The 54,520-nt window shown below is 67.0% G+C and carries 54 protein-coding genes and 2 pseudogenes (1 of these 56 cut by a window edge); 25 read left to right on the top strand and 31 right to left on the bottom strand.

Features of this window, described 5'->3' with window-relative positions; genetic code table 11:
- Both PSm6_RS11310 and PSm6_RS11305 read right to left on the bottom strand, forming a co-directional pair.
- Positions 1-838: the 5' portion of an ABC transporter permease gene (locus tag PSm6_RS11310; protein ID WP_265170226.1), read on the bottom strand. It extends 89 nt beyond the left edge of the window; 838 of the gene's 927 nt are visible here — the first part of the coding sequence; its start codon is at positions 836-838; its stop codon lies off the left edge, out of view.
- 14 nt (positions 839-852) lie between these two features.
- On the bottom strand, positions 853-1,971 hold the full coding sequence (locus PSm6_RS11305; protein ID WP_265170225.1) for an ABC transporter ATP-binding protein: 1,119 nt from the start codon (positions 1,969-1,971) through the stop codon (positions 853-855).
- 214 nt (positions 1,972-2,185) lie between these two features.
- Here PSm6_RS11305 and PSm6_RS11300 point away from each other — a divergent pair, with 214 nt between their 5' ends.
- Positions 2,186-3,082: a LysR substrate-binding domain-containing protein gene (locus PSm6_RS11300; RefSeq protein ID WP_265170224.1), complete on the top strand. Its 897-nt coding sequence runs from the start codon at positions 2,186-2,188 to the stop codon at positions 3,080-3,082.
- A gap of 243 nt (positions 3,083-3,325) precedes the next feature.
- Here the strand turns inward: PSm6_RS11300 and PSm6_RS11295 are convergent, their stop codons facing one another.
- From PSm6_RS11295 to trxA, 5 genes and pseudogenes are all read right to left on the bottom strand, one after another.
- On the bottom strand, positions 3,326-6,430 hold the full coding sequence (locus tag PSm6_RS11295; RefSeq protein ID WP_265170223.1) for a discoidin domain-containing protein: 3,105 nt from the start codon (positions 6,428-6,430) through the stop codon (positions 3,326-3,328).
- Positions 6,431-6,820: 390 nt separating this feature from the next.
- The gene (locus PSm6_RS11290; protein ID WP_021218201.1) at positions 6,821-7,789 is read right to left on the bottom strand and encodes a CDP-6-deoxy-delta-3,4-glucoseen reductase; all 969 of its coding nucleotides are present in this window, start codon (positions 7,787-7,789) and stop codon (positions 6,821-6,823) included.
- Positions 7,789-9,254 (bottom strand): annotated as a pseudogene (ubiD, locus tag PSm6_RS11285) (4-hydroxy-3-polyprenylbenzoate decarboxylase). Before ubiD ends, PSm6_RS11290 begins: the two are co-directional and overlap by 1 nt.
- A gap of 131 nt (positions 9,255-9,385) precedes the next feature.
- The gene (rho, locus tag PSm6_RS11280) at positions 9,386-10,645 is read right to left on the bottom strand and encodes a transcription termination factor Rho (protein WP_021218199.1); all 1,260 of its coding nucleotides are present in this window, start codon (positions 10,643-10,645) and stop codon (positions 9,386-9,388) included.
- Between the two features lie 259 nt (positions 10,646-10,904).
- The gene (gene trxA, locus PSm6_RS11275) at positions 10,905-11,231 is read right to left on the bottom strand and encodes a thioredoxin TrxA (RefSeq protein WP_021218198.1); all 327 of its coding nucleotides are present in this window, start codon (positions 11,229-11,231) and stop codon (positions 10,905-10,907) included.
- A gap of 363 nt (positions 11,232-11,594) precedes the next feature.
- On the opposite strand from trxA, the gene ppx reads away from it, so the two are divergent.
- On the top strand, positions 11,595-13,100 hold the full coding sequence (ppx, locus tag PSm6_RS11270) for an exopolyphosphatase (RefSeq protein WP_021218197.1): 1,506 nt from the start codon (positions 11,595-11,597) through the stop codon (positions 13,098-13,100).
- 92 nt (positions 13,101-13,192) lie between these two features.
- On the opposite strand, the gene ppk1 is transcribed toward ppx, so the two are convergent.
- The gene (gene ppk1 / locus PSm6_RS11265; protein ID WP_265170222.1) at positions 13,193-15,403 is read right to left on the bottom strand and encodes a polyphosphate kinase 1; all 2,211 of its coding nucleotides are present in this window, start codon (positions 15,401-15,403) and stop codon (positions 13,193-13,195) included.
- A 19-nt stretch (positions 15,404-15,422) separates the two neighbouring features.
- The gene (gene hemB / locus PSm6_RS11260) at positions 15,423-16,436 is read right to left on the bottom strand and encodes a porphobilinogen synthase (protein WP_263400375.1); all 1,014 of its coding nucleotides are present in this window, start codon (positions 16,434-16,436) and stop codon (positions 15,423-15,425) included.
- Between the two features lie 235 nt (positions 16,437-16,671).
- Between hemB and PSm6_RS11255 the strand changes: the two genes are divergently transcribed.
- Positions 16,672-17,262 carry a DedA family protein gene (locus tag PSm6_RS11255; RefSeq protein WP_162164732.1) on the top strand — a complete coding sequence of 197 codons (591 nt, stop codon included), beginning with the start codon at positions 16,672-16,674 and terminating at the stop codon, positions 17,260-17,262.
- A 30-nt stretch (positions 17,263-17,292) separates the two neighbouring features.
- Here the strand turns inward: PSm6_RS11255 and PSm6_RS11250 are convergent, their stop codons facing one another.
- Positions 17,293-18,528 carry a sterol desaturase family protein gene (locus tag PSm6_RS11250; protein ID WP_265170221.1) on the bottom strand — a complete coding sequence of 412 codons (1,236 nt, stop codon included), beginning with the start codon at positions 18,526-18,528 and terminating at the stop codon, positions 17,293-17,295.
- A 118-nt stretch (positions 18,529-18,646) separates the two neighbouring features.
- Between PSm6_RS11250 and PSm6_RS11245 the strand changes: the two genes are divergently transcribed.
- The 3 genes from PSm6_RS11245 to PSm6_RS11235 all read left to right on the top strand — a co-directional run bounded on the left by PSm6_RS11245 (position 18,647) and on the right by PSm6_RS11235 (position 20,766).
- Positions 18,647-19,480: a dienelactone hydrolase family protein gene (locus PSm6_RS11245; protein ID WP_031287299.1), complete on the top strand. Its 834-nt coding sequence runs from the start codon at positions 18,647-18,649 to the stop codon at positions 19,478-19,480.
- Positions 19,481-19,493: 13 nt separating this feature from the next.
- Positions 19,494-20,159: an isoprenoid biosynthesis glyoxalase ElbB gene (gene elbB, locus PSm6_RS11240; RefSeq protein WP_184488289.1), complete on the top strand. Its 666-nt coding sequence runs from the start codon at positions 19,494-19,496 to the stop codon at positions 20,157-20,159.
- A gap of 136 nt (positions 20,160-20,295) precedes the next feature.
- Entirely contained in the window at positions 20,296-20,766 is a 471-nt protein-coding gene (locus PSm6_RS11235; protein ID WP_021218190.1) for a thioesterase family protein, read from the top strand.
- Positions 20,767-20,778: 12 nt separating this feature from the next.
- Here the strand turns inward: PSm6_RS11235 and PSm6_RS11230 are convergent, their stop codons facing one another.
- On the bottom strand, positions 20,779-21,231 hold the full coding sequence (locus PSm6_RS11230; protein WP_021218189.1) for a YaiI/YqxD family protein: 453 nt from the start codon (positions 21,229-21,231) through the stop codon (positions 20,779-20,781).
- Between the two features lie 273 nt (positions 21,232-21,504).
- Between PSm6_RS11230 and PSm6_RS11225 the strand changes: the two genes are divergently transcribed.
- From PSm6_RS11225 to PSm6_RS11210, 4 genes are read left to right on the top strand one after another with little or no spacing between them, the layout of a single operon-like run.
- Positions 21,505-22,899 (top strand): COG3014 family protein, encoded by a 1,395-nt coding sequence (locus PSm6_RS11225; RefSeq protein WP_021218188.1) that lies wholly within the window; start codon positions 21,505-21,507, stop codon positions 22,897-22,899.
- Positions 22,900-22,908: 9 nt separating this feature from the next.
- Positions 22,909-23,268, top strand: a complete 360-nt coding sequence (locus PSm6_RS11220; RefSeq protein ID WP_021218187.1) for a YcfL family putative periplasmic lipoprotein — start codon at positions 22,909-22,911, stop codon at positions 23,266-23,268.
- Positions 23,269-23,290: 22 nt separating this feature from the next.
- Entirely contained in the window at positions 23,291-23,884 is a 594-nt protein-coding gene (gene lpoB / locus PSm6_RS11215) for a penicillin-binding protein activator LpoB (RefSeq protein ID WP_021218186.1), read from the top strand.
- Between the two features lies 1 nt (position 23,885).
- Positions 23,886-24,623 (top strand): hypothetical protein, encoded by a 738-nt coding sequence (locus PSm6_RS11210; RefSeq protein ID WP_021218185.1) that lies wholly within the window; start codon positions 23,886-23,888, stop codon positions 24,621-24,623.
- 44 nt (positions 24,624-24,667) lie between these two features.
- On the opposite strand, the gene PSm6_RS11205 is transcribed toward PSm6_RS11210, so the two are convergent.
- From PSm6_RS11205 to PSm6_RS11190, 4 genes are all read right to left on the bottom strand, one after another.
- A complete protein-coding gene (locus tag PSm6_RS11205; protein ID WP_021218184.1) occupies positions 24,668-25,006 on the bottom strand; it encodes an enhanced serine sensitivity protein SseB C-terminal domain-containing protein in 339 nt (112 codons plus the stop codon).
- An 88-nt stretch (positions 25,007-25,094) separates the two neighbouring features.
- Positions 25,095-25,727 (bottom strand): homoserine/homoserine lactone efflux protein, encoded by a 633-nt coding sequence (gene rhtB, locus PSm6_RS11200; protein WP_043244249.1) that lies wholly within the window; start codon positions 25,725-25,727, stop codon positions 25,095-25,097.
- A gap of 79 nt (positions 25,728-25,806) precedes the next feature.
- Positions 25,807-26,346: a mechanosensitive ion channel family protein gene (locus tag PSm6_RS11195; protein WP_021218988.1), complete on the bottom strand. Its 540-nt coding sequence runs from the start codon at positions 26,344-26,346 to the stop codon at positions 25,807-25,809.
- A complete protein-coding gene (locus tag PSm6_RS11190) occupies positions 26,346-28,259 on the bottom strand; it encodes an ATP-binding cassette domain-containing protein (RefSeq protein WP_031287548.1) in 1,914 nt (637 codons plus the stop codon). Before PSm6_RS11190 ends, PSm6_RS11195 begins: the two co-directional genes overlap by 1 nt.
- A 50-nt stretch (positions 28,260-28,309) precedes the next feature.
- On the opposite strand from PSm6_RS11190, the gene PSm6_RS11185 reads away from it, so the two are divergent.
- A complete protein-coding gene (locus PSm6_RS11185; RefSeq protein WP_021218986.1) occupies positions 28,310-28,768 on the top strand; it encodes a TIGR02444 family protein in 459 nt (152 codons plus the stop codon).
- On the opposite strand, the gene PSm6_RS11180 is transcribed toward PSm6_RS11185, so the two are convergent.
- Positions 28,765-29,871, bottom strand: coding sequence for an AlgP family protein (locus tag PSm6_RS11180; protein ID WP_021218985.1), 1,107 nt, complete (start codon positions 29,869-29,871; stop codon positions 28,765-28,767). The genes PSm6_RS11185 and PSm6_RS11180 overlap by 4 nt on opposite strands.
- A gap of 126 nt (positions 29,872-29,997) precedes the next feature.
- Between PSm6_RS11180 and PSm6_RS11175 the strand changes: the two genes are divergently transcribed.
- Positions 29,998-30,639 carry an FKBP-type peptidyl-prolyl cis-trans isomerase gene (locus PSm6_RS11175; protein ID WP_031287546.1) on the top strand — a complete coding sequence of 214 codons (642 nt, stop codon included), beginning with the start codon at positions 29,998-30,000 and terminating at the stop codon, positions 30,637-30,639.
- Position 30,640: 1 nt separating this feature from the next.
- Here PSm6_RS11175 and PSm6_RS11170 read toward each other — a convergent pair whose 3' ends face one another.
- Complete coding sequence (locus tag PSm6_RS11170; RefSeq protein WP_031287543.1) at positions 30,641-31,105, bottom strand: Rsd/AlgQ family anti-sigma factor; 465 nt, start codon at positions 31,103-31,105, stop codon at positions 30,641-30,643.
- A gap of 285 nt (positions 31,106-31,390) precedes the next feature.
- Positions 31,391-31,882: a disulfide bond formation protein B gene (locus tag PSm6_RS11165; RefSeq protein WP_021218982.1), complete on the bottom strand. Its 492-nt coding sequence runs from the start codon at positions 31,880-31,882 to the stop codon at positions 31,391-31,393.
- Positions 31,883-31,987: 105 nt separating this feature from the next.
- Between PSm6_RS11165 and PSm6_RS11160 the strand changes: the two genes are divergently transcribed.
- Positions 31,988-33,064, top strand: coding sequence for a PQQ-dependent sugar dehydrogenase (locus tag PSm6_RS11160; protein WP_021218981.1), 1,077 nt, complete (start codon positions 31,988-31,990; stop codon positions 33,062-33,064).
- Between the two features lie 30 nt (positions 33,065-33,094).
- Here the strand turns inward: PSm6_RS11160 and PSm6_RS11155 are convergent, their stop codons facing one another.
- The 6 genes from PSm6_RS11155 to PSm6_RS11130 all read right to left on the bottom strand — a co-directional run bounded on the left by PSm6_RS11155 (position 33,095) and on the right by PSm6_RS11130 (position 39,138).
- Positions 33,095-34,327, bottom strand: coding sequence for a heme biosynthesis HemY N-terminal domain-containing protein (locus PSm6_RS11155; protein ID WP_021218980.1), 1,233 nt, complete (start codon positions 34,325-34,327; stop codon positions 33,095-33,097).
- Positions 34,324-35,493 carry a uroporphyrinogen-III C-methyltransferase gene (locus PSm6_RS11150; protein WP_021218979.1) on the bottom strand — a complete coding sequence of 390 codons (1,170 nt, stop codon included), beginning with the start codon at positions 35,491-35,493 and terminating at the stop codon, positions 34,324-34,326. Before PSm6_RS11150 ends, PSm6_RS11155 begins: the two co-directional genes overlap by 4 nt.
- Positions 35,494-35,509: 16 nt before the next feature.
- Positions 35,510-36,280 carry a uroporphyrinogen-III synthase gene (locus tag PSm6_RS11145; protein WP_021218978.1) on the bottom strand — a complete coding sequence of 257 codons (771 nt, stop codon included), beginning with the start codon at positions 36,278-36,280 and terminating at the stop codon, positions 35,510-35,512.
- Positions 36,277-37,215, bottom strand: coding sequence for a hydroxymethylbilane synthase (gene hemC / locus PSm6_RS11140; protein ID WP_021218977.1), 939 nt, complete (start codon positions 37,213-37,215; stop codon positions 36,277-36,279). The genes PSm6_RS11145 and hemC overlap by 4 nt, the downstream gene beginning before the upstream one ends.
- Before the next feature lie 97 nt (positions 37,216-37,312).
- Positions 37,313-38,059 carry a LytR/AlgR family response regulator transcription factor gene (locus tag PSm6_RS11135; protein ID WP_021218976.1) on the bottom strand — a complete coding sequence of 249 codons (747 nt, stop codon included), beginning with the start codon at positions 38,057-38,059 and terminating at the stop codon, positions 37,313-37,315.
- Complete coding sequence (locus PSm6_RS11130; RefSeq protein ID WP_021218975.1) at positions 38,056-39,138, bottom strand: sensor histidine kinase; 1,083 nt, start codon at positions 39,136-39,138, stop codon at positions 38,056-38,058. The genes PSm6_RS11135 and PSm6_RS11130 overlap by 4 nt, the downstream gene beginning before the upstream one ends.
- A 226-nt stretch (positions 39,139-39,364) precedes the next feature.
- Between PSm6_RS11130 and argH the strand changes: the two genes are divergently transcribed.
- Complete coding sequence (gene argH, locus PSm6_RS11125) at positions 39,365-40,759, top strand: argininosuccinate lyase (protein WP_021218974.1); 1,395 nt, start codon at positions 39,365-39,367, stop codon at positions 40,757-40,759.
- Between the two features lie 34 nt (positions 40,760-40,793).
- Positions 40,794-41,366, top strand: a complete 573-nt coding sequence (locus PSm6_RS11120) for a P-loop NTPase family protein (RefSeq protein ID WP_043241121.1) — start codon at positions 40,794-40,796, stop codon at positions 41,364-41,366.
- Between the two features lie 9 nt (positions 41,367-41,375).
- On the opposite strand, the pseudogene PSm6_RS11115 reads toward PSm6_RS11120, so the two are convergent.
- Positions 41,376-42,040: pseudogene (locus PSm6_RS11115) on the bottom strand (glutathione S-transferase family protein).
- Positions 42,041-42,175: 135 nt separating this feature from the next.
- Here PSm6_RS11115 and PSm6_RS11110 point away from each other — a divergent pair.
- The 4 genes from PSm6_RS11110 to PSm6_RS11095 all read left to right on the top strand — a co-directional run bounded on the left by PSm6_RS11110 (position 42,176) and on the right by PSm6_RS11095 (position 46,574).
- Positions 42,176-42,448 carry a hypothetical protein gene (locus PSm6_RS11110; RefSeq protein ID WP_043241118.1) on the top strand — a complete coding sequence of 91 codons (273 nt, stop codon included), beginning with the start codon at positions 42,176-42,178 and terminating at the stop codon, positions 42,446-42,448.
- A gap of 81 nt (positions 42,449-42,529) precedes the next feature.
- Positions 42,530-43,315 carry a substrate-binding periplasmic protein gene (locus PSm6_RS11105; RefSeq protein ID WP_043241115.1) on the top strand — a complete coding sequence of 262 codons (786 nt, stop codon included), beginning with the start codon at positions 42,530-42,532 and terminating at the stop codon, positions 43,313-43,315.
- 72 nt (positions 43,316-43,387) lie between these two features.
- A complete protein-coding gene (locus PSm6_RS11100) occupies positions 43,388-43,639 on the top strand; it encodes a TIGR02647 family protein (RefSeq protein ID WP_021218969.1) in 252 nt (83 codons plus the stop codon).
- Between the two features lie 88 nt (positions 43,640-43,727).
- Positions 43,728-46,574 carry a class I adenylate cyclase gene (locus PSm6_RS11095; protein WP_265170220.1) on the top strand — a complete coding sequence of 949 codons (2,847 nt, stop codon included), beginning with the start codon at positions 43,728-43,730 and terminating at the stop codon, positions 46,572-46,574.
- Between the two features lie 28 nt (positions 46,575-46,602).
- On the opposite strand, the gene rnk is transcribed toward PSm6_RS11095, so the two are convergent.
- From rnk to PSm6_RS11075, 4 genes are all read right to left on the bottom strand, one after another.
- The gene (gene rnk / locus PSm6_RS11090; protein WP_021218967.1) at positions 46,603-47,010 is read right to left on the bottom strand and encodes a nucleoside diphosphate kinase regulator; all 408 of its coding nucleotides are present in this window, start codon (positions 47,008-47,010) and stop codon (positions 46,603-46,605) included.
- Between the two features lie 143 nt (positions 47,011-47,153).
- Positions 47,154-47,357: a DUF1289 domain-containing protein gene (locus PSm6_RS11085; protein WP_081672172.1), complete on the bottom strand. Its 204-nt coding sequence runs from the start codon at positions 47,355-47,357 to the stop codon at positions 47,154-47,156.
- Positions 47,338-47,670 (bottom strand): iron donor protein CyaY, encoded by a 333-nt coding sequence (gene cyaY / locus PSm6_RS11080; protein WP_021218966.1) that lies wholly within the window; start codon positions 47,668-47,670, stop codon positions 47,338-47,340. Before cyaY ends, PSm6_RS11085 begins: the two co-directional genes overlap by 20 nt.
- A gap of 10 nt (positions 47,671-47,680) precedes the next feature.
- The gene (locus PSm6_RS11075) at positions 47,681-48,724 is read right to left on the bottom strand and encodes an AraC family transcriptional regulator (protein WP_265170219.1); all 1,044 of its coding nucleotides are present in this window, start codon (positions 48,722-48,724) and stop codon (positions 47,681-47,683) included.
- A 151-nt stretch (positions 48,725-48,875) separates the two neighbouring features.
- Here PSm6_RS11075 and lptM point away from each other — a divergent pair, with 151 nt between their 5' ends.
- Genes lptM through PSm6_RS11045 form a run of 6 tightly spaced genes read left to right on the top strand, consistent with a single transcriptional unit; the run spans position 48,876 to position 53,447 of the window.
- Positions 48,876-49,004: an LPS translocon maturation chaperone LptM gene (lptM, locus tag PSm6_RS11070; protein WP_021218964.1), complete on the top strand. Its 129-nt coding sequence runs from the start codon at positions 48,876-48,878 to the stop codon at positions 49,002-49,004.
- 10 nt (positions 49,005-49,014) lie between these two features.
- Complete coding sequence (gene lysA, locus PSm6_RS11065) at positions 49,015-50,262, top strand: diaminopimelate decarboxylase (RefSeq protein ID WP_043241109.1); 1,248 nt, start codon at positions 49,015-49,017, stop codon at positions 50,260-50,262.
- A gap of 4 nt (positions 50,263-50,266) precedes the next feature.
- Complete coding sequence (gene dapF / locus PSm6_RS11060) at positions 50,267-51,097, top strand: diaminopimelate epimerase (RefSeq protein ID WP_021218962.1); 831 nt, start codon at positions 50,267-50,269, stop codon at positions 51,095-51,097.
- Between the two features lie 13 nt (positions 51,098-51,110).
- Positions 51,111-51,812, top strand: coding sequence for a DUF484 family protein (locus tag PSm6_RS11055; RefSeq protein WP_021218961.1), 702 nt, complete (start codon positions 51,111-51,113; stop codon positions 51,810-51,812).
- Positions 51,813-51,846: 34 nt separating this feature from the next.
- On the top strand, positions 51,847-52,746 hold the full coding sequence (gene xerC / locus PSm6_RS11050) for a tyrosine recombinase XerC (RefSeq protein WP_265170218.1): 900 nt from the start codon (positions 51,847-51,849) through the stop codon (positions 52,744-52,746).
- The gene (locus PSm6_RS11045; RefSeq protein ID WP_265170217.1) at positions 52,743-53,447 is read left to right on the top strand and encodes an HAD family hydrolase; all 705 of its coding nucleotides are present in this window, start codon (positions 52,743-52,745) and stop codon (positions 53,445-53,447) included. Before xerC ends, PSm6_RS11045 begins: the two co-directional genes overlap by 4 nt.
- Positions 53,448-53,506: 59 nt before the next feature.
- Here the strand turns inward: PSm6_RS11045 and sutA are convergent, their stop codons facing one another.
- On the bottom strand, positions 53,507-53,836 hold the full coding sequence (gene sutA / locus PSm6_RS11040) for a dormancy-specific transcriptional regulator SutA (RefSeq protein WP_043241102.1): 330 nt from the start codon (positions 53,834-53,836) through the stop codon (positions 53,507-53,509).
- Positions 53,837-53,912: 76 nt separating this feature from the next.
- Complete coding sequence (locus PSm6_RS11035; RefSeq protein ID WP_043241100.1) at positions 53,913-54,338, bottom strand: secondary thiamine-phosphate synthase enzyme YjbQ; 426 nt, start codon at positions 54,336-54,338, stop codon at positions 53,913-53,915.
- Positions 54,339-54,520 lie beyond the last annotated feature (182 nt).

The following is a 54,520-nucleotide window of genomic DNA, read 5'->3' as shown; positions in this document are numbered from 1 at the left end:
CCAGGGCGGAGCCGAAGGGCCAGTTACGGGCGTCGCTGAACTGCCGGAAGATCAGGTTGCCAAGCATCATCCGCGTGCCGCCGCCGAGCAGCTCCGGGGCCACCATGGCGCCGAGGCAGGGCACGAAGGTGAGGATGGCGCCGGCGAGGATGCCCGGCCGGGCGATGGGCAGCACCACCGTGCGCAGCGTGCGCCAGCGGCCGGCGTAGAGGTCCTGGGCCGCCTCCAGCAGGCGCATGTCCATCTTCTCCAGGGTCGCGTAGATGGGCAGCACCACGAAGGGCGCGTAGGTGTACACCAGCCCCAGCAGCACCGCGCCGTCGGTGTAGAGCAGTTGCAGCGGCTGGTCGATCAGCCCCAGGCCCACGAGCGTGCCGTTGACCACACCGGTCTCGCGCAGCAGCAGGATCCAGGCGTAGGTGCGGATCAGCAGGTTGGCCCAGAACGGCACGGTGATGAGGAAGATCAGCAGGCCGCGCTTGTGCGGCGGCTGCATGGCCAGCCACACCGCCACCGGGAAGCCGATCAGCAGGGTGACCAGCGTGGTCGCCGCGGCGATGCCGATGGAGCGCAGGGCGATCAGCAGGTAGGCGTCGACGAAGGCCAGGCTGTCGTCCAGTTGCCGCTCGAACAGCAGCGACAGGTAGGACTCGGTGCTGAACACCGGCTCGACCCCGCCGTAGGGGTTGGCCTCCATCAGCGAATAACCGACCACCAGCAGGATGGGGACGATCAGGAACAGGCCGATGGCCAGGAGTGCCGGGCTGACGCCGAGCAGGTTGCGCAGGGATTGCCGGCGCGCGTGCAGGGCGGCGCCGGAGCGTGTCGATCGATGCATGTCTGCCTCCGGGCTCAGTCCAGCAGGACGCTGGCGCTGCCGTTCTCGAACTGCAGCGCGGCCCGTTCGCCGACGCCGAAGCGCTGGTGGCGCTCCAGGCTGTTGGGCATGCGCACGGTCAGCCGGGTGCCGTCGTCGAGGCTCACCCGGTACTGCAGGTCGGTGCCCAGGTACACCTGCGCCTCCACCCGGCAGGGCAGCGCGCCGGCGGTGTCGACGCCGCCCAGGTGCACGCGCTCGGGGCGGATCGACAGGCTGACCCGGCTGCCCGGCAGCACGCCGTCGACGGATTCGGCCTGGAACGGCTGCCCGCCCGGCCCCTGGCACAGCGCCCGGGCGCCATCGAGGCTGAGCACCTGGGCATCGAGGAAATTGGTTTCGCCGATGAAGTCGGCGACGAAGCGGTTGCGTGGGCGCTCGTAGATTTCCTGCGGGGTGCCCACCTGCTGCACCTGGCCCTCCGAGAACACCGCGATGCGGTCGGACAGGGTCAGTGCCTCTTCCTGGTCGTGGGTAACGAAGATGAAGGTGATGCCGGTCTTGGCCTGGATCGCCTTGAGCTCCTCGCGCATCGCCTGGCGCAGCTTGAGGTCGAGGGCCGAGAGCGGCTCGTCCAGCAGCAGGACACGGGGATGCGGCGCCAGGGCGCGGGCCAGGGCCACACGTTGCTGCTGGCCGCCGGAAAGCTGCGTCGGGCGACGGTCGGCGAAGCGCTCCATCTGCACCAGGGCGAGCATCTCGGCCACGCGCTCGGCGACCTGGGCGCGGCTCATGGCCCGGCCCAGCGGCTGGGATTCCAGGCCGAAGGCCAGGTTCTGGGCGATGGTCATGTGCGGGAACAGCGCGTAGTGCTGGAACACCGTGTTGACCGGGCGCGCGTAGGGCGGCAGGTCGGCGATGTCTTCGCCGTAGAGGTGGATGCTGCCGGCGCTGGGGTATTCGAAGCCGGCGATCATCCGCAGCAGGGTGGTCTTGCCGCAGCCGGATGGGCCGAGAAGGGTGAAGAACTCGTTGTCGCGGATTTCCAGGTCGACGTGCTTGAGGGCGACGGGCCCGGATTGCGGATCGCCGTAGACCTTGCGGACCGCGCGAATGGATACCGCTGCGGTCTGCACTGCATGCAGGGCGTTCATGGCCTTACCTCCGTGTCCTCGCCGCGTGGTGTCCGCTGGCGGGACTTCTCGTTGTTCTGGGCAGGACTGAGGGCTCGTGGCGAGCGGGTGGAGCGGGCGCGCGGGTTGTCGTTATGGCGCTGCCTGGGCCGGATACTCGGCCAAATACCCGCGACAGGAAACTTCAATTTCCTTACATTGGCTGTTAATAAAATTAACAGCCAGGAGTCCCGTGATGGCCGAACCACGCCTGCCGCCGCTCAACGCCCTGCGCGCCTTCGAGGCAGCTGCCCGCCTCGGCAGCTACGTCGCCGCGTCACGGGCGCTGCACGTCACCCAGCCGGCCATCGGCCGCCATGTGCGCCTGCTGGAGGACTGGCTCGGCGTGCAGTTGCTGGAACGTACGCCACGCGGCGTGCGGCTCACCGAGGCCGGGCGGCGCTACCACGCCAAGGTGTCGCGGGCGCTGCGGCAGATCGCCGAGGCCGGCGCCGAGGTGGCGGCCAGCGACGCCACGCGCTGGTTGCGCATCCTCGCCGTGCCGGCCTTCGCCAAGCGCTGGCTGATGCCGCGCATGGAGTCGCTGCGCCAGCTGCGGCCGGGGCTGAAGATCGCCATCGAACCCAACCCGACCTTCACCGCCGTGGATGGCCAGGGTGCCGACCTGGGCATCGTCTACGGCATGCCCGGGCAGTACCCGCAGTGCCAGGCCACCCTGCTGCAACCCAATGTGTTCCCGGTGTGCTCGCCGGACTACCTCGCCGCCCACGGCCCCATCGCCGGACCGGACGAACTGGCGCGGCACAAGCTGATCCACGTGGACGACGGCGAGTGGTGGAACGCCTGGTTCGCCGCCGTGGGTTGCACGGTGCGGGTCAGTTCCGATGTGCTCTACGTGAGCAACGACCACGCCCTGAGCATGGCCGAGAAGGGCCACGGCATCGCCCTGGCCAACGAGGTGCTGGTGAGCCAGGAGCTGGCTGCCGGCCTCCTCGTACGCCCCGTGCAGCGGCAGGCGCCGCTGGAGAGTTACCAGGCGCTGCTGCCGACCGAAGAGGTCAGTGCCGATATCCAATGGTTCCTGGGGTGGCTGGCAGCGGAGCTGCGCGCGGAGTTTCCCGAGCTGGCGTGATCCCCGGCCGGTTGACCGTAGGATGGGTAGAGGTACGAAACCCATCAAGCGGCCTTCCCGGCGAGCACCCTGCCCGTGCTTACCGCATGGGTTTCGCTTCGCTCTACCCATCCTGCGGGCCGCCCGGCTTATGCCGGATTCGGTGCGCCCCAGGCTGACGACAACGATGGATGTCGCCAACCCGGGACCCGGAAGTACCGGTTAGCACACGCCGATTGGCGCGCTACCGGTCAGCGGAGCGCATCAGTTGCAGGCGCCCGCGTCCCTCCAAACCTTGCCGCTGCCTTCGCCACCGATGGTGGCGGCAGTGGGCTCGTTGCCCTTGGTCCACCAGCGGGCGACATAGAAGCGACCGTTGTGGCTGACCTTGTCATTGGTCCAGTAGGTTCCCTGGGGGCTCCAGGCACCCTGGCAGCCGGTCGGGGTTTCCACCTTGTCCGCCAGCACCCTCACGCTGTGGTCGCGGCTGGCCACATGGGTGCCGTTGCCCAGGTTCAGGGTGAAGCGGTAGCTGATGTCCTTGTCGCTCCTGGGCGCGACGAAGCTCAGCTTCGATCCCGAGGTCTGGAAGGCGACGCTGGGCGTCACGGTCCACTGGTAGCTCAGTGCCAGGCCGGCTGGATCGCTGGAGCCTGCGGCGTCCAGGGTCACTGTTTCACCGCCCTTGGCCTGGCTGGCGCCGGCGATGCTGGCCAGCGGCGGCTTGACCTGCACAGGCTTCTCGGCGGGCACCCTGACCTGATGCACGCGGGTTGTGCTGTGCTTGCCATTGTTGACGGTCAGGCTGACGTCATAGACGACATCCTTGTCGGTCTTCGGGGCGACGAATTTCATCAGGGTGCCGGCGGCCTCAAACGCGACGCTTGGGCTGACGCTCCAGCTGTAGCTGAGCTTCAGGCCCGCCGGGTCGCTGGAAGCAGTGGCGTTGAGGTAGACGGTTTCGCCCGGCTTGGCCTCGCTGGCACCGCCGATCACCGCCACGGGCGGCTTGACCTCCGCCACCGGCGGCTCGACCGGTTTCTCGCCGCCGCTCTGGCAGGGGCCCAGGTCACGCCAGACCTTTCCGGCGCCGTCCGGGCCGGTGGTACCGGCCAGCCCCGGCTCGGCGCCCGAGGTCCACCAGCGGGCCTGGTACTGACGTCCCTTCCACTGCACCGTGTCGTTGCCGACATAGGTGCCCCTCACGGTCCACTCCGGCTTGCAGCTGGCGCTGGCGGCCTTGCCCTTGACCAGCACCTCGTGGGTCCGGGTGCTGCTCTGCTTGCCATTGCTCAGGGTCAGGGTGAAGCGATAGCGGGTGTCCGCCTGCAGTTCCGGCGCGGTGAAGCCGAGGCGCGCGCCGTCGTAGTCGAAGTCCAGGCGCGGCGAGGCCTCCCAGGCGAAGCTCAGGGCATTGCCCTGGGGATCACTGGAGCCGGAGGCGTCCAGGACGATCCGGTCCCCGGCACGGGCTTCGGTCTTGCCGCTGATCATCGCCAGCGGAGGCTGACCGGCGTTCACCGGCTTGAGGGATGCGGCCTTGACGTCGTTGTCGGCGCTGAATTCGCCATCGGCCAGCAGGTTCCAGCCGCCGTTGACGCTGCTGCTGCCGTAGACCTGATAGCCCTTGATGTTGCCGCTAAGGCCCGCGTCCTGGCGGGGCAGGTAGTGCAGTTGCGAGAAGCGGCTAGCGGCACCCAGGTCGATCACCATTTCATGGGGGTAGCGTGCACCTGCGGCCGTGCTCCAGTAGGAGTTGGGGTTGCCATCAATCGCGTGGTTGCCGACCGCCGCGCCAGGCACCGCACTGCTGGTGGACAGGATTGTCCAGCTCTCGCGGGGCAGGGCCTTGCCCTTGGCATCCACCAGCAGCAGCTCGGCGACACTGGCGGTGTCCTTGCCATCCACCGCCGAGGTGGCGACGAACTTCAGGTAGCGGCCCTGGGCGCTGTCCTGGGTCAGGCCATAGGCGTGAACCTCAAGCACCTGGTCCTGGGTGGCGAGGTTGTCGGTGTTGATCGCCAGGTACCAGCGCCCCGGCTGCGGGTCGTTCACCCCCAGGGAGACGTTGTGGCTACGCGCCGAGCGGTAGTCGAAGCTGGCGCCGCTGGGCTGGGCGCCGCGCTTGAGCAGCAACTGGACCTGGCCGGCCTTCTCGGTGAGCTCGCCGTCCACCACGCTGAACACCAGGCGTCGGGTGCCTTCGGGGACGTCCACCGGGAAGTAGCGCGTCTGTTTGCTGCTCAGGCTCACCTTCTGGCTGAGGATCGAGGTGCCCTGTTCCTCCTCCAGGGGCACGACGGAAGGGCTGTAGGCCGACATCCGCGCCGCCCTTTCCCGCCAGACCCGGGCCATGTTGGCGGTGTCCGCGTCGCCCAACGGCACGCCCCGGCTGTCCCTGACGTCCGGGTTGGAGAAGTAGCCGACATGGTTGCCGCAGAGGATGGTGCCGACCCGACCGTTGTGGTAGCCCCAGGTGTAGCTCCTGCCATCGGAGCAGTGGCCGCCGCCGATGTTGTGGCCCAGCTCGTGGCGGAACACGGTGGACGACTTGATGGAGTTGATGGTGTAGCGCCCGGGCATATGGCCCCAGCCTACGGCGGTGTCCACGCCGGGAGTACCCACGACGAAGCTGGCGACCACGTCCGGGCTGTAGCGACGCATGCCTTCGGCGAAGACGTTGCGCACCTGGCTCAGGCTGGAGCCGGTGATGGGAGCGTCCTGGGCCACCACCTGGGTGCCCACCAGGCGCAGGCGCACGCCCTGTACCTGGGACTGTCGCAGTGCACGGTTGACCGAGGCCACCTGGGCCAGGGCAAAGGCCTCGTGGTCACCGATGTAGTCCGCGGCCTTTTGCGAGAAACCGGCCAACAGGTCGATCACGGTTTCGCCCTGGATGTTGCGGTTGACCTGGAATGTGCGCTGGCCGCTGCGCGACTCCTTCAAGGCCGGCATCTCGCTGTCATCACCGGCGATGTAGTCGACGCCATCCGGCGCGAAGGCAGCGCCCGGATCGAAGCGGATCATCGACTGCTGGCCACTGGCGTCGCCGCGGATGATGGCGTTGGCGTCCGGCAGCAGCGCAACGAAGCTGCCATCGGGCCGCGCGGCCAGCGTCATTTCCCCGGGGGCGCTGAGAGTGCGCGCGCGCCCCTCGAGCTGCCCGGTCATGACCTGCAGGTTCTTGAATGCATCGCCGGCTCGCGGGGTGAGGCTGCGCACGCGCATCCCGGTTTCCTGCTCCAGTTGCTCGGTTCCGGCCTCGGCGGCACTGAACAGGGTCGCCCTGGCATTCGATGACTGGAGGTTGATGAAATGCCCCTGGATGACTGATTCGGTGCCTTGCTGGCTGTCATCGGCCAGCGTCATGCCACTCGGCAGAAGCAGGGCCGCTCCCAGGCTGGCACTCCATAGGCGGGTGGCACGGGAAAGGGCGTTCAATCGGAAGCTCGACATAACTGTTCCTCGATAGTCACGGCGCGGCACGAGCCCAGGCGAACAGGACCGCTGAAGCGGCCGCGCGAGTGATGAGATAGGGAGTTTTGCCGGCAGCCGGGATCATAGGCAGGGCGCGTATGGCCGTACATAAAAAGGCGGTGTTTTCGTACCTGTCCTAGGCGGATAGGTGCGGACGCCGTGGCAGGCGTCGCGTCGAGAGCGGGCAGTTCGTGGCCGAGACGGGCCCGCTGGAGGCAATGCACGTCTAATCGGCCACCGCCAGAAGTGCGCAGGCCCTCGCGAGGGTGGCTGGGGTGGGGATCACGCCCTGGGGGCGTAGGCGAAGACGTCAGCGCGCATCTGGTGGGGGTCCATCCCTGCCGCCACCAGGGCGTCGAGGGTGCCGTAGACCATGGCGGGCGAGCCGCTGGCGTAGACGTGCAGCGGCTTGAGGTCGGGGAAGTCCTCGCTCACCGCTTCGTGCAGCATTCCGCAACGGCCTTGCCAGCCACATTGGTCGCTGACCACCTGGTGCAGGGTGAGGTTGGCCAGGCTTTGCCAGTCCGCCCAGTGCGGCAGTTCGTAGAAGTCCTCCGGCCGCCGCGCGCCCCAATACAGGTGAACCGGGTGGGGGAAACCCGTGGCGCGGCAGTGCTCGATCAGGCTGTGCATCTGCGCCATGCCGGTGCCGGCAGCGATCAGCACCAGGGGGCCGTCGGGCAGCTCGGCAAGGTGGGTATCGCCGAAGGGCAGCTGGACCCGGGCGATGCCGGTGCGCTGCAACTGCTCCAGCAGGGCCAGGGCGCTGGGCTCACGGGCGAGGATGTGCAGTTCGATGTCGCGCCCTTCGCTGGGCGCCGAGGCCAGGGAGAAGGCCGAGGATTCGCCATCCTCGCGCTCCACCAGCAGGTATTGCCCGGCGTGGTAGCGCGGTGGCTTGCCAGCCGGAGCACGCAGGCGCACGCGCCAGACGTCGCCACCGGCGTCGATGCAGGCACTGACCTGGCAATTGAGCTTGCGCAGCGGCAACTCGCCCGGGGCGAGCACGCCATCCCAGTGCAGCACGCAATCTTCCAGGGGCTCGGCCAGGCAGGTGAAGAGTTCGCCGTGGTCGAGTTCGGCGCCGGCCTGGCGCACCCGGCCTTCCACCAGCAGGGCGGCACAGATGTGGCAGTTGCCGTTGCGGCAGCTCTGCGGGCATTCGTAGCCGAGACGACGGGCGCCGGCGAGGATGTTCTCGCCGGCCTGGATCTCCAGCACCGCGCCGGATGGTTGCAGCGTGACCCGCATCAGTCGATACCCAGGCTGGACCAGAGCTCGTCCACGCGACGGGTCACCGCCTCGTCCTTGACGATGACGCGGCCCCACTCGCGAGTGGTCTCGCCCGGCCATTTGTGGGTGGCGTCCAGGCCCATCTTCGAACCCAGGCCGGAAACCGGCGAGGCGAAGTCGAGGTAGTCGATGGGCGTGTTGTCGATCATCACCGTGTCGCGCTTGGGGTCCATGCGCGTGGTGATGGCCCAGATCACGTCGTTCCAGTCGCGGGCGTTGATGTCGTCGTCGGTGACGATGACGAACTTGGTGTACATGAACTGCCGCAGGAAGGACCAGACACCGAGCATCACGCGCTTGGCGTGGCCGGGGTACTGCTTCTTCATGGTCACCACCGCCATGCGGTAGGAGCAGCCTTCGGGGGCAGGTAGAAGTCGGTGATCTCGGGGAACTGCTTCTGCAGGATCGGCACGAAGACTTCGTTCAGCGCCACGCCGAGGATGGCCGGCTCGTCCGGCGGGCGGCCGGTGTAGGTGCTGTGGTAGATCGGGTCGCGGCGGCGGGTGATGCGCTCGACGGTGAACACCGGGAAGCGGTCCACCTCGTTGTAGTAGCCGGTGTGGTCGCCGTAAGGGCCTTCATCGGCCATCTCGCCGGGGTGGATCACCCCTTCGAGGACGATCTCGGCGCTGGCCGGCACCTGCAGGTCGGAGCCGATGGCCTTGACCAGTTCGGTGCGGTGCCCGCGCAGCAGGCCGGCGAAGGCGTATTCGGAGAGGGTGTCCGGCACCGGGGTGACCGCGCCGAGGATGGTGGCCGGGTCGGCACCGAGGGCGACGCAGACCGGGTAGGGTTGGCCGGGGTGCTTCTCGCACCACTCGCGGTAGTCCAGCGCACCGCCACGGTGGCTGAGCCAGCGCATGATGACCTTGTTGCGGCCAATCACCTGCTGGCGGTAGATGCCGAGGTTCTGCCGTTCCTTGTTGGGACCACGGGTGATGGTCAGGCCCCAGGTGATCAGCGGTGCCACGTCGCCCGGCCAGCAGTGCTGGATGGGCAGCTTGCCGAGGTCGACGTCGTCGCCTTCCTCGATCACCTCGTGGCAGGGGGCATCCTTGAGCACCTTGGGCGCCATGCTGATGACCTTCTTGAAGATCGGCAGCTTGGACCAGGCGTCCTTGAAGCCCTTGGGCGGCTCGGGCTCCTTGAGGAAGGCCAGCAGCTTGCCGATCTCGCGCAGTTCGGAGACGTCGTCCGCGCCCATGCCGAGGGCCACGCGGCGCGGCGTGCCGAACAGGTTGCCGAGCACGGGGATGTCGAAGCCGGTGGGTTTCTCGAAGAGCAGCGCCGGGCCTTGCTTGCGCAGGGTGCGGTCGCAGATTTCGGTCATCTCCAGCACCGGGGACACCGGGGCGGCGATGCGTTTCAGCTCGCCGCGCTCTTCCAGGCCACGGATAAAGTCGCGCAGATCGCGATACTGCATGCTTGAGCCTCGCATGGGGCGTGCAGGTCGGGGCGCAAAGTTTAGCGCCGAACTGGGTTATTCAGAAGGCCGCGCGAATCGCGCAAACGCAAAGGCCGGGTTTCCCCGGCCTTTTTGCTGCGAACCAAACGTTACTTGCGCTTCATGGACATGAAGAATTCGTCGTTGGTCTTGGTGTCCTTGAGCTTGTCGAGCAGGAACTCGATGGCGGCGATCTCGTCCATCGGGTGCAGCAGCTTGCGCAGGATCCACATGCGCTGCAGCTCGTCGTCGGCAGTCAGCAGCTCTTCGCGGCGGGTACCGGACTTGTTGATGTTGATGGCGGGGAACACGCGCTTCTCGGCGATGCGGCGGTCCAGCGGCAGCTCCATGTTGCCGGTGCCCTTGAATTCCTCGTAGATCACCTCGTCCATCTTCGAGCCGGTCTCGACCAGCGCGGTGGCGATGATGGTCAGCGAACCGCCTTCCTCGATGTTACGGGCGGCACCGAAGAAGCGCTTGGGCTTCTCCAGGGCATGGGCGTCGACACCACCGGTCAGCACCTTGCCAGAGCTCGGGATCACGGTGTTGTAGGCACGCGCCAGGCGGGTGATGGAGTCCAGCAGGATGACCACGTCCTTCTTGTGCTCGACCAGGCGCTTGGCCTTTTCGATCACCATCTCGGCAACCTGCACGTGGCGGGTCGGCGGTTCATCGAAGGTGGAGGCGACCACTTCGCCGCGCACGGTGCGCTGCATCTCGGTCACTTCTTCCGGGCGCTCGTCGATCAGCAGGACGATCAGGTGGCACTCGGGGTTGTTGCGGGTGATGTTGGCCGCGATGTTCTGCAGCATGATGGTCTTGCCCGCTTTCGGCGGGGCGACGATCAGGCCGCGCTGGCCCTTGCCGATCGGCGCGCAGAGGTCGATCACGCGGCCGGTGAGGTCTTCGGTGGAACCGTTGCCGGCCTCCATCTTCAGGCGCTCGTTGGGGAACAGGGGCGTCAGGTTCTCGAACAGGATCTTGTTCTTGGCGTTTTCCGGACGATCGAAGTTGATCGAGTCCACCTTGAGCAGGGCGAAGTAACGCTCGCCTTCTTTCGGCGGGCGGATCTTGCCGATGATGGTGTCGCCGGTGCGCAGGTTGAAGCGGCGGATCTGGCTGGGCGAGACGTAGATGTCGTCCGGGCCGGCCAGGTAGGAAGAGTCTGCGGAGCGCAGGAAGCCAAAACCGTCCTGGAGAATCTCCAGCACGCCGTCACCGGAGATTTCCTCGCCGCCTTTCGAGTGCTTTTTCAGCAGGGCGAAGATCACGTCCTGCTTGCGCGAACGGGCCATGTTCTCGAGGCCCATCTGTTCGGCCATTTCCAGCAGATCGGCAATCGGCTTTTGCTTGAGTTCGGTCAGATTCATAGGAATGACGTAAGTATCAGAAATGATAGGAAGGAAAGCGTTGAGCTTTAGAGGCCGCGCCGCAGAGATGCGACAGGATCGCTGTGCTTATTCGAGTTGGAATGCGTCGGCGGCGGCTTGCGAAGGGCAACGGAATAGCGTTGCGGACCCGAATTTAACACCAGCATTCGGGGGAGTCTAGTGCCGATTCATCAAAAAACCCCGCAAAGAGCGGGGTTTCTCGAAACAGTCCGAAGGCTCGCCGGAGACCCGGCCAGGCTCAGATGTTGGCGTCGAGGAAGGCCGCCAGCTGGGACTTCGACAGGGCGCCGACCTTGGTCGCTTCGACGTTGCCGTTCTTGAACAGCATCAGGGTCGGGATACCGCGTACGCCGTATTTCGGCGGGGTGTCCTGGTTCTCGTCGATGTTCAGTTTGCAGATCTTCAGCTTGCCCTGATAGTCCTTGGCGATCTCGTCGAGGACGGGGGCGATCATCTTGCACGGGCCACACCACTCGGCCCAGTAATCGACCAGCACAGCGCCTTCGGCCTTGAGCACGTCCTGCTCGAAGCTGGCGTCGCTAACGTGGGAGATGAGTTCGCTCATGGATGTTCTCCGTGGGTTCGGATGCGGAAATTGGCGGCCATCATAGCCCGGCTTTTCCCGGACCGAAAGCCGCTGGCAATTGAGCCTTTCTATGGATGCACCCGGGAAAACTGATGGATAACCGGTTCCGCGTCAATCCGCCGCGGCCATTTATCGCCTCGCTCGGCAGCCATCGCGAATGCCCCTGCGCCGATGCCTGCACGCCGCCTATAGTAAGGAGGCGGCCGTCATGAAGCGGAAACTTCACCGTGGCATTCTGCGCAGCCGCCTTCCTTTCCCTTGCACGAGCGTTCCACGACTCGCGTTGGCGCAACGTGACGATCGTGGCAGGATGGCGCCGTTCAGAAACGAGACACCAAGACCATGCCCTCGACCCGTCGCGCCGAAACACCTTCCCTGATCGCAGCCATCGACCTGGGCTCCAACAGCTTCCACATGGTCCTGGCCAAGGCCGATCACGGGGAGATCCGCATCCTCGAGCGCCTCGGCGACAAGGTGCAGCTCGCCGCCGGCCTGGATGACGAGCGCATGCTCAGCGAGGAGGCCATGCAACGCGGCCTCGACTGCCTGCGTCGCTTCGCCCAGATGACCAATAGCCTGCCCGAAGGCGCCGTGCGCGTCGTTGGCACCAACGCCCTGCGCGAGGCCCGCAACCGCGCAGACTTCATCCGCCGCGCCGAGGCCATTCTCGGCCACCCGGTGGAAGTGATCTCCGGCCGCGAGGAAGCGCGCCTCATCTACCTGGGCGTGTCCCACAGCATCGCCGACACCCCCGGCAAGCGCCTGGTGGCCGATATCGGCGGTGGCAGTACTGAATTCATCATCGGCCAGCGCTTCGAATCCCAGCTGCGCGAAAGCCTGCAGATGGGCTGCGTCAGCTACACCCAGCGCTACTTCCGCGATGGCAAGATCACCCCCGCCCGCTATGCCCAGGCCTACACCGCAGCGCGCCTGGAACTGATGGGCATCGAATACAGCCTGCGCCGCCTCGGCTGGCAGCAGGCGGTGGGCGCCTCGGGCACCATCCGCGCTGTCGGCCTGGCGATCCAGGCGGCGGGCATGGGCAGCGGCGAGGTCAACCCGGAAGGTCTGGCCTGGCTCAAGCGCAAGCTGTTCAAGCTGGGCGAGGTGGAGAAACTCGACCTCGACGGCATCAAGCCCGACCGCCGCGCCATCTTCCCGGCCGGGCTGGCGATTCTCGAAGCGATCTTCGACGCCCTCGAACTCAAGCACATGACCCACTCCGAAGGCGCCCTGCGCGAAGGCGTGCTCTACGACCTGCTGGGCCGCCACCACCACGAGGACGTGCGCGAGCGCACCCTCAGCGCGCTGATGGAGCGCTGCCACGCCGACACCGAGCAAGCCGCCCGGGTCGAAGCCAAGGCCCTGGAGGCCCTGGAGCAGGTGGCCGACGACTGGCAACTGGATGACGAGTGGCACCGCGACCTGCTGGTCTGGGGCGCCCGCGTCCACGAGATCGGCATGGACATCGCCCACTACCAGTACCACAAGCACGGTGCCTACCTGATCGAGCACTCCGACCTGCCGGGCTTCTCCCGCCAGGATCAGCAGATGCTCGCGCTGCTGGTTCGCGGCCACCGCCGCAACATCCCCAAGGACAAGTTCGCCGAGTTCGGCGACGAAGGCGTCAAGCTGATCCGCCTTTGCGTGCTGCTGCGCTTCGCCATTCTCTTCCACCACATCCGCACCAGCCACGAGACCCCGGCGGTGCAACTGAAGGTCGGCCCGCAGAGCCTCGCCGTGCAGTTCCCCGACGACTGGCTGGCGGCCAACCCGCTGACCCAGGCCGACTTCGAGCAGGAAGCCGAATGGCTCAAGCGCATCGACTTCAGCCTGCAGGTGAGCTGAAGTACAACGCTACGAGCGAACATGAAAACGGGGCCCCAGGGCCCCGTTTTCATTGCGGCGGTTTTGTCGGCAGCACGCCGCCCCGCGACCGATCAGCGAGCGCTGATCGGCGGGTTGAGCAGTTTGTCCAGCAGGATGGCCTGGGCGCTGCGCGGGTTCTGGTTGCCGCTGGGGCTGTTGCGCAGGTAGCGGCCGTCGGCCTGCAGCGCCCAGCTGTGGGTGTTGTCGGCGAGGTAGGTTTCCAGCTCCTTCTTGACCCGGGTGATGAGCTTCTTGCCCTCCACCGGGAAGCAGGTCTCCACTCGCATGTCGAGGTTACGCTCCATCCAGTCGGCGCTGGAGAGGTAGAGCAACTCGTCGCCTTCGTTGAGGAAGTAGTAGATGCGGCTGTGCTCGAGGAAGCGGCCGATGATCGAGCGCACCTGGATGTTGTGCGAAACGCCGGGGATGCCCGGGCGCAGGCAGCACATGCCACGCACCACCAGGTCGATCTTCACGCCGCTCTGGCTGGCCTTGTACAGCGCGCGGATGATCTTCGGGTCGGTCAGCGAGTTGACCTTGGCCATGATGTGCGCCGGCTTGCCTTCGACGGCGTGCTGGGCCTCCTTGGCGATCATGTCCAGCAGCGACTTCTTCAGGGTGAAGGGCGCGTGCAGCAGCTTCTTCATGCGCAGGGTCTTGCCCATGCCGATGAGCTGGTTGAACAGCTTGTGCAGGTCCTCGCAGAGCGCATCGTCGGCAGTGAGCATGCTGTAGTCGGTGTACAGGCGCGCGTTGCCGGCGTGGTAGTTGCCGGTGCCCAGGTGGGCGTAGCGGCGCAGCTCGCCGTCCTCGCGCCGCAGGATGAGCATCATCTTGGCGTGGGTCTTGAAGCCGACCACGCCGTAGATCACCACGGCACCGGCAGCCTGCAGGCGGCTGGCCAGCTGCAGGTTGGATTCCTCGTCGAAGCGCGCGCGCAGCTCGATCACCGCGGTGACCTCCTTGCCGTTGCGCGCCGCTTCCACCAGGGCGTCGACGATCTCGGAGTTGGCACCGGCGCGGTACAGGGTCTGCTTGATGGCCAGGACGTTGGGGTCCTTGGCGGCCTGGCGCAGGAAGTCCACCACCGGGGTGAAGGACTCGAAGGGGTGCAGCAGCAGGATGTCCTGCTTGCCCACCACGCTGAACAGGTTCTCGGCCTTCTGCAGCAGCTTGGGGATCACCGGGGTGAAGGTGGGGTGCTGCAGCTCGGGGTGGCTGTCGAGGCCGGTGATGCTGAACAGGCGGGTCAGGTTGACCGGGCCGTTGACCTGGTACAGCTCGCTCTCCGCCAGGCCGAACTGCTTGAGCAGGTAGTCGGACAGGTGTTTCGGGCAGGTGTCGGCCACCTCCAGGCGTACCGCATCGCCGTAGCGGCGCGAGAACAGCTCGCCGCGCAGGGCGCGGGCCAGGTCCTCGACGTCCTCGGTGTCCACCGAGAGGTCGGCGTTACGGGTCAGGCGGAACTGGTAGCAGCCCTTGACCTTCATGCCGGGGAACAGGTCGTCGGCGTGGGCGTGGATCATCGACGACAGGAACACGAAGTTGTCGCCGGGGCCGCTGATGTCTTCCGGCACGCGGATCACCCGCGGCAGCAGGCGCGGCGCCGGGATGATCGCCAGGCCGGAGTCGCGGCCGAAGGCATCGACGCCCTCCAGCTCGACGATGAAGTTGAGGCTCTTGTTCACCAGCAGCGGGAAGGGGTGCGTCGGGTCGAGGCCGATGGGGCTGATGATCGGCGCGATCTCATCGCGGAAGTAACGGCGCACCCAGGTCTTCAGCTTCGGCGTCCAGTAGCGACGGCGGATGAAGTTGACCTGGTGCTTGGCCAGCTCTGGCAGCAGCACATCGTTGAGGATGCTGTACTGCCGCGCCACCTGCTCGTGCACCAGCTCGCTGATGCGCGCCAGGGCCTGGTGCGGCAACAGGCCGTCGGCACCGGCCTGCTCGCGGGCGAAGGTGATCTGCTTCTTCAGCCCGGCGGCGCGGATCTCGAAGAACTCGTCCAGGTTGCTGGAGAAGATCAGCAGGAACTTCAGACGCTCGAGCAGCGGGTAGGACTCGTCGAGCGCCTGCTCCAGGACACGGATGTTGAACTGCAGCTGCGACAGCTCCCGGTGGATGTACAGGCTGCTGTCATCCAGGCCCGGAACCACCGGCGCCGGCACGGGGGCGGGCGGCGGCGTTTCAACGGGTGCCGGAGCGGGGGCCTCGGCGACCGGTTGCTCCGGCACGGGCTCTTGTTCGGGGTTCGACGCTTGGTTCAGACCATCGGTGTTCATCTGGTTTCCTGCTGGGGAGTCAGGCTCCCGCTTTGAGCATTTCTGCGGCACGCACGGCGAAGTAGGTAAGGATGCCATCAGCGCCCGCACGTTTGAATGCGGTCAGTGATTCGAGTATGACCGCCTCGCTCAGCCAGCCGTTCTGGATGGCCGCCATGTGCATGGCGTACTCACCGCTGACCTGGTAGGCGAAGGTCGGTACGCGGAAGGCTTCCTTCACGCGCCAGACGATGTCCAGGTAGGGCATGCCCGGCTTGACCATGACCATGTCGGCGCCTTCGGCGAGGTCACTGGCCACTTCGTGCAGGGCCTCGTCGCCGTTGGCCGGGTCCATCTGATAGCTGGCCTTGTTGGCCTTGCCGAGGTTGGCGGCGGAACCCACCGCATCGCGGAAGGGACCGTAGTAGGCGCTGGCGTACTTGGCCGAGTAGGCCATGATCCGCACGTTGGGGAAGTCGGCCAGTTCCAGGGCCTCGCGGATCGCCTGGATGCGGCCGTCCATCATGTCCGAGGGCGCCACCACCTGGGCACCGGCGGCGGCGTGGGACAGCGCCTGCTTGACCAGGGCGTCCACGGTGATGTCGTTCTGCACATAGCCGTCGGCGTCGAGGATGCCGTCCTGGCCATGGGTGGTGAAGGGGTCCAGGGCCACGTCGCTGATCACGCCCAGCTCCGGGAAGCGCTCGCGCAGGGCACGGATGGCGCGCTGGGCGATGCCTTCGGGGTTCCAGGCCTCGGCGCCGTCGAGGGACTTGTTCTCCAGCGGGGTCACCGGGAACAGTGCCAGCGCGGGGATGCCCAGTGCCACCCAGCCAGCCGCCGCTTCCAGCAGCAGGTCGATGGACAGGCGCTCGACGCCCGGCATCGACGGCACCGCCTCGCGGCGGTTCTCACCGTCCAGTACGAACACCGGCAGGATCAGGTCGTCGACGGTCAGGGTGTTTTCACGCACCAGGCGGCGGGAGAAATCATCACGGCGGTTACGGCGCAGGCGGGTGGCGGGGAACAGGCGATTGGCGGGGGTAAAGCTCACGACAGACTCCAGGGTCCAAAGGAGGACACAGTGCGACATTTATAAGCGGCAATTATGACCGAATGGTAACAATGCGTGACAGCGACGCTCTGTCGCGTTAAAGGAAATTTCCGAGGCCCCACTAGGGCTGGCCGTGAACCAGTCGACCCTCGACTGGCGGTTCGCCACCCTTTAGAGCTTTTCCCGCGCGTTCAACCCGGTTAGGCTTCGCGTTCATTTTTGCCGCGCTGCCAAACTGATGCTGCAACAATTTCTCCAGGACTTCGGCTATTTCGCCCTCTTCCTCGGCACCTTCTTCGAGGGCGAGACCATCCTGGTCCTGGCCGGTTTTCTCGCGTTCCGCGGCTACATGGATATCAACCTGGTGGTGATGACGGCGTTCTTCGGCAGCTATGCCGGCGACCAGCTGTGGTACTACCTCGGCCGCCAGAAGGGCCGCCAGATCCTGGCCAAGCGCCCGCGCTGGCAGGCCATGGGCGACAAGGCCCTGGAGCACATCCGCCGCCACCCCGACATCTGGGTGCTGAGCTTCCGCTTCGTCTACGGCCTGCGCACCGTGATGCCGGTGGCCATCGGCCTGTCGGGCTACCCGCCGCTGCGCTACCTGATCCTCAACGGTATCGGCGCCATCGTCTGGGCCCTGGCTCTGGGCTTCGCCGCCTTCCACTTCGGTGCCGTGCTCGAAGGCATGCTGGGCAACCTCAAGCGCTACGAGCTGATGGTGCTTGGCGCGCTGGTGGTGATCGGCGGCCTGCTCTGGCTGCGTCGCCGCCTGCGCAACAGCCGCGAAGCCAAGGCGAACGCCGAGCAACCGCCGCAGCCGTAACCCGGGCCTCAGCCCGGGAACACCCCCGCTTCAGACCGCCAGCGCTGCCTGCCGCCGTCCCAGGGCGACCAGCGCCAGCACACTGACCAGACCATGCACACCCAGCACCAGCCAGGCCAACGGGCTGGCCGGCAGCATGCCGAGGGCGGCCGCCAGCCAGAGCACCGGCAGGTTCAGCGCCAGCCGCGCCAGCTCCAGGCGCAGTGCCCAGGGGCGGTTTTCCAGCCAGGCCCCGATGACGAACAGGCCGAACGCCATCCAGCCCCAGCCCAGCAGCACGGCACCCAGAGGCATGCCTTCGCCCGCGCCCAGCAGGTAGCTGCCGCCCACCACATAACCGACGAACTGCAACGCCGCATACAGGGTGCGACCGCCCGACAGCGGCACCTCGAACTTGGCGAAGCGGCTCAGGTCCGGCTTCGCCTGGGGGTATTTGCGCGCCACGTCCTCGGGGCGCCAGCCGGTGCGCATGAACCAGATGCGCAGGCGATCCCACCAGGACTCGGCGCGCACCGCGTCCTGCCACAGCACCGAATAGAACTGCAGGTTGGCCCAGAGCGGGTTCCAGCTGGCCAGGGGCGTGGTCACGCCGAACACCACCGGCTCCTCGTCCAGCTCCTCCTGGAAGGTGCCGAACAGACGGTCCCAGAGGATGAACACGCCGCCGTAGTTGCGATCCATGTACACCGCGTTCTGCGCATGGTGCACGCGGTGGTTCGACGGGCTGATGAAGAACCACTCGAACCAGCCGAGCTTGGGCACGTGGCGGGTGTGCACCCAGAACTGATAGAGCAGGTTCAGCGCGGCGACGGTCAGGAACACCAGCGGCGGCACGCCGGCCACCGCCATCGGCAGGTAGAAGATCCAGCCGAAGAGGAAGCCGGTGCTGGTCTGGCGCAGGGCGGTGGAGAGGTTGTACTCCTCGCTCTGGTGGTGCACCGAATGGGCGGCCCAGAGCACGTTGCGCTCATGGCCCAGGCGGTGGTTCCAGTAGTAGCAGAAGTCGTAGAAGACGAAGGCGAACAGCCAGACCCAGGGGCTGTCCGCGCGCAGCTCGAACAGCGCCAGGTGCTGCCAGGCATAGGTGTAGGTGAGCAACCCGACCGCCCTGGTCAGCAGCCCACTGGTGGTGGACAGCACGCCGGCGCTGAGGCTGTTGATGGCATCGGCGGTGCGGTAGGTACGCACCCCGCGCCAACGATCGGCCAACAGCTCGATGCCGATCAGCAGGAAGAAGAAAGGGACCGCGTAGAGGACGTAATTCATGATGTCAGCCGTATCGTTATGCCGATCAAGGGACTAGGATTGCCAGGCTCGATGCTACGCCCGTGCCTCCCCGGAGCCCCTGGCGCCGCATGCCAGCCCAACCGGCATATGACGACACATGCGCATAACCACAAGACGCACGCTCTCCATCCTGTTGATCCTGATCGCCGCAGCCGCCCTCCTGGGACTCTATCCCTATCGCGCCGCGCTGTTGCCGGCCGCCGACGACCTGGCGGCGGCGAAAACCCGCCTCGCGCCCCACGTCAGCCTGTTCACCCCCGAGGGTGAAGGCCCGTTCCCCACCGTGCTGGTGTTCCACGGTTGCAGCGGGCAGAGCCCCGGCTTCGTGCGTAACGTCAGCGACTGGCTGCTGCCCCACGGCTTTGCCCTGCTGTTCGTCGACAGCCTGGCCGCCCGGGGCATCGATGACTGGCACCCGGTGTGCGACGGCAAGCAGTTGTGGGGCAACGAACGCGCCCTGGACGTCTACGCCGCCCTCGACCTGGCCCGCGCCATGCCCCAGCTGAACCATCAGCGCATGGCCCTGCTCGGCTACTCCCACGGCGGCTGGAGCATCCTCGACGCCCTGGCCTACGACGGCGCCGCCGGCCACGGTTTCCCCGGCATCGGCCAGCAGGCGCTGGACGGTGTGCGCGGCGCCATCGCCTTCTACCCTTACTGCGGGTTCCCCGCGCACCTGCGCCAGGGCAAGGGACGTGACCTGCCGGTGCTGATGTTTCTCGGTGGCAAGGACAGAATCACTGACCACCTTCAGTGTCTATCAGCTATGGACGCGCTCGATTTCGAACAACTGCAACTGGTGCAATATGGCGGAGCCGACCATGTTTTCGATCAGCGCAGCGACCTGAATACCTACCAACCCAGGCTGGCCAAGGATGCCCACCAGCATGCCCAGGCATTCCTCCAGGAGACCCTGAAGGCGGCCCAGTGAAGCGGAGAACGCTATGAACAAAAAAGTTGCTGTGATCCTTTCCGGCTGTGGCGTGTACGACGGCGCGGAGATCCACGAAAGCGTGATCACCCTGCTGCGCCTGGACCAACGGGGTGCACAGGCACAGTGCTTCGCGCCCAACATCGCCCAGCACCACGTGATCAACCACCTCACCGGCGAAGAGATGCCGGAGAGCCGCAACGTGCTCACCGAATCCGCGCGCATCGCCCGTGGCGCGGTGAAGGACGTGCGTGAGCTGAAGGCCGAGGACTTCGATGCGCTGATCATCCCCGGCGGTTTCGGTGCGGCGAAGAACCTCTCCGACTTCGCCATCAACGGCGCCGACTGCAGCGTGCAGCCCGACGTGCTGGCCGCCGCCCAGGGCTTCGCCGCCGCCGGCAAGCCGGTGGGACTGATCTGCATCGCCCCGGCCATGGCTGCGAAGATCTACGGCGAAGGCGTGATCTGCACCATCGGCGACGACGCCGACACCGCCAGCGCGCTGCAGAAGATGGGCGCCGAACACGTCGAGTGCGTGGTCAGCGAGATAGTCGAGGACAAGCCGCGCAAGCTGGTCACCACCCCTGCCTACATGCTCGCCCAGTCCATCAGCGAAGCCGCCTCGGGCATCTACAAGCTGGTCGACCGCGTGCTGGAACTGACCCACGCCGACCATTGACGGCGCAGGCGGGCGGCCCCGGTCGCCCGCCTCTGCAAGCCGCTCCCGCCAATCCGCGTGCCATTTGGGCCGCGCCCCTGTTCAAGCGCCCCGCGCTGCGTCAGCGTCGCCTTTTCGACCGAGATGCAGGTGCAGCATGAGCGACAACGAATTCGTCCTGACCCCGGAACTGCAACAGGCGGTCCGACGCTTCTTCGAACGCATCCCCTTCAACCAGGTGCTCGGCATCCAGCTGGGCGAGCTGTCGCAGGAGCAGGTGACCATGCACCTGCCGATGAAGGACGAACTGATAGGCAACTTCGTCCACGGCATCCTTCACGGTGGGGTCATCTCCTCGCTGCTGGACGTCACCGGCGGCGCCATGGCGCTGATCGGCGCCTTCGAGCGGCATCAAGGCCTGTCCACGGGTGAGCGCATGGAGCGCCTGTCCAAGCTGGGCACCATCGACCTGCGTATCGATTACCTGCGTCCGGGGCGGGGCCGCTCCTTCACCGCCACGGCGGTGTTGCTGCGCTCGGGCAACAAGGTCGCGGTGGTGCGTTCGGAACTGCACGCCGACGACGGCACCCTGGTGGCGGTCGGCACCGGCACCTACCTCTGCGGCTGAGGGATTCCGGCCTCAGCCCCGGCTGAGGCGTGTGAGCAACCGATCCAGCGAATTGGAGAAGGCCTGGCGGTCCTTCTCGCTGTAGGCCGCCTGGCCGCCGCCCATCTGCCCCTGGTCGCGCAGGTCGGTGAACAGGTTGCGCACCGCCAGTCGCTCACCCATGTTGCGCTCGTCGAACTCCCGGCCACGGGGGTCGAGCGCCGCCACCCCCTTCTTCACCAGGCGATCGGCCAGCGGCACATCGCTGCAGATCACCAGGTCACCGGGCTCGGCCTGCTCCACCAGGTGATCGTCCGCCGCATCCGGCCCGCTCGGCACCACCACCAGGCGCACGCAGGCGAAGGCCGGTTTCACCTGGCTCTGCCCGGCCACCAGCACCACCTCGAACTTGCGCTTGAGGGCGAACTTGATGACCTGGTCCTTGGCGGCACGGGGGCAGGCGTCGGCGTCGATCCACACACGCATGGGCTTGGGCTCCGGAAAAGTGGCGGGCGCGCAGTATGCCAGCCGCCACCCTGGCCCGCTCGCTGCGCCACCATGCCGCAGCCTGGGCAAGGTCAAAATGATCTCATTGCGCCAGCTATTTTCGCCGAAATCCCCCTATAATCGCCCGCCCTTCCCGCACCTTCGGGTCCCGAGGGAGGCCCCGCGGGGGATTGGCAGGACGCCGCTACATGCCAGTGCACGCCTGGATCAGCCGGAAACGGTTGGCAGTATCAAGGACTCGACGAGGAACACATGGCATCCCGCGCCGTTACCGCCCTGGCGGTCTGCTTCGCCCTGCAGCTTGCCGGCTGCTCGGCCTTCCGCAGCTACGAACACGAACTCACCGAGACCAGCCAGCACCTCGCCCGCGGCGAAGTCGATGCCGCACTGGGCGTGCTGGAAGCCAACAACGACAGCGCCGACAAGGACCTTCTCTACTGGTTCGAGAAGGGCGAACTGCTGCGCTCGAAGGGTGACCTGGCGGCCAGCCAGAAGGCCTGGCGCCAGGCCGACGGCATCATCTTCCAGTGGGAAGAGGCGATGAAGGCCGACCCCGGCCGCTACCTGGCCGAGGCCGGCGCCTACCTGGCCAACGACCGGGTCCGCCGCTACCAGGGCTACGACTACGAGAAGGTGATGCTCACCACTCAGATGGCCCTCAACGACCTGGCGCTGAACGACTTCGACGCCGCGCGCACCGAGATCCGAAAGACCCACGAACGCGAAGCGCTGATCGCCGAACTGCGCGACCAGCAGTACCTCGACAGCGAAGAGGAAGCCGAGCGCCAGGGCATCAGCACCCGCTTCGAAGACCTGCGCGGCTACCCGGTGGCCTCCCTCGACGCCCCCGAGGTGGTCAACCTGAAGAACAGCTACCAGAGCGCCTTCAGCCACTACCTCGCCGGCTTCGTCTACGAGGCCCTGGGCGAGAAGGGCCTGGCCGCTCCCGGCTACCGCCAGGCCGCCGAACTGCGCCCCGGCACCCCGCTGCTGGAACAGGCCCTGCTGGACCTGGACGCCACGCCCGCCGCAGACGCCGGCAGCGACGTGCTGCTGGTGCTGCAGAGCGGCCTGGCGCCGGCCCGCGACTCGCTGCGCATCCCGCTGCCGGTGCCTCTGGACTCCGGGATGATCATCAGCACCCTGTCCTTCCCGCTGCTGCGCGACGACACCAGCACCCTGACACCGGGCTTCATCGAGGTGGATGGCGCGCCCGCCGCCCTCACCGAACTCAGCAGCCTGCGCGCCATGTCGCACCGTGCCCTGCGCGACGACATGCCCGGCATCATCCTCCGCACCACCATCCGCGCGGTGACCCGGGGCGCCCTGCAGAAGCAGCTCAACGACAACGGCAACCCCCTGGCCAGCCTGGCCGTGGGCATCATGTCGGTGGCCAGCGAAGGGGCCGACGAACGCACCTGGCGCACCCTGCCCGGCAGCATCAGCGTCGCGCGGGTGCGCCTGGCCATGGGCGAACACCGCCTGGCCCTGCCCACCGCCTATGGCGTGCGCGAATTCACCCTGAAGATCGATCGGCCCCACCAGGTGGTCCCGCTGCGGATGGTGGCCGGCCAGGTCTACGCCCAGGGCGCCGTCACCCCGACCCTACCTGGCCCACGTACCCTGGCCAGCAACCAGACTCCCTAAGGAACACACATGCGCAAGCTGCTCGTCGCCGGGCTCGCCCTGGCCCTGCTCGCCGGCTGCTCCAGCCGCGAAACCGCCTCCAGCAAGGTGGCGCCCATGGGCGATGTGGAAGACATCGAAGTGGACACCATGCGGGTCGCCCGTGAGAACGGCTTCCTCACCGTCAAGGTGAAGCTGACCAACACCTCCAGCCATAACCGCACCCTCTACTACCGCTTCGCCTGGCTGGACAGCGACGGTTTCCCCGTCGCCGACGAGGAAAGCTGGAAGGCCCTGCCCATCTACGGCACCCAGACCACCTACCTGCCGGCCATCGCGCCGGTGCCCAAGGCGACCGACTTCCGCCTGGAAATGAACACCCCCGACTGATCACGAGAAAGCGAGTATTCCCATGCGCCTTGTCCGCACCACTTGCATCGCCGCCCTGGCCCTGGCCGCCGCCGGCTGCTCCAACAACCCGTCGCCGGTGCTCGGTGGCGGCAACATCAGCTACGGCGACAGCAAGGCCGTCGAACTGATCACCAACGAGTTCGGCTCCACCGACCTGCAGATGATCGCCGAATCCATGACCCGCTCCCTGGCCCAGTCCGGCGTGCTCCAGGGTCGCCCGGTGGTCCAGGTCTACGACGTGAAGAACAAGACCAGCGAGTACATCGATACCCGCGAGATCACCACCTCGATCAAGACCCAGCTGATGAAGACCGGCACCGCCCGCTTCGCCAGCGACAACACCGACATGCAGAGCCAGGTCGACCAGCTGAAGCTGCAGAACCAGAGCGGGCTGTACAAGAACTCCACCGTGGCCAAGACCGGCAACATGATCGCCGCCAAGTACCGCCTGGAGGGCTCCATCAGCTCAATCGTCAAGCGCAGCAGTGACTACAAGGACGTCTTCTACAAATTCAGCCTGCAACTGGTCGACGTCGAAAGCGGCCTGGCCGAGTGGATGGACGAGAAAGAAATCCGCAAGACCACGGAGCGTTGATATGCGCGCATTGATCGGCCTGTTCGTCGCCAGCCTGGCATTCGCCAGCCAGGCGGCCCCCAAGGTGGCGGTGACCGACCTCGCCTACGAGGAACGCGTCCGCGAGTACATCCACACGGTGAACGCCCAGAGCGCCTCGCAGGTGAGCGGCTTCTCCGGCAGCGCCTCCAGCAGCTACTCGGAAGAAGAAGGTACCTACAGCTACATCGAACGCGGCGAGCTGCGCAAATTCACCGGCGACATCAAGGGCGAGATCCTCAAGTCCGGCACCTTCCAGTTGATCCAGGGCCGCCCCTTCGCCAGCGACAACGAAGGCCTGCACGACGTGATCGGGCGCATCGCCCAGGGCCAGTTCCAGGGCGCGGACTATGTATTGTTCGGCTCGGTCTCGGACGCCGACTTCCGCCAGGACGTCAACGCCATCGACAACACCGACAGCTACTCCACGGTGCTGGGCCTGACCCTGGTGGCCGACTTCAGCCTCATCGACACCCGCACCCACGAGGTGAAGGCGGCGTTCACCGCCATGGGCGAAGCCCAGGACGTGAAGCTGGTGAAGGGCAACGACAGGCGCGTCACCCCCAACCGCGGGCGCGTGGTGCGCGAGGTGTCGAAGGCCCTCGGCGAAGACGTCGCGCGACAGCTGCAGGAACAGCTCGGCGTCGGCCCGGCAGCGGTCACCGACAACGGCCGCTACGGCGCGCTGCCACCGGATGAGCCGGCGAAGATACTGCATTGAACCAAGCGGCCTGCGGGCCGCTTTTCTTTTGCCGCGACCTGGGCTCAGCGCTGGTAGAACGCCTCGCAGCGCTCGCGCAAGGCGCGGGACAGGCTGTCGTCGTCCAGTTCGATGAGATCGAGCTCGAGGTCGTCGGGCAGCAACTCGGCGACCAGTGCGGCGAGGCGGCGGCGACCGGCGAGATCGGTGCCGGAAACGCCCAGCAGCAAGCGCGGCTGCGGGCCGAGCGCGGGGTCGCGCAGGGCGGCGAGAAAGGCTTCGTGGATATCGAGTTCGCTGCAGGCGGCGCTCAAGGCCTGCTCCAGCGGAGGGTGACGCAGGGGTGCGATGGCGAGGTCCGGCGAGTCGCCGTAGACCCCGTCCCGGCTGTTGGATGGCGGCATGCCGATGCTCCTTGTGGGAAGACCGGCAGCCTATTGCCCAGGCACCGCGCTGTCGCGGCGCCGGGTCACGTTCAGGCCATCGACTGGGTCACGCCGGGACGCGGCGCACCGTGGCCAGCAGCGCGGCGGCGCCGACGAAGAGCACGGCGAAGCCCCGGTTCATGGAACGCTGCTGGCGCGGCGAGCGCAGCACCCGCAGGACCTTGGCGGCGAGCCCGGTGTAGCCGGCCATGACGATCAGGTCGACGGTGATCATGGTCGCGCCCATCACCAGGTACTGCTGCACCAGCGGCGCGTGCGGATCGATGAACTGCGGCAGCACGGCGAGCATGAAGACGATCGCCTTGGGGTTGCTGACGTTCACCAGGAAGCCGCGCAGCACCATGGTCAGCGGCCGGCCCAGGGGGCGCTCGGCGGAATCGGCGGCCAGATCGCTGGGCAGCGCACGCCATTGGCGCACGGCCAGGTACACGAGGTAGACGACGCCGAACCACTTGATCGCGCTGAAGGCCAGGGCCGAGGTGGCGAGGATGGCACCGACGCCGGCGGCGACGATGGCGATCTGCAGGGCCAGGCCCAGTTGCAGGCCGATGGCGTTCCAGTAGCCGCGCAGGAAGCCGTACTGCAGCCCCGAGGACATGGAGGCGATGGCGCCGGCGCCAGGGGAAAGGCTGATCACCCAGCAGGCGACCAGGAATGCGAGCCAGGTGTGCATGGCCATGGCGTGGTCCTCGGAAATACGGAAGGGGGGCCAGCAGACTACCCGCTGCGCCTTGCGCTGCACAGCCCCGGTCGGCGCCTCAGCGCCAGCGGCGTACCGCCTTCTGGAAGAACAGGCTGTTGGGCACCTGCACCAGCGCGCCTTCGGCGTTCTCGCTGAGGTCCTGCAGGGTGGTGTAGAAGAGGTTGATGGCCACCACGCGCCCCTTCACACCGGGCTTGTCGGCGCTCTCCACCACCTCCACCACGTCACCCATGCGGAACGGCCCGAGGGAGAAGATAAGCACCGCGCAGAACATGTTGGACAACACGCTCCAGATGGCGAAGAACGCTACTGCGGCGACGGCGGTGAACCCGGTCAGCGCCGCCCACAGGACTTCGGCCGAGACGCCGAGGCGCTCCAGCACCAACATGAAGGCGCTGCCGAGGATCAGCCAGCGCAGCAGACCGCGCAGGGGCAGCAGCAGCTCCTGGGGCAGCTGTGGATAACGTGCGCCGAGGCGGGTGATGCCACGGGTGAGAACGCGTTGCGCGAGCCAGGCGAGGAACAGCACCAGGAGCACCTGCGCCGCACGGATCAGCGGCTCGCTCCAGGCCGTCAACAGGACCAGGTCTTCCATCAGTCACTGGCCTCCAGCTGGCTCTGCAGGTTTTCCAGAAGCTCGAGGGCCTCCAGCCATTTCTCTTCCAGCTCGGCCTCACGGGTCTTGAGTTTCGCCTGCTCGGCGAGCAGGTCGCGCAGCTCGTCCTTGCGCGAGGCCTCGTAGACACCGGCGTCGCCCAGGCGGGTTTCCACGGCAGCGAGTTTCTCGTGCAGGGTGCCCAGTTCCTTCTCCAGCTTCTCGGCTTCGCGCTTGTGCGGCGCCAGTTGCTGGCGCAGCGCCGCAGCGGCCTGGCGCTGGGCACGCTTGTCGGTGCCGGCACCGCTGCCACCGGCCGGGCTGTTCACCGGCGCCTGACGGGCGCGGTAGTCCACCAGCCAGCGGGCGTAGTCGTCGAGGTCGCCATCGAAGGGCTGGATGCGCCCGTCCGCCACCAGGAGGAATTCGTCGGTGGTGCTCTTGAGCAAATGACGATCGTGGGAAACCACCAGCACCGCGCCGGCGAAATCCTGCAGGGCCATGGTCAGCGCCAGGCGCATTTCCAGGTCCAGGTGGTTGGTCGGTTCGTCGAGCAACAGCAGGTTGGGCTTCTGCCAGGCGATCAGCGCCAGGGCCAGGCGCGCCTTCTCGCCACCGGAGAAATTCAGCACCGGCTCGTCGCAGCGGTCGCCACGGAAGTCGAAGCCGCCGAGGAAGTCGCGCAGGGTCTGCTCGCGCTCGGTCGGGGCCAGGCGCTGCAGGTGCAGCAGCGGGCTGGCCTTGGGATCGAGGGAGTCCAGCTGATGCTGGGCGAAGTAGCCGATGGCGAGGTTCTCGCCCCGGGACAGGCGCCCGGCGACAGGCGCCAGCTCACCGGAAAGGGTCTTGATCAGGGTCGACTTGCCCGCGCCGTTGGGACCGAGCAGGCCGATGCGCGCACCGGGAACGAGCTGCAGCTTGACCTGCTGCAGCACCACCTTGTCGCCATAGCCGAGCTGGCCTTCGGCGACATCCAGCAGTGGGCTGGAGATCTTGTCGGCCTCGCGGAAGACGAAGTCGAAGGGCGAATCCACATGGGCGGGCGCCAGCTCTTCCAGGCGCTCCAGGGCCTTGATCCGGCTCTGGGCCTGGCGGGCCTTGGTGGCCTGGGCCTTGAAGCGGGCGATGTACTTCTCCATGTGCGCACGCTGGGCCTGCTGTTTCTCGTAGGCCTGTTGCTGCTGCGCCAGGCGCTCGGCACGGGTGCGCTCGAAGGCCGAGTAACCGCCCCGGTAAAGGGTCAGCTTCTGTTGCTCGAGATGAGCGACGTTATCCACCACCGCATCGAGGAAGTCGCGGTCGTGGGAAATCAGCAGCAGGGTGCCCGGGTAACCCTTGAGCCACTCTTCGAGCCAGAGGATGGCGTCGAGGTCGAGGTGGTTGGTGGGCTCGTCGAGCAGCAGCAGTTCGGACGGGCACATCAGCGCCTGGGCCAGGTTGAGGCGCATCCGCCAGCCGCCGGAGAAGTCGCCGACGCGGCGGTCCATCTGCTCGCTGGTGAAGCCGAGGCCGGCCAGCAGCTTGCGCGCGCGGGCATCGGCCGTGTAGCCGTCGGCGCTGTCCAGTTCGATGTGCAGGCGGGCGATGGCGGTGCCGTCATGGCCCGCCTCGGCCACGGCCAGCTCGGCCTGCACGCGACGCAGGTGCAGGTCGCCATCGAGGACGTAGTCCACCGCCAGGCGGTCGAGGGTGTCCACCTCCTGGCGCATGTGCGCGATGCGCCAGTCGGCCGGCACGAAGCAGTCGCCCGCGTCAGGGCCGAGCTCGCCGCGCAGCAGGGCGAAGAGGCTGGATTTACCGGCACCGTTGGCGCCGATGAGGCCGACCTTCTGGCCGGTGTGCAGGGTCAGTTCGGCGCCTTCGAGCAGGCGCTGAGGACCACGCTGTAGTGTGAGGTTCTGGAGTCGGATCATAATGGCGGCGGAGTTTATCAGCTTCATTCCCCCACCGCCCGGTATGCGCCATGCCCCCCGATCTATGGAATTTCGCCCTCGACCTCTACGCCCGCCCGGGCGTCGAAAACGCCTGCCTGCGCCTGCAGGAACAGGGTGCCGATGTGTGCCTGTTACTGGCTGCAGCCTGGCTTGGAAGGCGCGGCGTCCACTACGACCCCGTTTGCGCGGAACAGCTGCAAGGCATCGCCGGCCCCTGGCAACGGGATGTGGTGGAACCCTTGCGCAGGCTCAGGCAGGCATGGCGTGAAGCAGCGGGGACGGATACGGGATTGTGCGAGCTGCGCGACGGCGTGAAGCGCTTGGAGCTGGACGCAGAGCGACGCCTGCTGGCGCGTCTGGAAGAGATCGCTGCGCCCTGGCCGGAAGCCAATGGGCAGGATTGGAGCTGGCTGGACGTGCTCGCCGGAACGGCGAGGGAAGACCGCGACGCGCTGCAATCGCTGCGCGCCGCGGCTATCGAGGCTTAAGCCGACGGCGTGGTCGGTGCGGCCGCGCCATTGGCGGTCGACGGCGCCGGAGCAGCGGGGGCGGCGGCCGGAGCCGGTGCAGCAGGCTTGGCAGCCGGAGCGCTCACCGGAGCGGCGGGCTTGGCAGCCGCCTTGACCGGCGCTTTCGCAGCAGGCTTGGCAGCGGCCTTGGGTGCCGGCTTGGCAGCGGGTTTGGCAGCCGGCTTCGCAGCAGCCGGTTTGGCAGCGACGGGTTTGGCGGCAGGCTTGGCAGCAGCCGGTTTAGCGGCAGCGGCGGGCTTGGCGGCTGCGGGTTTTGCAGCGGCTTTCACCGGGGCCTTGGCAGCGGGCTTGGCGGCCGGTTTAGCAGCCGGCTTGGCGGCAGCGGCAGGCTTGCTGGCAGCAGCTTTGGCCGGCGCTTTCGCGGCAGGCTTGGCAGCCGGTTTGGCAGCTGCTTTCGGAGCGGCCTTGGCAGTAGGTTTAGCGGCCGGCTTGGCAGCGGCGGCTTTGGCCGGAGCCTTTGCAGCAGGTTTGGCGGCCGGTTTAGCAGCCGGTTTGGCGGCAGCGGCGGGCTTGCTCGCGGCAGCTTTGGCCGGCGCTTTCGCGGCAGGCTTGGCAGCGGGTTTGGCTGCAGCTTTCGGAGCGGCCTTGGCAGCAGGTTTAGCGGCCGGTTTGGTAGCGGGCTTGGCAACCGGCTTGGCAGCAGCGGTCTTGGCCTTGGCTTCACGGGTGACCAGCGCCTTGGCGGCCGCTTCCTTCACCTTGCCAACGCCCTGGGCCAGCTTGAGGCTTTCCTGGGCGTCACGCTTGAGGTCGGCGATGTAGGCACGGGTTTCGGCCTGACGTGCCTTCAGCGCATCGAGCAAGCCTTCCAGCTCGGCGATGGCTTCCTTGGATTTGTTCTGCGCTTTCGCCTTGCCGGCCTTGGCAGCGTCCTGCAGTTTGGTCCGTGCACCGTGGAGTTTTTCCTGGGCCTTGCCGCGCTGCTTCTCCAGTTTGGTGAGCAGTTTTTCGGCATCGACCAACGCTTGGCTGCAAGCGTTTTCGAGGTGTTCGATCAGGCTGTGGGAAAGTTGCTGCAACAGGTGCAGCGGGGTGCTTACGGGCTTCTTCTTGGCCGACATGGTGCGCCTCCGGGCGGACGTGGTTGCGCCCATACTAGTCGCCTGTTTGAGCCGTCGCTAGTTCCCCGTTATTCCAAACTGCATGGCTGTCATACTCGCCGGCATTTCACCCTGGGAGAATGTCCGATGCGCGCTGTCGTTTCACTGTGTCTGTGCCTGCTTGCGCTCACCGCCCAAGCCGCTGATGAAGAGAAGGATCTCGCCTACAGCATGGGCGTAAAACTGGGCGAGCGGCTGCGTGAAGAAGCACCGCAACTGCAGCTGGAATCCTTGCTGCGAGGCCTTACCCAGGCCTATCGCGGAGAGAAGCTGGAGCTGGATGCACAGCGCATGGAGCACCTGCTCGATGCCCATGAAGCGAGCATGGAACAGAGCGGCCAAGCCCCCCAGAAAGCCATCGCCGCCGAGAAGCGCTTCATCGCCCTGGAGCGTGGCAAATACGGTGTGCGCGAGCTGACCGACGGCGTGCTGGTGAGCGAGCTGCGCGCAGGCAGCGGTGCGAAGCCGGGTGCGCATTCGCAGGTGCGGGTCAACTACCGCGGGCAGCTGGCAGACGGCAGCGTTTTCGATGCGAGCGACAAGCCCCAATGGTTCCGCCTCGACAGCGTGATAGCCGGTTGGCGAAGCGCCTTGCAGGAGATGCCGGTGGGGGCCAAGTGGCACCTGGTGATTCCATCATCCCAGGCCTATGGCGAAGAAGGCGCAGGGGATCTGATTCCACCCTACGCCCCCTTGGTGTTCGACCTCGAATTGCTCGAGGTCCGGTGACTCACGCGAGCTGCGCGCCCTGGTTCTGGTGGGCGTTGTGCAGCACTTCGATGAGGCAGTCCTCCAGTTCGAAGCGCTCGTGCAGCAATGGGCCGAGTCGTTTGAGTTCGGTGGCCAGGCAGACTTCGCGGCTGTCGCTGCCATCGCAGCAATCGTTGAAGCCCAGCGCGACCTCGGTGATGGCCTCGATGCGGGGGTAGATCTGCTTGGCCAGATCCAGGCCGCGCTGATCACCGAAGGCCTTGGCCTCGTTGAGCAGCTGTTCGTAGACCTCGAAGTGGCCCGCCGACACGTAGTCGACCAGTACTTCGCAGAATCCTTGCAGGTCTTCCACCGCAGGCGCTTGTGGCCTGTCGTTGACACTGGTGAAGACCCGGACAAGTTCCTGGCGCTCCAGCAACCAGCGATCGATCAACTGGTGCACCCCACCCCAACGTTCCTGAGCGTTCTGGCAACTCTCGAGCATGATGTCCTCGCTTCCCTTTCGGTAATGCCTTGTTCGTCTGCTCCGAGACGGTTTTTTGTCGATCGGTGCAAAAACGGGGAAGGCGACGCGGAAACGGCAGCTTTCCGGCGTCACGTGCGGGCCAGATTATGCCCGTGACTGTTTGCCAGCAAGGCACCTGGTCGGGAAAATTTCATACGAGCGTTTAATCGTCACGCCGCAGCCGGCGTGGCTTCTGCATCAGAGGCGGGGAGGTGCGGCAAGGACGCGCGCCCGGACAGGAGCCGGGCGCGGCGCGGGAGGCGGTCAGCTGCGGCGCAGCATCTGGTAGAGCGAGAAGAGGATGCAGCCGGCGAAGGCCAGCAGGCTCCACTCGGGAATGCTCATGCCGAAGAGGGTCCAGGTGACTTCTGCGCAATCGGCGGTGCCGTGCAGCATCAGCTTGATGATTTCCTGGAAGGGCAGCGCATCCATCATGTATTCCAGGCTCGGCAGGCAGGCCGGGAGCTGGTCGGCGGGCACGCCCTGCAACCACACCTGGCGGCCAGCGGTCGCGGCACCACCGGCGGCGAACAGCAGCGCCAGCCCGGAGTAGACGCGACGGCCACGGGCCTGAGGGGCGTGCAGCGCAGCGATCAGGCAGACCACGCCGAAGAGGATGATGAAGATCCGCTGCACGATGCACAGCGGGCAGGGCTCCAGGCCCATCGCGTGCTCCAGGTAGAGCGCACCGCCCATGACGGCGACACAGGCGAGGAAGGCGGCGAAGAACAGGGAACGCGGGCTGGCCAGGGTCATGGCGGCTCCGAGGAGTGATGAGAGGCCGCTACGGTAGAGGAAGCCCCTTGGCCTTTCAAGACGACCGGCTAGTCTGCTGCGGGTACCCATCCGGAGAAGACTGCCATGCGTCGGTTACTGGCACTGCTGTTGTTCCTGCCCCTCATCGCCCTTGCCCAAGCGCCCCTGGAGAAGATCCGCCTGCCTCCGGGGTTCCGTATCGAGGTGCTAAGCGACCAGGTGCCCAGCGCCCGAGAAATGACCTGGGGCGCCGAGGGCACGTTGTTCGTGGGCAGCAATGCCGCCGGCAAGGTGTATGCCCTGGACACCCGCAGCGGCAAGGTCCGCACCCTCGCCAGTGGCCTGAAGATGCCGGTCGGCGTGGCCTTCCACGAGGGCGACCTGTATGTGTCGGCGATCAGCCGCATCCTGCGCCTGCGCGACATCGAGTCGCAGCTGGACGCACCGCCCCAGCCCGAGCAGGTGGGCCCGGCCTTCCCCGCCGAGACCCACCACGGCTGGAAGTTCATCGCCTTCGGCCCCGACGGCAAGCTCTACGTGCCGGTGGGCGCGCCCTGCAACGTCTGCGAGCGCGACCCCGACACCTACGCCGCGCTACACCGCATGAACCCCGATGGCAGCGGCCTGGAGCTGGTGGCCCGGGGCATCCGCAACACCGTGGGTTTCGACTGGCACCCGAAGACCGGCGAGCTGTGGTTCAGCGACAACGGCCGCGACCTGCTGGGTGACGACACTCCGGACTGCGAGCTCAACCGCATCACCACGCCCAACCCGCATTTCGGCTTCCCGTACTGCCATGCCGGCAGCGTCGCCGACCCGGAGTTCGGCAAGCGCCCGTGCAAGGAATTCGTTGCCCCGGTGGCCAAGCTCGGCCCCCATGTGGCACCCCTGGGGTTGCGCTTCTACACCGGCAGCCAGTTCCCGGCCGAGTACCGCGACAACCTGTTCATCGCCGAGCACGGCTCGTGGAACCGCAGCGAGAAGATCGGCTACCGCATCAAGCGTGTGGAGCTGAATGAGGACGGCAGCCTCAAGCGCCAGAGCGTGTTCGCCGAGGGCTGGCTGGAGAATGGCGAGGTATGGGGGCGCCCGGCGGATGTGCTGGTAGCGCCGGATGGCTCGTTGCTGGTCAGTGACGACCAGGCCGGAGCCATCTACCGCATCAGCTACCAGGGCTCTTGAGAAACGCGCCGCCAGGACGGCGGCGCGGCATCAGGCGACGCGTTCGCCGGGGAGGGGCAGCGCCGGCAGGTGCTGCACCAGACCTTCCTGGAACAGCTGGTTGCTGCGTTCCATCTCGCCCATCTGTGCCAGCAGGCGGGCCTGCTCGGCGCAGAGTTCCGGTTCGCGGGAGAAGCTCAGGCCGGTGTCGAAATACTCCCGTGCCTTGCCCCACAGGCTGTTCTGCAGGCACAAACGGCCCAGGGTGAGGAACAGCGCCGGGTCGGTCGGATGATCCTTGAGGAAGGCTTCGGCGGTCTGCAGCTGGCGGGCCGGATCGGCACCACGCAGGCGCCCGTAGAAGCGCACCAGGGATTCGTCATAGCCCCGCTTGAGGGCGATGCGTACCGCCTCTTCGGCCTCGGGCTCGGCGCCCAGCTGGCGCAGCTGATTGGCGAAGGCCAGCACCAGGCGTGGCTCGGCACGCTGTGCAGCGGAGAGATGCTGCCAGGCCTGGATCAACGGGTTGAGCGCGGTCTCGCCCTCGTTGAGGCCGGCCTGCCCGGCGTGCACCAGGCGGTCGCTCCACACGCTCAGTTCCAGCTGGTTGAGTTCGGACTCAGGCAGCGCCTTGTTCTTGCGCAGCTCCGGCAGCAGGCCCACCAGGGCCGCCGAATCGCCGCGCTGGCGATGCAGCTGCAACAGCTGGCGCAATACCTGGTGATGGCGCGGGTGACGCTCGTGCATGACCTTGAGCGTTTCCAGCGCGGCGTCGGTTTCACCGCGCTCCTGCTGCAGCTCGGCGTGGGCCAGGGCGATGGCCAACTCGGCCTGGGGCTGACGCTCCAGGGCGCGTTCGAGCATTTGATCGCTCTCCTCGTACTGGCCGATGCGGTTGGCCGCCCGGGCGGCGCCGAGGTAGTACATCAAGGGTTGCGGATCGGCCTCGGCGGCACGGCGCAGGTGGCGCAGCGCGCGGGCCCAGCGGCCCTCGGCCAGGTCCAGCAGGCCCTGTTCGGACGCCAGGCGCACACGGCGCCGGGCGTTACGCCGGGACCAGGGGTTGACCACGCCGCTGGAGACGAACACCAGGGTCAGCAGCGCGCGCACCAGCCACAGCAGCAGCCAGACCACGGCCACCAGGGCGAGGAAAGCCCAGAGGCTGGATTCGTAGCGGAAGCCCTTGTAGGCGAACAGGACATAGCCCTGGTGTTGGACGACGGCCATGCCGATCAGGGTGCCGGCGGCGGCCAGGAGCAACAGGATCAGGAGGGTGCGTCTCATTGGCCCTGGCCCTCCACCGGCGGTGCGGCTTCAGGGTCCTGGGAGGCATCGACTTCGGGCTCGGCGGCGGCCTTGGCAGCCTTGGGCTCGGCGAGGCGCTGGCTGCGTTGCAGATAGGCCTGGAGCGCTTCGAGGGAGGCGCCGAGGTCGGGCGTCTTCACTTCCACCGGCTGGGTGGCGAGTTCATCGATGCGCGCCAGCAGCGCACGGCTTTCGGGGTTCTCGGCGTTGAACTGCGAATCCAGCACCTCGCGGGCCTGCTTCAGCGACTGGCGATAGACCTGGGTCTGGCCATGCAGCGCAGCCCACTGGGCCTGCTCGAGGGCGAGGGACAGGGCCAGGCGTACCTGGGACAGGCCCTGGCCGGCGAGCAGCGGCTTGATGTTCTGATCGGCGTCGAACTGGATACGGAAGTAGTGGGAGAGCTTCTCCAGCCACTCGGCCCACCAGCTGCCGCCATCGCCTTCGGCGGCCATGTTGCGCAGCACGCCGCCCTTGTCTTCGAAGGCCGGGGCCAGGGGGTTGAGCTGAGCCGCCTGCTCGCGCAACGCGCCGAGCTGCAGGAACAGCCCGGTGCGGTCCGGCTGCGGCGTGGTGCGCAGCGCTTCAAGGCTGCGCGAGAGTTGCTCGCGGGCGGCGAAGGCGGCGGGGTCGTCCTGGTCACGGAGGATGTCATCGGCCGCTTCCACCAGGGCCTTGGCGCTGGTGATGTCCTGCAGCGCGGAGAGGCGCAGGCTGGCCAGGCGCAAGAGGTGTTCGGCCTCGGCCAGGCGCCAGTCCTTGCGGCTGGCACCGAGCACGGTTTCCAGGCGCTGGCTGAGGCGCTGCTGGTCGCCCTGCAGGTTGCCCAGCAGGCGGCGGCGCTCATCCAGTTCTTCGGCACTGGGCAGCTGGTCGAGGCGCTCGGTGAGCTTCTTCTCGCGCTGCTGCAGCGACTGGGCCTGGCCACGGGCGTCCTCGACCAGGCTCAGCTGCTGCTGGTCACGGGCTTCGAGGCTGCGGATCTGCCACAGGCTCCAGCCGGCGACGGCAACACCGGCGGCGCCGACCAGCAACGCCAGGATGGCCAGGCCACCACCCCGGGAAACCGGCTTGGCGGTGGGAGGAATGACGGGCTCGGAAGCCGGGGGTTGCTGCTCGGTTTTCGCCAGTTCTGCTTCGCTCACGTATCCATCCTTTGCATCAGGGGGCCGGGGCCGGATGATTTTCCAGCGCCGCCAGCAAAGCCGAGGCGCTGGCGCCCCGGCAGTCCACAACGATTTGCGCGCCCGCATCGCGGGCCAGTTCGGCCACGCGCGGACTCGGTACGAACAAGGGTAGACGGGCCAGGGCGGGCCAATCATCACCGGCCAATGTGTTCAGGTGCTCGAAACCCTGCCCACTGCTGACCACCAGCCCGTTCAGGCGTTCCGCTTGAATCACCCGCTGCAGGCTGCGCGGCGGGTAGTCGGGCAGGCGGCGGCGGTAGAGTTCCAGATAGTCCACTGCAACGCCTTGGCCGCGCAAACGCTCGGCGAGGAATTCTCGGCCACCCTCGCCACGCATGATCAGCACGCGCTTGCGCGGCGAGGCCAGTGCCTCGGCGAACGCCGGCAGCGCCAGCAGGGCCTCGCTGTCATCGCTGCCTTCCGGCCAGTGGGTGTCGAGGCCGGCCGCTACCAGCAGCTCGCCGGTGGCGGCGCCGACGCTGAACCAGCGCACGGCGGCAGACGGCTGCGGCCAATGCTGGGCGAGACGTTCCAGGCCGAGGCGGGCAGCGGGCTTGCTGACCACGATGACCGCAGCGTAGCGGTCGAGGCCGAGGAGGGTGGTGCGCTGTTCGGGGGTTTCAGCCAGCGGCTGGATGTCCAGCAGCGGCAGGCTGGCGCTGTGCACGCCGCACTGGGCGAGGGTCTCGCCCAATGCCGCGCTGTCGTCGGCGGGGCGCGTCAGCAGCAGGCGCCAGCCGGTCACGGATGACCGGCCTCACCATAGACAGCCTGGAGGATGGCTTCGGCGCCCTGGCCGAGCAGGTCCTCGGCGACGCGCACACCGAGGCTTTCGGCATCGCTGGCCAGCGCACGGGACTCGGCGCGCAGCAGGGTGCCGCCGTCGGGCTGGCCGACCAGGCCGCGCAGCCACAGCTGGTCGTCCTCGAGGATCGCGTAGCAGGCGATGGGCACCTGGCAGCCGCCATTGAGGCGCTTGTTCAGGGCGCGCTCGGCGGTGACGCGCAGGGCGGTATCGCGGTGGTGCAGCGGCGCCAGCAGGGCATGGATCTCGGTGTCGGCGGTGCGGCACTCGATGCCCACCGCGCCCTGGCCACCGGCCGGCAGGCTGTCGTCGACGCTGATGGAGGAGCGGATGCGGTCCTGGAAGCCGAGGCGGATCAGGCCGGCGGCAGCGAGGATAATGGCGTCGTATTCGCCGGCATCGAGCTTGGCCAGGCGGGTGTTCACGTTGCCCCGCAGGAACTGGATCTTCAGGTCCGGACGACGCGCCAGCAGCTGGGCCTGGCGACGCAGGCTGGAGGTGCCGACCACGGCACCGGCGGGCAGCGCGTCAAGGCTGTCGAAGGTGTTGGAGACGAAGGCGTCGCGCGGGTCTTCGCGCTCACAGATGCAGAACAGGCCAAGGCCATCGGGGAAGTCCATGGGCACGTCCTTCATGGAGTGCACGGCGATATCGGCCTCGTCCTCCAGCAGGGCGGTTTCCAGTTCCTTGACGAACAGGCCCTTGCCGCCGATTTTCGCCAGGGGCGCGTCGAGCAGCTTGTCGCCGCGGCTGACCATGGGCACCAGGCTGACCTTGAGCCCGGGATGGGCCTTCTCCAGGCTGGCTTTGACGAACTCGGCCTGCCACAGGGCCAGGGCACTCTTGCGGGTGGCGATGCGAATCTCGCGGGACATGGATGATGACTTCCGGAAGCAGGACTGCCCGGAATGATAACAGGCAAGACAGCCGCCGGCGCGCGGGTGGAAAACCCGGCGCCTGCGGCTATCCGTCCTAGAGGTTGTGCATCAGCTTGCGCACGCCGGCGACATGGCGGCGGCTCACCGTCAGGGCATCGCCGTTGAGGCCCTTGAGGAACAGCTGGAAGTGCCCCAGCGGGGTGCGCTGCAGACGCTCGATACGCTCGCGAGCGACCAGGGCGTTGCGGTGGATGCGCACGAAGCGGTCGCCGAATTCGTCTTCCAGCGCCTTCAGGGGTTCATCCAGCAACACCTCGCCGTGCTCGTGACGCAGGGTCACGTACTTGTGGTCGGCGATGAAGTAGATCACCTGGTCCAGGGGGATCAGCTCGATGCCCTTGCGGGTCCGCGCGCTGATGTGGGAGCGGGGCCCGGTGCCGCTTTCGGCAGCGGGACGGGTCAGCGCCGCCAGTTGCACCCGGTTCGGGCGCTCGGCCTTCTTCAGGGCTTCGGCCAGGGACTCCGGCCGCACCGGCTTGACCAGGTAACCCACGGCGCTGACCTGGAAGGCATCCAGGGCGAATTCGTCATGGGCGGTGCAGAAGATCACCGCAGGCGGTGCCTCCTTTTCACAGAGCCGCGCGGCCACCTGCAGGCCATCGAGCCCTGGCATGCGGATGTCGAGCAGCACGACATCCGGTTTCAGGCTGTCGATCAGGGTCAGAGCCTCTTCGCCGTTGGTGGCGGCGGGCTCCAGAACTCGGTATCCGTCGAGGTCGCAGACCAGGCGGCTGAGACGCTCTCGGGCAAGGGGTTCGTCATCGACGATCAGGACATTCATATTGCTCGGGCTTCCTGCGTGAGTCTCGCACAAGGATAGCGTAGACAGGTGAAGTGGCGACCGTCACGGCGCTCCACGCTGAGACTGGCTCTGGAGCCGAAAAGTGCCGTAAGTCGAGCATCGATATTCGTCAGTGCCTGATGGGTTCCGCGTGAAGGCTGGGGTTCCGCACCCGCATCGAAGGGGTTGCTCACGCAGAGCAGGAACACACCATCCCTGTACTCCGCTTCCACCCTGACCAGCCCACCCTCTATACGCGGTTGAATGCCATAGATCAGGGCATTCTCCAACAGGGGTTGCAGGGTCAGTTGCGGAATCGGCAAATCATCGGGCACATCATCAACCTGCCAATCCAACTGTAGCCGTTCTCCGAGACGATATTGCTCGATCGACAAATATCGTTTCGACAGCTCCAGCTCCTCGGCCCAGCTGACCAGGGTGCCGGGCTTGGCCAGGCTGGCGCGGAACAGGTCGGAAAGGTCGAGCACCGCCTGCTCGGCCTTGTAGGGGTCGATGACCACCAGGCTGGCGATGCTGTTGAGGCTGTTGAACAGGAAGTGCGGGCGGATGCGCGCCTGCAGCGATTCGATGCGCGCCCGCAGCTCGGCCTGCTGCTGCCTGCGCCATTGACTCTGCAGGAAGAAGTAGCGCAGCAGCAGCGCCGACATGATCAGGCTGATCAGTCCGTGACGCAGGTAAAGGTTGACCTCGCCGGCGCGCGGTAATGGGCCGCCCAGGTCGAAGTAGTCGGCCACGGCGGTGCAGGACAGGGTCAGCCCGACCACGATCAGGCAGCAGATGATCCCGGCCAGCGCCGCGCGGATGCGGGCCAGCAAGGGCCGCAGCTGGCACAGCAGCGCGGCGGAAAGCAGCACGATCCATTGCACGAAAAGCGAGGTCAGCGCCAGGCGCACCCAGTCGAAATTCGGCAGCATGGGCTCGGCCAGCACCAGCACCATCACCAGCAGCTCGGCGAGCAGCACGAGGCCCAGCAGCGCCTCGGGCAGGCACAGCTCCGGCAGGAAGAAATCATCGATGGACGCGGCGGCGCGCGCCTTGTTGCGATTGTCTGGAGGCATCCGGCCAGTTTCCGTAAGCGCCCGTCAGGCGGCAAGCCAGAGCGCTCCGGCCGGGCGAAATAAAGCACTGAAATGCTGTTGGCGATGAAAAACTGTGAAGCAGGCGACAATCGCCGACCGGCAGGTCAGTCGGACGGGACACGCCGGTTTTACGAGCAACGCTGTTATTATCGCCGGTAATTTTTCGGCCATCGGCCTTCTTTCACCGCCAACACCGAGCCCACTCATGAGCACCGACAAGACCAACCAGTCCTGGGGTGGCCGCTTCAGCGAGCCCGTCGACGCCTTCGTCGCCCGCTTCACCGCCTCCGTCGACTTCGACAAGCGCCTGTATCGCCACGACATCATGGGCTCCATCGCCCACGCCACCATGCTGGCCGAAGCCGGGGTGCTGACCGGCGATGAGCGCGACGCCATCGAGAAGGGCCTGAAGGAAATCCAGGCCGAGATCGAGGCCGGCACCTTCGACTGGCGCGTCGACCTGGAAGACGTGCACATGAACATCGAGGCACGCCTGACCGACCGCATCGGCATCACCGGCAAGAAGCTGCACACCGGCCGCTCGCGCAACGACCAGGTGGCCACCGACATCCGCCTCTGGCTGCGCGACGAGATCGACATCATCCTCGGCGAGATCACCCGCCTGCAGCAGGGCCTGCTGGAGCAGGCCGAGCGCGAAGCGGACACCATCATGCCCGGCTTCACCCACCTGCAGACCGCGCAACCGGTGACCTTCGGCCACCACCTGCTGGCCTGGTTCGAAATGCTCAGCCGCGACCACGAGCGCCTGGTGGACTGCCGCAAGCGCGTCAACCGCATGCCCCTGGGCAGCGCTGCCCTGGCCGGCACCACCTACCCGATCCAGCGCGAAGTCACCTGCCGCCTGCTGGGCTTCGACGCCGTCGGCGGCAACTCCCTGGACGGCGTGTCCGACCGCGACTTCGCCATCGAATTCTGCGCCGCCGCCTCCCTGGCGATGATGCACCTGTCGCGCTTCTCCGAAGAGCTCGTGCTCTGGACCAGCGCCCAGTTCCAGTTCATCGACCTGCCCGACCGCTTCTGCACCGGCTCCTCGATCATGCCGCAGAAGAAGAACCCCGACGTGCCCGAGCTGGTGCGTGGCAAGTCCGGTCGCGTGTTCGGCGCGCTGATGGGCCTGCTGACCCTGATGAAGGGCCAGCCGCTGGCCTATAACAAGGACAACCAGGAAGACAAGGAACCGCTGTTCGACGCCGCCGACACCCTGCGCGACTCCCTGCGCGCCTTCGCCGACATGATCCCGGCGATCAAGCCGCGCCATGCGGTGATGCGTGAAGCGGCCCGTCGCGGCTTCTCCACCGCCACCGACCTGGCCGACTACCTGGTGCGCAAGGGCCTGCCCTTCCGTGACTGCCACGAGATCGTCGGCCATGCGGTGAAGTACGGTGTCGAGTCCGGCAAGGACCTGGCCGAGATGAGCCTTGACGAGCTGCGCACATTCAGCGACCAGATCGACGACGACGTCTTCGCCGTACTGACCCTGGAAGGCTCGGTCAACGCCCGCGACCACATCGGCGGTACCGCGCCGAACCAGGTCCGCGCCGCCGTCACCCGTGGCAAGGCACTGCTCGCCGCACGCTGATACAAGGTCGCCCCGGCGACCGGCAGGGATGCCCATGCAGGACCACACCCCCGATAACTGGCCGACGCACGTCGGCCAGCGCATTTCCATCGTCGGTTGCTCGGGCGCCGGCAAGACGCGCCTGGCACAGCGCCTGGCCGCGCGCCTGGGCTGCCCGCACATCGAGCTCGACGCCATCTTCCACCAGCCCGGCTGGCAGCCTCTGCCCCGCGCCGAATTCCGCGAGCGGGTCGAGACGGCCCTGCAGGCGCCGCGCTGGATAGTCGAAGGCGCCTACTCGGCCGTGCGCCCGCTGACGCTTTCCCGGGCCGATACGGTGATCTGGCTCGACCTGCCGCGCCCGGTGGTGATGCGCCAGATCATCACCCGCACCCTGGGCCGCCTGCTGCTGCGCAAGGCGCTCTGGAACGGCAACCGCGAGAGCCTGCGCAACCTGCTGAGCCTGGACCCGGAGCGCTCGATCATTCTCTGGGCCTGGACGCGCCATGCGCTCTACCGCGAGCGCTTCGCCGCCGAGCGGACGGACCCGGCCAACGCCGGCATCCGCTTCATCAGGCTCGGCTCCAGGGCGGAGCTCGACGCCTGGCTGGATCAACTGCCCGGCTGAAACGCAGCCTCAGCCCCGTGCCCGGGCCTTGACCGCCTCGAGGAAGCTCGGCATCTCCCGCGCCTTGTCGGCGGCGATGCGCTGCACGTGCGGCTCGGCGCCCAGCTTGGCCAGCAGCGCGCGGGCGCTCGGCAGCTCGGCCAGCAGGTCGGTGTCGAACAGCTTCTGCGCCACTTCGCCGGCCAGGTCGATGCTGTAGAGGAAGTACAGGTCGGCGATGCTCAGCGCATCCCCTGCCACATAGGGCGCGAAGCGGCCATGACGCGCCAGGGCGGCGACGCCGGCCAGCAGCTCGGCCTTGCCCTTCTCGCGGATCGCCTCCGGCAGCGGCATGCCGAAGAACGCCTGTGGATAACAGCTGCGCGCCGGCAGCTCGATGTACAGCTCGATCTCGCGCACCAGCGCACGGACCACGCCACGCTGGTAGGGGTCGGCCGGCAGCAGCGGGCGCTGGGGGAAGCGTTCTTCCAGGTATTCGAGGATGGCGCCGGTCTCGTTGATGAAGCCCTGCTCGGTCTCCAGCACCGGCACCTTGCCGCGCGGGCTGATGGCGAGGAAGGCCGGCTCCTGGCTGCCGTGGACCAGCACCTCTTCGAAGGAATGCCTTTGGTCAGCAGCGCCAGCTTGACCATGTTGTAGTAGTTGCTGACGGAAAATCCGTGGAGCTTGAGCATCGGGGGCCTCCTGGCCGTGCGGGGTGGGCGTCCGTCGTTATAGACCCGGGTACCCGGCCGGCGCCAGTTGGATCAAGGCAGTGAATGCAGCGGCACGCCGTGGCAAACTGCGGGCCTGCACAACGAGGACCCCCCATGAGCGAGCATGACGACAGCGAAGAAGCCTTCGCCGAGGAAACCCTGATCCAGGCCATCGAGAACCAGCTGGAAGCCGGTAGTCCAGCGGCGGCCCAGGCGACGCTCAACAAGCTGACCCTGGTGGGCTACGAGCGCGAGGAGAGCGTCCAGCTCATGGCACTGGTGCTGGCACGGGCCATCAGCCGGCTGGAGCAGGACCAACCCTTCGACCTGGCCTGGTACGAAGCCGCCCTGAGGGCGCTGCCCGACCTGCCGGACGACGAAGAGTAAACTTGATCCACGCCGGGTTCCGCCGTCACGACAGGCACTAGCATCGCGCCAACCACCCGAGCGCCGTAGAGGCCCAGCCCCATGAGCCCGAGTCCGCTGCGCATCGCTCCACCGCTCCGCCGCCTGCTGTTCGCCCTGGCGCTGTTGCTGCCCGCAGCCAGCTTGGCCGAGACGCTGCAGATCGGCGCCGAGGACGACTGGTACCCCTTCACCGCCTTCCGCGACGGCGCGGTGCGGGGGATGTCGGTGGAGATCGTCCAGGCTGCGTTCGCTGCCGCCGACACGCCGGTGGAGCTGGTCCCCTATCCCTATTCCCGCTGCATGCAGCTGGCCCTCCAGGGCAAGCTGGCCGGCTGCTTCAATACCGCGCCGGACGCCCGCATCGCCGAGGCCTACCGGCTGCCCCGGCACCCGCTGTTCCGCGATGACATCCTGCTCTGGTCCCGCGTCGACAAGGCCACCCCGGTGGACGACCTGCAGCGCCTGGAAGGCGCACGGGTGGCGGTCACCATCGGCTATGAGTACGGCGCGCCCTTCGATGCCCTGCGTGGCCTGGAACGGGTCCCGGTGCGCAAGGACATCAACGGCTTCCTCATGCTCCAGCACGGGCGCGTCGACTATGTGGTGGCCTATCGCGCCACCACCGCCGAGCTGCTGCGTGAACACCCCGAACTCGCAGGCGCCTTCCAGGCCGTGGGCACCGTGCACCGGCCCGAGCTGTTCCTCTCGTTCTCGCGCCAGGCCCCGGGGGCCGACCGCTTGCTGCAGCGCTTCGACCAGGGCATGCAGCGCATCCAGGAAGACGGCCGCTACCAGGCAATCCTTGACCGCTGGCAATACGGCGAGCCGATCTACCCGGCAGACTGAGCCGGGCGGACTACACTGATCCGTCACACCCGCCCGCACGAAGGCGGGCCCACCAGAAGCCCAGGAGTCACCATGTCGTATACCCCCGAGCTGATCGCCGAGTTGGAACTGCTGACCCTGTTCAACCTGGACAACACCCAGGAAGGACTCAAGGTGCACAACACCGCCTCATCCGCGGTCATAGGCGCGGTCACCCGCCTGCACCAGAAAAAACTGATCACCCTGCCCGATGGCGGCTACCTCACCAGCCTGGGGCTGGATGCCGCTGAACACGCCCAAAGCCTGCTCACCATCCTCACCACAGAACCCGTTACCTCAAGCTGAACCGCGTCCGCGCCGATAACCCGGGCACAACCCTGCCCGGCCGCTTCGCCGGCTGGTAGGCTGTGCCCATCCATCCGGCAGAAGCTCCATGACGCGCACCCAGGAAATCCGCCCCGACATCGATGACGGCATCGACCGCAAGGTCCTCGCGCAGTTGCGTGCGCGCTTCCTCAAGGTCAACAGCGGTCGCCTGGAACGCGCCATGCAGGGCCTTTCCACGCGCCAGCAGTTGGTCCTGCGCCTGCTGCCGCTGCTGTTCCACGTCAACCACCCGCTGCTGCCCGGCTACGTCTCGGGGCAGACCCCGGCCGGCCTGGCCAACTACGAGCCGGATGAAAACGAGCTGGCCGAAGTCCAGCGGCTGACTCGCTCCTTTGCCTACAAGGCACGCCGGGGCAACCCGCCGATGCCCATCCACGGCCTGTTCCTCATGGGCAGCCTGGGCACGGTGGCGCAGGCCGAGCAGAGCGACATGGACCTGTGGGTCTGCCATGCACCGGACCTCTCCGCCAGCGAAGTGGCCGAACTGCGGCGCAAGTGCGAGCTGCTGGAGGCCTGGGCGGCGACCCTGGGCACCGAGGCGCACTTCTTCCTCATCGACCCCAAGCGCTTCGTGGTCGGCGACCGCGAGGCGCAGCTCACCTCCGACGATTGCGGCACCACCCAGCACTACTTGTTGCTGGACGAGTTCTATCGCACCGCCATCTGGCTGGCCGGTCGCACGCCCCTGTGGTGGCTGGTGCCGGTCTACGAGGAAGGGCGCTACGCCGAGTACACCGAGAAACTGCTGTCGCGCCGTTTCATCCGCGCCGACGAAGTGCTCGACCTGGGGCACCTGGCGCATATCCCTGTAGGCGAGTTCATCGGTGCGGGCATGTGGCAGCTGTTCAAGGGTATCGAGTCGCCCTACAAGTCGGTGCTCAAGCTGCTGCTCACCGAGGTCTACGCCAGCGAGCATCCCCAGGTGCATTGCCTGTCGCTGCGTTTCAAGCAGGCTGTCTACGCCAATCATCTGGACCTCGATGAACTCGACCCCTACATAGTCGTGTACCGCCGCCTGGAGGAATACCTCACCGCCCGCGGCGACCGCGAGCGCCTGGAGCTGATCCGGCGCTGCCTGTACCTGAAGGTCAACAAGAAGCTCAGCCGACCGCCGCGCAATCGCCGCAAGAGCTGGCAGCGCCTGCTCTTCGAACGGCTGACCCGGGAGTGGCAATGGGATTCGCGCCAACTGGTCATGCTCGACAGCCGCAGCCAGTGGAAGGTGCGCCAAGTGGGCGCCGAGCGCCGCGCGCTGGTCAACGAGCTGACCTACAGCTACCGCTTCCTCTCCGAGTTCGGCCGCAGCCAGCACGCGATCAGCTCCCTCAACAGCCGCGACCTCGGCGTGCTTGGCCGGCGCCTCTACGCCGCCTTCGAGCGCAAGGCCGGCAAGGTGGAGTTCATCAACCCCGGCATCGCCCCGGACCTGGCCGAAGACACCCTGACCCTGGTGCAGCACCCCAGCCCGGAAGCACCGAGCGAGGCCCAGTGGGCGCTGTTCCCCGGCAGCCTGAATGCCCAGGAATGGCGCGACTTCGCGCCGATCAAGCGGGCCCGCGAGCTGATCGAGCTGCTCGCCTGGTGCCACCGCAACGGCGTGATCGACCCCAGTACGCGGCTGTCGCTGAACCCCGGCAGCAGCGACCTGACCGAGTTCGAGCTGTCCAACCTGATCAGCAGCCTGCAACAAAGCATCCCGCTGCCACTGCCGCCGGTGGGCGAAGCGGCGCTGCTGCGCGCCAGCGCCCCAAGCGAAGTGCTGCTGCTGATCAACGTCGGTGTCGACCCGCTCAAGCAGCACAGCCAGATGAACGTGCACATGACCACCGAGCGCACCGACTCCCTCGGCTACTCCGGTGTGCGTGACAACCTGGTGCTGACCATCGACCAGGTCACCCTGAACAGCTGGAACGAGTTGCTGGTGACCCGCTACGACGGCCCCTTCGCGCCGCTGGATTGCCTGCGCGACTTCCTCAACGCCACCCCCGTGGACCAGTTGCCGAACCTGCGCGTGCGCTGCTTCTGCCGCAACCGGGCCCAGGCCATCGCCCAGCGCATCGAGGAACTGTTCCGCGACGCCCTGGCGCACCTGGGCAGCCCGGACACCACCCGCTACCTGTTGCAGGTGCGCCAGCAATACCACGTGCTCGAACTGCTCCCCGGCCAGGTCAGCCACACCGCCCTGGACGACCTGCCGACGCTGCTGGAACACCTGGGCGAAGACCTGCCGGCCTACAGCCCGCTGTTCCTCGACCGCTACGCCCTGGAAGGCGAGGACCTGGCGCTGATCCTGCCGCTGGGCCGGCCGAACTGCATCCAGGTGTTCTTCCGTCAGGAGGGCGACAGCGCCGAGCTGACCCTGCTCGACGAGCACAACGCGCTCTGGCGCCAGCGCCAGCCGTTCCGCGACCAGCAGAGCCTGCTCACGCCGCTGCAACGCTTCCTGCAGTCGGTGCTCTACCGGCGCAACGCGTTGCTGCCGCTGGACAGCCCGACGCCACCCAGCAACCTGGAAATTCTCTATTACGAAGTGTTGCCGTCACCGCCGCAACGTGCCCAGCAGGTAGAACGCCGCGCCGCGCCCCAGGCGCCAGTGAGCCACCCGTTCTACGACGTGCAGGCGATCGTCGAGCCGGCAGACGCCGATCGCGTTCATGTCACGCTCTACTGCAACCATCGGGAATTTTCGGAACTGGAATACGGCGGCGAGCTGTTCGCCTCCGTGGCCCGGCACATCCTCGCCCAGCGCAGCGAGGCCGAACGCTACCCCTGCTACATCACCGACCTGGACCTGTCGCGGGTCCTCGGCGAGGGCCATGCGCAGACGGTGCACTACCTGCGCTACAAGGCCGAGCTGGAGAAACAGCTCAACCAGGCCCTGAACAAGGCCTGACCGCCGGGGAGGCGGTCAGGGTCGTGGATCAGCGGTCGTATTCGCCAGCCGCTTCGGGCTGGTACTCCACTTCCAGCAGTTGCAGCTTGAGGGTCTTGCCACCCGGCGCCGGCCAGTCGATGTGCTGGCCGACGGACAGGCCCAGCAGGGCGCTGCCGATGGGCGCGAGGATGGAGACGGTGCCTTCGCCACCGGCGTCCTTCGGATAGACCAGGGTCAGGTGGTAGTCCTTGCCGCTGGCCTCTTCACGGCAATGCACGCGGGTATTCATGGTCACCACGCCCGGCGGCACTTCGTCATGACCAACCACCTGGGCGCGCGCCAGCTCGCTCTCCAGTGCCTGGGCACCGGGACCGAAATCCTCCAGTTCATCGAGCAGTCGCTCCAGTCGCTGCAGGTCGAGACGGGTGATGATGATTGACGGTTGAGTGCTCATGGCAAATCCGGAACTCCTGAATCCTTGGCTCGAAAAAGCGAAACCCCGCCCGAAGGCGGGGTTTCAGAATTGTGGGCCGGTGCATTCGACACCAGCCCGACCGACACTACGTCAGTGGATGCGCTGTTGGCAAGACCGACCGGTCAGCGCGGCCTGGAACGCACGCGCTGAGCGGCCTGCTCAAGGATCTGCCAGCGGCGATCCGCGCCTGCTTCGTTCCATTCCAGGATCTCACCCAGGGTGCGACCGCATCCGACGCAGACGTCGGCGTCATCCAGGCAGCACCTGCGAATGCAGGGCGAGCCCGGGGAAGGAGGGGCAGGGGGTTCAGAGTTCTTCGAACTCAAGGTCTTCACCCGCCTGTTCGCGGGTTACGCGGCCCAGCAGCTCGCCGAGAGGCTCTTCGCTGGTGTCGCAGATCCACAGGCCGCTGGCCTGGTCGTAGTCGAAATGGAAGCCACCAGATCGGGCCGCCACCCACAGCTGGCGCAAGGGCTCCTGGCGGCTGAGGATGACCTGGGTGCCATTCTCGAAACGGATGGTCAGCACGCCCGCGCTGTTTTCCAGGTCAACGTCCAGATCGCTGCTGTCGAAGATGTCTTCGACGGCTTCCTGGGCGGCATCGACCAGATCATGGAAACGCGCTTCGCTCAAACTCATTGGGGGGTCCTCAGGGAAAGGGTGACAGGTGATGCCGATACTCGCCGGGGCTCTGCCCGGTCCAACGGCGGAACGCGCGGGCCAGCGAACCGGGCTCGCTGAAGCCGACAAGGAAGGCGATATCGGCGAGTTCCAGCGCCGGGTCGCGCAGATAATGCAGCACCAGCTGCTGGCGCGTCTCGTCCACCAACTGGCTGAACGATAGGCCAGCCTCGCGCAATCGACGCTGCAGTGTACGCGGACTCAGCGCCAATGCCTCGGCCAGGCGCTCCAGGTCCGGCCCCTGCTCCGACAGTTGGCCGGCGAGAACCACCCGGGCGCGGTCGAGCACGCTGTTGCCCCGGTTGATCTCGCCTAGCAGCCGGTCGGCGTAGGCATCGAGCATCTGCCGCACCTGCGCATCGGCCTGGCCGAGCGGCGTGGCCAGCAATCGGCGGGGGAACACCAGCGCATTGTCGGCCTGGCCGAACAGCACCGGGCAACGGAAGATCCGCTGGTACTCGCTGAGGTCGGCCGGGGCAGGGTGCTGGAAACGCACCTCGGTGGGCGGGATGTCCAGGCCACTGATCCAGCGGCCGAAGGTCACCCAGCCGGCGAGGGACTCCTCCGCCACCTGCTCGCGCTGCTGGGGCAGCAAGGGCTCCCAGCTGTGCACGACGAGCGGTTCATGGCCGGGCCGCTCTGGCTCGTCGGCCAGGTCGACCCGCCCCAGGTTGCCCACCAGCGCCGCATAGCGGGCCTGCCGGTGCAAGGCATCGGCGAGGGTCGCGCAGCTCATCAGCAGGTAACCGAGCACACCGTAATAACCGGGCCGCACCGCTTCGCCCAGGTGCAGGCCGAGGCGCGTGTCACCGGTCAGGCGGATGCCCTGGGCGAGCAGCTCCAGGTAGGCGCTGGCGGCGATGCGCTGGTCGCGCTGGCCGAGGATGGCGGGCGTCAGCTGGACGTGCGCCAGCAGCTCGGCGGGCTCGATTCCCTGGCGCGCCAGGTGGTCGACCAGGCCTTGCAGGTAGGCCACCGAAACCGAGCTGGCCATGGGCGTGGATGGTTCCATCGGACCTCCGTTTTTGGGCGCCAATCCTAGGCTTCGGAAGGCTCGATTGGCTAGCCGAAAGCCACGTCCGGCGGCTTTTCCAGCGCATAGGCAAGGCGCCGGGCGGTCGGTATACTCCCGGGCAATTCACGTTTTCTTCAAGGATTTCGCCATGAAGCGACTGCTCACCCCTCTCGTCGCGCTCGTCGCCGTCGCCTGCCTGCTCGCCGGTTGCGGCCAGAAGGGCCCGCTGTACCTGCCGGACGAATCCAAGCCGTCTTCCGCCGAACATTCGCACTAAGGGGGCGCTGATGGACGCCTTCACTTACCGCGATGGTGAGCTCTTCGCGGAGGGCGTGGCATTGTCCGCCATCGCCGCGCGCTTCGGCACACCCACCTATGTCTACTCGCGCAGCCACATCGAAGCCCAGTACCGCTCCTACGCCGATGCCCTGGCAGGCGTACCGCACCTGGTCTGCTACGCGGTCAAGGCCAACTCCAACCTCGGCGTGCTGAACCTGCTGGCCCGCCTGGGCTCGGGCTTCGACATCGTCTCCAGCGGCGAGCTGGAGCGTGTGCTCGCCGCCGGCGGCGCGGCCGACCGCATCGTCTTCTCCGGCGTCGGCAAGAGCCGTGACGACATGCGTCGCGCCCTGGAAGTCGGCGTGCACTGCTTCAACGTCGAGTCCACCGAGGAACTCGAGCGCCTGCAGGTCGTCGCCGCCGAAATGGACATGAAGGCACCGGTCTCGCTGCGGGTGAACCCCGACGTCGACGCCGGCACCCACCCGTACATTTCCACCGGCCTCAAGGAAAACAAGTTCGGCATCGCCATCGCCGCTGCCGAAGCCGTGTACCTGCACGCCGCCTCGCTGCCGAACCTGGAAGTGGTCGGCGTCGACTGCCACATCGGCTCCCAGCTGACCACCCTGGCGCCCTTCCTCGATGCCCTCGACCGCCTGCTGGCGCTGATCGACCGCCTCGCCGAACAGGGCGTGCACATCCGCCACCTGGACCTCGGTGGCGGCCTCGGCGTGCGCTACAAGGATGAAGAGCCGCCGCTGGCCGGCGACTACATCAAGGCCGTGCGCGAGCGCATCGGCGCGCGCAAGCTGGCGCTGGTCTTCGAGCCGGGCCGCTACATCGTCGCCAACGCCGGCGTGCTGCTGACCCAGGTCGAGTACCTCAAGCACACCGAGCACAAGGACTTCGCGATCATCGACGCGGCCATGAACGACCTGATCCGCCCGGCCCTGTACCAGGCGTGGATGGACGTGGTGCCGGTGGAGCCCCGCGAAGGTGAGAAGCGCCGTTACGACCTGGTCGGCCCCATTTGCGAAACCGGCGACTTCCTCGCCAAGGACCGCGACCTGGCCCTGGCCGAAGGTGATCTGCTGGCGGTGCGTTCCGCCGGTGCCTACGGCTTCGTCATGAGCTCCAACTACAACACCCGCGGCCGCGCCGCCGAGGTGCTGGTGGATGGCGAGCGGGCATACGAGGTCCGCCGTCGCGAGACCGTCGAGGAACTCTACGCCGGCGAAAGCCTGCTACCGGAGTAAACCCATGCTGCTGCGTTTCACCAAGATGCACGGCCTGGGCAACGACTTCATGGTCCTCGACCTGGTCAGCCAGCACGCGCACATCCAGCCCAAGCACGCCAAGCAATGGGGCGATCGCAACACCGGCATCGGCTTCGACCAGTTGCTGATAGTGGAGGCGCCGACCAACCCGGACGTCGACTTCCGCTACCGCATCTTCAACTCCGACGGCTCCGAGGTCGAACAGTGCGGCAACGGCGCGCGCTGCTTCGCCCGCTTCGTGCTGGACAAGCGCCTGACGGTGAAGAAGCAGATCCGCGTCGAGACCAAGAGCGGCATCATCGAGCTGGACGTCCGCGCCGACGGCCAGGTCCGCGTCGACATGGGCCCGCCACGCCTGGCGCCCCAGCAGATTCCCTTCGTCGCCGAAGGCGAGGCGCTGAACTACAGCGTCGAGGTCGAAGGCCGCCCGATCGAACTGGCCGCCCTGTCCATGGGCAACCCCCATGCGGTGCTGCGCGTCGAGGACATCGACAAGGCGCCGGTCCACGAGCTGGGCCCGAAGATCGAACACCACTCGCGCTTCCCGCAACGGGTCAACGTCGGCTTCCTCCAGGTGATCGACCGCAACCAGGCGCGCCTGCGCGTGTGGGAGCGTGGCGCCGGGGAAACCCAGGCCTGCGGTACCGGTGCCTGCGCCGCCGCCGTGGCCGCCATCCGCCAGGGCTGGATGGACTCTCCCGTGCAACTGGAGCTGCCGGGTGGCAAGCTGTCCATCGAATGGGCCGGCCCCGACCAGTCCGTGATGATGACCGGACCCGCCGTGCGCGTGTATGAAGGGCAGGTCCGCCTATGAGCGAGCAGCGAGCATGAGTGACAAGCACCAGGAACCGCCTCAGCACCTCGACTCCGAAACGGTCGCCGCCTACCTGCGGCACCACCCGGAGTTCTTCGTCGACCACGAAGAGCTGATTCCCGAACTGCGCATCCCGCACCAGCCGGGCGAAGCCGTGTCCCTGGTGGAACGCCAGGTCAAGCTGCTGCGCGAGCGCAACATCGAGATGCGCCATCGGCTGTCGCAGCTGATGGACGTGGCCCGGGACAACGACCGGTTGTTCGACAAGACCCGTCGCCTGGTGCTCGACCTGCTCGACGCCGGCACCCTGGAAGAAGTGGTCAGCGCGGTGGAAGACAGCCTGCGCCACGAGTTCCAGGTGCCCTTCGTCAGCCTCATCCTGTTCAGCGACAGCACCCTCCCGGTCGGCCGCAGCGTCACCAGCGTGGAGGCCCAGCAAGCCATCGGCGGCCTGCTGGTGGCCGGCAAGACCATCTGCGGGGTGCTCCGCGCCCACGAGCTGGAATTCCTCTTTGGCAAGGACGAAGGCCCCAAGGTCGGCTCCGCCGCCGTGGTGTCCCTCAACCACCAGGGCCAGCATGGCGTCCTCGCCATCGGCAGCCACGACCCGCAGCACTACAAGAGCTCGCTGGGCACCCTGTTCCTCGGCTACATCGCCGAAGTCCTGGCCCGCGTGCTGCCCCTCTTCGCCTCCCCGCTGCGCTCCGTGAGGTAGGCGGCGGGCGACGCACAGCGGCAGGAGTAGACGGATGAACGCCGATCTGGACCGCTACATCGAACACCTGCGCAGCGAACGCCAGGTCTCGCCCCACACCCTCGACGGCTACCGCCGTGACCTGGGCAAGGTCGTCGCCCTGTGCGAGACCTTCGCCATCGCCGACTGGCCCGCCCTCGACCCGCGCAGCCTGCGCAGCATGGTCGCCCGCCTGCACCAGCAGGGGCAGTCAAGCCGCAGCCTGGCGCGCCTGCTCTCGGCGGTACGCGGGCTCTACCGCTACCTGGTGCGTGAAGGCGTCTGCCGCCACGACCCGGCCAGCGGCCTTAGCGCCCCCAAAGGCGAGCGCCGCCTGCCCAAGACCCTGGATGCCGACCGCGCCCAGCAACTGCTGGATGGCGCCGTGGAAGATGACTTCATCGCCCGCCGCGACCAGGCCATCCTGGAACTCTTCTATTCCTCAGGGCTGCGCCTGTCGGAGCTGGTGGGGCTAAACCTAGACGGCCTGGACCTGAGCGACGGCAGCGTGCGCGTGCACGGCAAGGGCAACAAGGTGCGCGAACTGCCGGTGGGCCGCATGGCGCGGCAGGCACTGGAGCAATGGCTGCCACTGCGCGCCCTGGCCAACCCACAGGACGGCGCGGTATTCGTCGGCCGCACCGGCCGCCGCCTGGGGCCTCGCGCCATCCAGCTGCGGGTGCGGGCCGCCGGGGTCCGCGAACTGGGCCAGCACCTGCACCCGCACATGCTGCGCCACTCCTTCGCCAGCCACATGCTGGAATCCTCCCAGGACCTGCGCGCGGTGCAGGAGCTGCTCGGCCACGCCGACATCTCCACCACGCAGATCTACACCCACCTGGATTTCCAGCACCTGGCAGCGGTCTACGACAAGGCCCACCCACGGGCCAAGCGCAACAAGGCGAACGACGAATGAGCATCCAGCTGATCACCTTCGACCTCGACGACACCCTCTGGGACGTCGCCACCGTGATGCACGGCGCCGAAGCGGCCCTGCGTGAGTGGCTGGCCCTGCAGGCGCCGAAGCTCGGGCCGGTGCCCATCGAGCACCTGTGGGCTATCCGCGCGCGCCTGCTGGCGGCCGAGCCGGCACTCAAGCACCGCCTCAGTGAGCTGCGCCAGCGCATCCTGTTCCATGCCCTGGAAGAGGCCGGCTACCCCCGGGACGAAGCGGGCACCCTGGCCACCCGGGGCTTCGACGTCTTCCTCGACGCACGTCACCGCATCGACCTGTTCCCCGAGGTGCACCCGACCCTGGAGATACTCGCCAACCGCTATCGCCTGGCGGTGATCACCAACGGCAACGCCGACGTGCGCCGCCTGGGCCTGGCCGACTACTTCCAGTTCGCCCTGTGCGCCGAGGAGCTGGGCATCGGCAAACCCGACCCGCACCCGTTCGAGGAGGCGCTGAAACGCGCAGGCGTCGCAGCCGCGCAGGCGGTGCACATTGGCGACCACCCCAGCGACGACATCCACGGCGCCCGTAACGCCGGCATGCGCGCCATCTGGTTCAACCCCCAGGGCAAGGCCTGGGATGGCGAAAGCGCGCCGGATGCGGAGATCCGCAACCTGGCCGAGCTGCCGGCCCTGCTCGGCCGCTGGAACAACCCGGGCTGAGCGTTCGCCAGCCATGAAAAAGCCCGCTGATAGCGGGCTTTTTCATGTGACGGCAAGCCTTAGATGGGGCGGCTGCCGTACTTGCTGTCCGGCTTCTTGGGCGGGTCGGCAACCACATTGGGCTCGACTTCCTGCACCTTGCCACCGCGCGCCAGGAAATCTTCCATGGCCCGCGCGAGCGCATCGCGCTCCTTCTGCTTGGCTTCGATGCTGGGCAGTTCTTCGACTTCTACCGCCGCCTTCTTGCCCTTGCTCTTGCCGCCGGACGCTGGGGATTCGCTGTCACTCTCGCTATCGCCGTCATCGCTGTCTTCGGCCGCCGCAAGCTCCTCGCCCTCATCCTCGTCGGATGCCTCGAGCTCGTCTTGTTCCAGATCTTCGTCGCTCATGTTCTACCTCTTGTCTTGCCAAAGCAGGTTAGTTATAGCCCAGCCGCGCCAGCGTGCTAACGCCACTGGAAAAAAATCAGATCGCCTCGCCGTTGAGCGTGGCGACGACCCGGCGCACGCCGCCATGATCGCGGTGTTCGCCCAGGTAAATCCCCTGCCAGGTTCCCAGCGCGAGCCGCCCTTCCTGTATCGGCAGCATCAGCTGGCAGCCCAGCAGGCTCGACTTGAAATGCGCCGGAAGGTCATCCGGGCCTTCATAGTCATGTTCGTAGCCACCCTCGCCCTGGGGCACGAGGCGATTGAAGAATCGCTCGAAATCGCGCCTCACCGAGGGGTCGGCATTTTCATTGACGGTCAGTGATGCCGATGTGTGCTGCAACCACAGGTGCAACAGACCGACGCGACAGCGTCGCAGTTCCGGCAAATTCGCCAGCAGCTCATCGGTCACCAGATGAAAGCCGCGTGGCCGTGCGCGCAGGCTGATCAGGGTCTGCTGCCACATGCACGTCTCCCGCTTCGAACTCGTCGGCGCGCATTCTAGCGCGGCTCCAGAAAAAGCAAAGGGCGCCTTGCGGGCGCCCTTTGCGGCTCGTGTTGCATCTTCTGCAGACGCCTTGCGGCGACAGCGACCTCGAGCGAGCCAGAGCCCCAGGTACGACGGCCCATGGCCGCCTCGACAGGGCC

Origin of the sequence: Pseudomonas solani (genome assembly GCF_026072635.1) — a bacterium.
GTDB lineage: Bacteria > Pseudomonadota > Gammaproteobacteria > Pseudomonadales > Pseudomonadaceae > Metapseudomonas > Metapseudomonas solani.
This window is presented reverse-complemented; position numbering and strand designations above follow the sequence as displayed.

What these genes read in the sequence shown, in the direction of transcription:
- PSm6_RS11305 (WP_265170225.1), bottom strand. Translation starts at nt 1,971, where the DNA reads ATGAACGCCCTGCATGCAGTGCAGACCGCAGCGGTATCCATTCGCGCG.
- PSm6_RS11300 (WP_265170224.1), top strand. Translation starts at nt 2,186, where the DNA reads ATGGCCGAACCACGCCTGCCGCCGCTCAACGCCCTGCGCGCCTTCGAG.
- PSm6_RS11295 (WP_265170223.1), bottom strand. Translation starts at nt 6,430, where the DNA reads ATGACGCTGGCCGATGACAGCCAGCAAGGCACCGAATCAGTCATCCAG.
- PSm6_RS11290 (WP_021218201.1), bottom strand. Translation starts at nt 7,789, where the DNA reads ATGCGGGTCACGCTGCAACCATCCGGCGCGGTGCTGGAGATCCAGGCC.
- rho (WP_021218199.1), bottom strand. Translation starts at nt 10,645, where the DNA reads ATGAATCTGACCGAACTCAAGCAAAAGCCGATTGCCGATCTGCTGGAA.
- trxA (WP_021218198.1), bottom strand. Translation starts at nt 11,231, where the DNA reads ATGAGCGAACTCATCTCCCACGTTAGCGACGCCAGCTTCGAGCAGGAC.
- ppx (WP_021218197.1), top strand. Translation starts at nt 11,595, where the DNA reads ATGCCCTCGACCCGTCGCGCCGAAACACCTTCCCTGATCGCAGCCATC.
- ppk1 (WP_265170222.1), bottom strand. Translation starts at nt 15,403, where the DNA reads ATGAACACCGATGGTCTGAACCAAGCGTCGAACCCCGAACAAGAGCCC.
- PSm6_RS11250 (WP_265170221.1), bottom strand. Translation starts at nt 18,528, where the DNA reads ATGAATTACGTCCTCTACGCGGTCCCTTTCTTCTTCCTGCTGATCGGC.
- PSm6_RS11245 (WP_031287299.1), top strand. Translation starts at nt 18,647, where the DNA reads ATGCGCATAACCACAAGACGCACGCTCTCCATCCTGTTGATCCTGATC.
- elbB (WP_184488289.1), top strand. Translation starts at nt 19,494, where the DNA reads ATGAACAAAAAAGTTGCTGTGATCCTTTCCGGCTGTGGCGTGTACGAC.
- PSm6_RS11235 (WP_021218190.1), top strand. Translation starts at nt 20,296, where the DNA reads ATGAGCGACAACGAATTCGTCCTGACCCCGGAACTGCAACAGGCGGTC.
- PSm6_RS11230 (WP_021218189.1), bottom strand. Translation starts at nt 21,231, where the DNA reads ATGCGTGTGTGGATCGACGCCGACGCCTGCCCCCGTGCCGCCAAGGAC.
- PSm6_RS11225 (WP_021218188.1), top strand. Translation starts at nt 21,505, where the DNA reads ATGGCATCCCGCGCCGTTACCGCCCTGGCGGTCTGCTTCGCCCTGCAG.
- PSm6_RS11220 (WP_021218187.1), top strand. Translation starts at nt 22,909, where the DNA reads ATGCGCAAGCTGCTCGTCGCCGGGCTCGCCCTGGCCCTGCTCGCCGGC.
- lpoB (WP_021218186.1), top strand. Translation starts at nt 23,291, where the DNA reads ATGCGCCTTGTCCGCACCACTTGCATCGCCGCCCTGGCCCTGGCCGCC.
- PSm6_RS11210 (WP_021218185.1), top strand. Translation starts at nt 23,886, where the DNA reads ATGCGCGCATTGATCGGCCTGTTCGTCGCCAGCCTGGCATTCGCCAGC.
- PSm6_RS11205 (WP_021218184.1), bottom strand. Translation starts at nt 25,006, where the DNA reads ATGCCGCCATCCAACAGCCGGGACGGGGTCTACGGCGACTCGCCGGAC.
- rhtB (WP_043244249.1), bottom strand. Translation starts at nt 25,727, where the DNA reads ATGGCCATGCACACCTGGCTCGCATTCCTGGTCGCCTGCTGGGTGATC.
- PSm6_RS11195 (WP_021218988.1), bottom strand. Translation starts at nt 26,346, where the DNA reads ATGGAAGACCTGGTCCTGTTGACGGCCTGGAGCGAGCCGCTGATCCGT.
- PSm6_RS11190 (WP_031287548.1), bottom strand. Translation starts at nt 28,259, where the DNA reads ATGATCCGACTCCAGAACCTCACACTACAGCGTGGTCCTCAGCGCCTG.
- PSm6_RS11185 (WP_021218986.1), top strand. Translation starts at nt 28,310, where the DNA reads ATGCCCCCCGATCTATGGAATTTCGCCCTCGACCTCTACGCCCGCCCG.
- PSm6_RS11180 (WP_021218985.1), bottom strand. Translation starts at nt 29,871, where the DNA reads ATGTCGGCCAAGAAGAAGCCCGTAAGCACCCCGCTGCACCTGTTGCAG.
- PSm6_RS11175 (WP_031287546.1), top strand. Translation starts at nt 29,998, where the DNA reads ATGCGCGCTGTCGTTTCACTGTGTCTGTGCCTGCTTGCGCTCACCGCC.
- PSm6_RS11170 (WP_031287543.1), bottom strand. Translation starts at nt 31,105, where the DNA reads ATGCTCGAGAGTTGCCAGAACGCTCAGGAACGTTGGGGTGGGGTGCAC.
- PSm6_RS11165 (WP_021218982.1), bottom strand. Translation starts at nt 31,882, where the DNA reads ATGACCCTGGCCAGCCCGCGTTCCCTGTTCTTCGCCGCCTTCCTCGCC.
- PSm6_RS11160 (WP_021218981.1), top strand. Translation starts at nt 31,988, where the DNA reads ATGCGTCGGTTACTGGCACTGCTGTTGTTCCTGCCCCTCATCGCCCTT.
- PSm6_RS11155 (WP_021218980.1), bottom strand. Translation starts at nt 34,327, where the DNA reads ATGAGACGCACCCTCCTGATCCTGTTGCTCCTGGCCGCCGCCGGCACC.
- hemC (WP_021218977.1), bottom strand. Translation starts at nt 37,215, where the DNA reads ATGTCCCGCGAGATTCGCATCGCCACCCGCAAGAGTGCCCTGGCCCTG.
- PSm6_RS11135 (WP_021218976.1), bottom strand. Translation starts at nt 38,059, where the DNA reads ATGAATGTCCTGATCGTCGATGACGAACCCCTTGCCCGAGAGCGTCTC.
- PSm6_RS11130 (WP_021218975.1), bottom strand. Translation starts at nt 39,138, where the DNA reads ATGCCTCCAGACAATCGCAACAAGGCGCGCGCCGCCGCGTCCATCGAT.
- argH (WP_021218974.1), top strand. Translation starts at nt 39,365, where the DNA reads ATGAGCACCGACAAGACCAACCAGTCCTGGGGTGGCCGCTTCAGCGAG.
- PSm6_RS11120 (WP_043241121.1), top strand. Translation starts at nt 40,794, where the DNA reads ATGCAGGACCACACCCCCGATAACTGGCCGACGCACGTCGGCCAGCGC.
- PSm6_RS11110 (WP_043241118.1), top strand. Translation starts at nt 42,176, where the DNA reads ATGAGCGAGCATGACGACAGCGAAGAAGCCTTCGCCGAGGAAACCCTG.
- PSm6_RS11105 (WP_043241115.1), top strand. Translation starts at nt 42,530, where the DNA reads ATGAGCCCGAGTCCGCTGCGCATCGCTCCACCGCTCCGCCGCCTGCTG.
- PSm6_RS11100 (WP_021218969.1), top strand. Translation starts at nt 43,388, where the DNA reads ATGTCGTATACCCCCGAGCTGATCGCCGAGTTGGAACTGCTGACCCTG.
- PSm6_RS11095 (WP_265170220.1), top strand. Translation starts at nt 43,728, where the DNA reads ATGACGCGCACCCAGGAAATCCGCCCCGACATCGATGACGGCATCGAC.
- rnk (WP_021218967.1), bottom strand. Translation starts at nt 47,010, where the DNA reads ATGAGCACTCAACCGTCAATCATCATCACCCGTCTCGACCTGCAGCGA.
- cyaY (WP_021218966.1), bottom strand. Translation starts at nt 47,670, where the DNA reads ATGAGTTTGAGCGAAGCGCGTTTCCATGATCTGGTCGATGCCGCCCAG.
- PSm6_RS11075 (WP_265170219.1), bottom strand. Translation starts at nt 48,724, where the DNA reads ATGGAACCATCCACGCCCATGGCCAGCTCGGTTTCGGTGGCCTACCTG.
- lptM (WP_021218964.1), top strand. Translation starts at nt 48,876, where the DNA reads ATGAAGCGACTGCTCACCCCTCTCGTCGCGCTCGTCGCCGTCGCCTGC.
- lysA (WP_043241109.1), top strand. Translation starts at nt 49,015, where the DNA reads ATGGACGCCTTCACTTACCGCGATGGTGAGCTCTTCGCGGAGGGCGTG.
- dapF (WP_021218962.1), top strand. Translation starts at nt 50,267, where the DNA reads ATGCTGCTGCGTTTCACCAAGATGCACGGCCTGGGCAACGACTTCATG.
- PSm6_RS11055 (WP_021218961.1), top strand. Translation starts at nt 51,111, where the DNA reads ATGAGTGACAAGCACCAGGAACCGCCTCAGCACCTCGACTCCGAAACG.
- xerC (WP_265170218.1), top strand. Translation starts at nt 51,847, where the DNA reads ATGAACGCCGATCTGGACCGCTACATCGAACACCTGCGCAGCGAACGC.
- PSm6_RS11045 (WP_265170217.1), top strand. Translation starts at nt 52,743, where the DNA reads ATGAGCATCCAGCTGATCACCTTCGACCTCGACGACACCCTCTGGGAC.
- sutA (WP_043241102.1), bottom strand. Translation starts at nt 53,836, where the DNA reads ATGAGCGACGAAGATCTGGAACAAGACGAGCTCGAGGCATCCGACGAG.
- PSm6_RS11035 (WP_043241100.1), bottom strand. Translation starts at nt 54,338, where the DNA reads ATGTGGCAGCAGACCCTGATCAGCCTGCGCGCACGGCCACGCGGCTTT.